The 56,926-nt window shown below is 64.9% G+C and carries 47 protein-coding genes and 1 tRNA gene (2 of these 48 running past the window's edge); 35 read left to right on the top strand and 13 right to left on the bottom strand.

What is annotated here, in order from left to right:
* The 3 genes from ACFPQ5_RS24540 to ACFPQ5_RS24530 all read left to right on the top strand — a co-directional run.
* Positions 1-3,062, top strand: partial view of an efflux RND transporter permease subunit gene (locus tag ACFPQ5_RS24540; protein ID WP_379761719.1) — the 3' portion only. The gene continues 85 nt to the left of window position 1, outside the view; the window shows 3,062 of its 3,147 coding nt (coding positions 86-3,147); its start codon lies off the left edge, out of view; its stop codon occupies positions 3,060-3,062.
* Positions 3,063-3,264: 202 nt separating this feature from the next.
* A complete protein-coding gene (locus tag ACFPQ5_RS24535) occupies positions 3,265-4,110 on the top strand; it encodes a hypothetical protein (protein ID WP_379761718.1) in 846 nt (281 codons plus the stop codon).
* A 202-nt stretch (positions 4,111-4,312) separates the two neighbouring features.
* On the top strand, positions 4,313-6,019 hold the full coding sequence (locus tag ACFPQ5_RS24530) for a tyrosinase family protein (RefSeq protein WP_379761717.1): 1,707 nt from the start codon (positions 4,313-4,315) through the stop codon (positions 6,017-6,019).
* Positions 6,020-6,089: 70 nt separating this feature from the next.
* On the opposite strand, the gene hemB is transcribed toward ACFPQ5_RS24530, so the two are convergent.
* A complete protein-coding gene (gene hemB, locus ACFPQ5_RS24525; RefSeq protein WP_379761716.1) occupies positions 6,090-7,103 on the bottom strand; it encodes a porphobilinogen synthase in 1,014 nt (337 codons plus the stop codon).
* Between the two features lie 20 nt (positions 7,104-7,123).
* A complete protein-coding gene (gene yihA, locus ACFPQ5_RS24520) occupies positions 7,124-7,834 on the bottom strand; it encodes a ribosome biogenesis GTP-binding protein YihA/YsxC (protein WP_379761715.1) in 711 nt (236 codons plus the stop codon).
* 154 nt (positions 7,835-7,988) lie between these two features.
* On the opposite strand from yihA, the gene ACFPQ5_RS24515 reads away from it, so the two are divergent.
* The 6 genes from ACFPQ5_RS24515 to ACFPQ5_RS24490 all read left to right on the top strand — a co-directional run bounded on the left by ACFPQ5_RS24515 (position 7,989) and on the right by ACFPQ5_RS24490 (position 14,267).
* Positions 7,989-8,663 (top strand): c-type cytochrome, encoded by a 675-nt coding sequence (locus tag ACFPQ5_RS24515; RefSeq protein WP_379761714.1) that lies wholly within the window; start codon positions 7,989-7,991, stop codon positions 8,661-8,663.
* A gap of 77 nt (positions 8,664-8,740) precedes the next feature.
* A complete protein-coding gene (locus ACFPQ5_RS24510) occupies positions 8,741-10,831 on the top strand; it encodes a cytochrome c biogenesis protein ResB (protein WP_379761713.1) in 2,091 nt (696 codons plus the stop codon).
* A gap of 32 nt (positions 10,832-10,863) precedes the next feature.
* Positions 10,864-12,036, top strand: coding sequence for a c-type cytochrome biogenesis protein CcsB (ccsB, locus tag ACFPQ5_RS24505; protein ID WP_379761712.1), 1,173 nt, complete (start codon positions 10,864-10,866; stop codon positions 12,034-12,036).
* Positions 12,037-12,117: 81 nt separating this feature from the next.
* On the top strand, positions 12,118-13,098 hold the full coding sequence (gene msrP, locus ACFPQ5_RS24500) for a protein-methionine-sulfoxide reductase catalytic subunit MsrP (protein ID WP_379761711.1): 981 nt from the start codon (positions 12,118-12,120) through the stop codon (positions 13,096-13,098).
* A 1-nt stretch (position 13,099) separates the two neighbouring features.
* Entirely contained in the window at positions 13,100-13,732 is a 633-nt protein-coding gene (locus tag ACFPQ5_RS24495) for a protein-methionine-sulfoxide reductase heme-binding subunit MsrQ (RefSeq protein ID WP_379761710.1), read from the top strand.
* A gap of 133 nt (positions 13,733-13,865) precedes the next feature.
* On the top strand, positions 13,866-14,267 hold the full coding sequence (locus tag ACFPQ5_RS24490) for an RcnB family protein (RefSeq protein WP_379761709.1): 402 nt from the start codon (positions 13,866-13,868) through the stop codon (positions 14,265-14,267).
* A 71-nt stretch (positions 14,268-14,338) separates the two neighbouring features.
* Here the strand turns inward: ACFPQ5_RS24490 and lysA are convergent, their stop codons facing one another.
* Positions 14,339-15,616 carry a diaminopimelate decarboxylase gene (gene lysA, locus ACFPQ5_RS24485; protein ID WP_379761708.1) on the bottom strand — a complete coding sequence of 426 codons (1,278 nt, stop codon included), beginning with the start codon at positions 15,614-15,616 and terminating at the stop codon, positions 14,339-14,341.
* A gap of 7 nt (positions 15,617-15,623) precedes the next feature.
* The gene (gene lptM, locus ACFPQ5_RS24480) at positions 15,624-15,824 is read right to left on the bottom strand and encodes an LPS translocon maturation chaperone LptM (protein WP_379761707.1); all 201 of its coding nucleotides are present in this window, start codon (positions 15,822-15,824) and stop codon (positions 15,624-15,626) included.
* 39 nt (positions 15,825-15,863) lie between these two features.
* Between lptM and cyaY the strand changes: the two genes are divergently transcribed.
* On the top strand, positions 15,864-16,193 hold the full coding sequence (gene cyaY / locus ACFPQ5_RS24475; protein WP_379761706.1) for an iron donor protein CyaY: 330 nt from the start codon (positions 15,864-15,866) through the stop codon (positions 16,191-16,193).
* 201 nt (positions 16,194-16,394) lie between these two features.
* On the opposite strand, the gene ACFPQ5_RS24470 is transcribed toward cyaY, so the two are convergent.
* Positions 16,395-18,737 carry a penicillin-binding protein 1A gene (locus ACFPQ5_RS24470; protein ID WP_379761705.1) on the bottom strand — a complete coding sequence of 781 codons (2,343 nt, stop codon included), beginning with the start codon at positions 18,735-18,737 and terminating at the stop codon, positions 16,395-16,397.
* 312 nt (positions 18,738-19,049) lie between these two features.
* On the opposite strand from ACFPQ5_RS24470, the gene ACFPQ5_RS24465 reads away from it, so the two are divergent.
* The 8 genes from ACFPQ5_RS24465 to ACFPQ5_RS24430 all read left to right on the top strand — a co-directional run bounded on the left by ACFPQ5_RS24465 (position 19,050) and on the right by ACFPQ5_RS24430 (position 29,150).
* Positions 19,050-20,114: a pilus assembly protein PilM gene (locus ACFPQ5_RS24465; RefSeq protein WP_379761704.1), complete on the top strand. Its 1,065-nt coding sequence runs from the start codon at positions 19,050-19,052 to the stop codon at positions 20,112-20,114.
* Complete coding sequence (locus tag ACFPQ5_RS24460; protein ID WP_379761702.1) at positions 20,114-20,767, top strand: PilN domain-containing protein; 654 nt, start codon at positions 20,114-20,116, stop codon at positions 20,765-20,767. Before ACFPQ5_RS24465 ends, ACFPQ5_RS24460 begins: the two co-directional genes overlap by 1 nt.
* Complete coding sequence (locus tag ACFPQ5_RS24455; protein ID WP_379761700.1) at positions 20,764-21,438, top strand: type IV pilus inner membrane component PilO; 675 nt, start codon at positions 20,764-20,766, stop codon at positions 21,436-21,438. The genes ACFPQ5_RS24460 and ACFPQ5_RS24455 overlap by 4 nt, the downstream gene beginning before the upstream one ends.
* Positions 21,435-21,971 carry a pilus assembly protein PilP gene (locus tag ACFPQ5_RS24450; RefSeq protein WP_379761698.1) on the top strand — a complete coding sequence of 179 codons (537 nt, stop codon included), beginning with the start codon at positions 21,435-21,437 and terminating at the stop codon, positions 21,969-21,971. The genes ACFPQ5_RS24455 and ACFPQ5_RS24450 overlap by 4 nt, the downstream gene beginning before the upstream one ends.
* Positions 21,968-24,130, top strand: a complete 2,163-nt coding sequence (gene pilQ / locus ACFPQ5_RS24445) for a type IV pilus secretin PilQ (protein ID WP_379761696.1) — start codon at positions 21,968-21,970, stop codon at positions 24,128-24,130. Before ACFPQ5_RS24450 ends, pilQ begins: the two co-directional genes overlap by 4 nt.
* Positions 24,131-24,242: 112 nt before the next feature.
* Positions 24,243-26,360: a hypothetical protein gene (locus ACFPQ5_RS24440; protein WP_379761694.1), complete on the top strand. Its 2,118-nt coding sequence runs from the start codon at positions 24,243-24,245 to the stop codon at positions 26,358-26,360.
* Positions 26,361-26,394: 34 nt separating this feature from the next.
* Positions 26,395-28,005 carry a bifunctional shikimate kinase/3-dehydroquinate synthase AroKB gene (gene aroKB, locus ACFPQ5_RS24435; protein WP_379761744.1) on the top strand — a complete coding sequence of 537 codons (1,611 nt, stop codon included), beginning with the start codon at positions 26,395-26,397 and terminating at the stop codon, positions 28,003-28,005.
* A gap of 5 nt (positions 28,006-28,010) precedes the next feature.
* Complete coding sequence (locus ACFPQ5_RS24430; RefSeq protein ID WP_379761692.1) at positions 28,011-29,150, top strand: deoxyguanosinetriphosphate triphosphohydrolase; 1,140 nt, start codon at positions 28,011-28,013, stop codon at positions 29,148-29,150.
* 158 nt (positions 29,151-29,308) lie between these two features.
* On the opposite strand, the gene mutY is transcribed toward ACFPQ5_RS24430, so the two are convergent.
* The 3 genes from mutY to mutM are packed head-to-tail and all read right to left on the bottom strand — an operon-like array spanning position 29,309 to position 33,185.
* A complete protein-coding gene (gene mutY, locus ACFPQ5_RS24425) occupies positions 29,309-30,409 on the bottom strand; it encodes an A/G-specific adenine glycosylase (RefSeq protein ID WP_379761690.1) in 1,101 nt (366 codons plus the stop codon).
* Positions 30,406-32,325 (bottom strand): dynamin family protein, encoded by a 1,920-nt coding sequence (locus ACFPQ5_RS24420; protein ID WP_379761688.1) that lies wholly within the window; start codon positions 32,323-32,325, stop codon positions 30,406-30,408. Before ACFPQ5_RS24420 ends, mutY begins: the two co-directional genes overlap by 4 nt.
* A 26-nt stretch (positions 32,326-32,351) precedes the next feature.
* The gene (gene mutM / locus ACFPQ5_RS24415; RefSeq protein WP_379761686.1) at positions 32,352-33,185 is read right to left on the bottom strand and encodes a bifunctional DNA-formamidopyrimidine glycosylase/DNA-(apurinic or apyrimidinic site) lyase; all 834 of its coding nucleotides are present in this window, start codon (positions 33,183-33,185) and stop codon (positions 32,352-32,354) included.
* A gap of 98 nt (positions 33,186-33,283) precedes the next feature.
* On the opposite strand from mutM, the gene ACFPQ5_RS24410 reads away from it, so the two are divergent.
* From ACFPQ5_RS24410 to pth, 7 genes are all read left to right on the top strand, one after another.
* The gene (locus tag ACFPQ5_RS24410; protein WP_379761684.1) at positions 33,284-35,080 is read left to right on the top strand and encodes a tetratricopeptide repeat protein; all 1,797 of its coding nucleotides are present in this window, start codon (positions 33,284-33,286) and stop codon (positions 35,078-35,080) included.
* A gap of 64 nt (positions 35,081-35,144) precedes the next feature.
* Complete coding sequence (locus ACFPQ5_RS24405; RefSeq protein ID WP_379761682.1) at positions 35,145-35,753, top strand: outer membrane lipoprotein LolB; 609 nt, start codon at positions 35,145-35,147, stop codon at positions 35,751-35,753.
* On the top strand, positions 35,750-36,637 hold the full coding sequence (gene ispE / locus ACFPQ5_RS24400) for a 4-(cytidine 5'-diphospho)-2-C-methyl-D-erythritol kinase (RefSeq protein WP_379761680.1): 888 nt from the start codon (positions 35,750-35,752) through the stop codon (positions 36,635-36,637). The genes ACFPQ5_RS24405 and ispE overlap by 4 nt, the downstream gene beginning before the upstream one ends.
* A 69-nt stretch (positions 36,638-36,706) precedes the next feature.
* Positions 36,707-36,783 (top strand) — tRNA-Gln (locus ACFPQ5_RS24395).
* 142 nt (positions 36,784-36,925) lie between these two features.
* On the top strand, positions 36,926-37,876 hold the full coding sequence (locus ACFPQ5_RS24390) for a ribose-phosphate pyrophosphokinase (protein WP_136219979.1): 951 nt from the start codon (positions 36,926-36,928) through the stop codon (positions 37,874-37,876).
* 191 nt (positions 37,877-38,067) lie between these two features.
* Positions 38,068-38,661, top strand: coding sequence for a 50S ribosomal protein L25/general stress protein Ctc (locus tag ACFPQ5_RS24385; protein WP_379761677.1), 594 nt, complete (start codon positions 38,068-38,070; stop codon positions 38,659-38,661).
* Positions 38,662-38,774: 113 nt separating this feature from the next.
* Positions 38,775-39,359, top strand: a complete 585-nt coding sequence (gene pth / locus ACFPQ5_RS24380) for an aminoacyl-tRNA hydrolase (protein WP_379761674.1) — start codon at positions 38,775-38,777, stop codon at positions 39,357-39,359.
* 9 nt (positions 39,360-39,368) lie between these two features.
* On the opposite strand, the gene ACFPQ5_RS24375 is transcribed toward pth, so the two are convergent.
* Positions 39,369-40,898 carry a vanadium-dependent haloperoxidase gene (locus ACFPQ5_RS24375; RefSeq protein WP_379761672.1) on the bottom strand — a complete coding sequence of 510 codons (1,530 nt, stop codon included), beginning with the start codon at positions 40,896-40,898 and terminating at the stop codon, positions 39,369-39,371.
* 217 nt (positions 40,899-41,115) lie between these two features.
* Between ACFPQ5_RS24375 and ACFPQ5_RS24370 the strand changes: the two genes are divergently transcribed.
* Positions 41,116-42,213: a patatin-like phospholipase family protein gene (locus tag ACFPQ5_RS24370; RefSeq protein ID WP_379761670.1), complete on the top strand. Its 1,098-nt coding sequence runs from the start codon at positions 41,116-41,118 to the stop codon at positions 42,211-42,213.
* 59 nt (positions 42,214-42,272) lie between these two features.
* Here ACFPQ5_RS24370 and ACFPQ5_RS24365 read toward each other — a convergent pair whose 3' ends face one another.
* Positions 42,273-42,947: a discoidin domain-containing protein gene (locus ACFPQ5_RS24365; protein WP_379761668.1), complete on the bottom strand. Its 675-nt coding sequence runs from the start codon at positions 42,945-42,947 to the stop codon at positions 42,273-42,275.
* A 268-nt stretch (positions 42,948-43,215) separates the two neighbouring features.
* Here ACFPQ5_RS24365 and ychF point away from each other — a divergent pair, with 268 nt between their 5' ends.
* The gene (ychF, locus tag ACFPQ5_RS24360) at positions 43,216-44,307 is read left to right on the top strand and encodes a redox-regulated ATPase YchF (RefSeq protein ID WP_379761666.1); all 1,092 of its coding nucleotides are present in this window, start codon (positions 43,216-43,218) and stop codon (positions 44,305-44,307) included.
* Positions 44,308-44,353: 46 nt separating this feature from the next.
* On the opposite strand, the gene ACFPQ5_RS24355 is transcribed toward ychF, so the two are convergent.
* Positions 44,354-46,741 (bottom strand): VIT domain-containing protein, encoded by a 2,388-nt coding sequence (locus ACFPQ5_RS24355; protein ID WP_379761664.1) that lies wholly within the window; start codon positions 46,739-46,741, stop codon positions 44,354-44,356.
* Complete coding sequence (locus ACFPQ5_RS24350; protein ID WP_379761662.1) at positions 46,738-47,175, bottom strand: helix-turn-helix domain-containing protein; 438 nt, start codon at positions 47,173-47,175, stop codon at positions 46,738-46,740. Before ACFPQ5_RS24350 ends, ACFPQ5_RS24355 begins: the two co-directional genes overlap by 4 nt.
* 148 nt (positions 47,176-47,323) lie before the next feature.
* On the opposite strand from ACFPQ5_RS24350, the gene ACFPQ5_RS24345 reads away from it, so the two are divergent.
* The 3 genes from ACFPQ5_RS24345 to ACFPQ5_RS24335 all read left to right on the top strand — a co-directional run bounded on the left by ACFPQ5_RS24345 (position 47,324) and on the right by ACFPQ5_RS24335 (position 51,496).
* On the top strand, positions 47,324-49,315 hold the full coding sequence (locus ACFPQ5_RS24345; protein WP_379761660.1) for a PhoX family protein: 1,992 nt from the start codon (positions 47,324-47,326) through the stop codon (positions 49,313-49,315).
* Positions 49,316-49,433: 118 nt separating this feature from the next.
* The gene (locus tag ACFPQ5_RS24340; protein WP_379761658.1) at positions 49,434-50,279 is read left to right on the top strand and encodes an MOSC domain-containing protein; all 846 of its coding nucleotides are present in this window, start codon (positions 49,434-49,436) and stop codon (positions 50,277-50,279) included.
* Positions 50,280-50,377: 98 nt separating this feature from the next.
* Complete coding sequence (locus ACFPQ5_RS24335; protein ID WP_379761656.1) at positions 50,378-51,496, top strand: DUF484 family protein; 1,119 nt, start codon at positions 50,378-50,380, stop codon at positions 51,494-51,496.
* Positions 51,497-51,653: 157 nt separating this feature from the next.
* On the opposite strand, the gene ACFPQ5_RS24330 is transcribed toward ACFPQ5_RS24335, so the two are convergent.
* Positions 51,654-53,633: a monovalent cation:proton antiporter family protein gene (locus ACFPQ5_RS24330; RefSeq protein ID WP_379761654.1), complete on the bottom strand. Its 1,980-nt coding sequence runs from the start codon at positions 53,631-53,633 to the stop codon at positions 51,654-51,656.
* Positions 53,634-53,718: 85 nt separating this feature from the next.
* On the opposite strand from ACFPQ5_RS24330, the gene ACFPQ5_RS24325 reads away from it, so the two are divergent.
* The 5 genes in view from ACFPQ5_RS24325 to lptB are tightly spaced (at most 22 nt apart) and all read left to right on the top strand, a layout consistent with a single transcriptional unit that may run on beyond the window.
* The gene (locus ACFPQ5_RS24325) at positions 53,719-54,741 is read left to right on the top strand and encodes a KpsF/GutQ family sugar-phosphate isomerase (RefSeq protein ID WP_379761652.1); all 1,023 of its coding nucleotides are present in this window, start codon (positions 53,719-53,721) and stop codon (positions 54,739-54,741) included.
* A gap of 1 nt (position 54,742) precedes the next feature.
* The gene (locus ACFPQ5_RS24320) at positions 54,743-55,273 is read left to right on the top strand and encodes a KdsC family phosphatase (RefSeq protein WP_379761650.1); all 531 of its coding nucleotides are present in this window, start codon (positions 54,743-54,745) and stop codon (positions 55,271-55,273) included.
* Positions 55,274-55,295: 22 nt separating this feature from the next.
* Positions 55,296-55,898, top strand: coding sequence for an LPS export ABC transporter periplasmic protein LptC (gene lptC, locus ACFPQ5_RS24315; protein ID WP_379761648.1), 603 nt, complete (start codon positions 55,296-55,298; stop codon positions 55,896-55,898).
* Positions 55,899-55,912: 14 nt separating this feature from the next.
* The gene (lptA, locus tag ACFPQ5_RS24310) at positions 55,913-56,533 is read left to right on the top strand and encodes a lipopolysaccharide transport periplasmic protein LptA (protein WP_379761646.1); all 621 of its coding nucleotides are present in this window, start codon (positions 55,913-55,915) and stop codon (positions 56,531-56,533) included.
* Positions 56,533-56,926, top strand: the 5' portion of a protein-coding gene (gene lptB, locus ACFPQ5_RS24305; RefSeq protein WP_379761644.1) for an LPS export ABC transporter ATP-binding protein. The gene runs 368 nt beyond the window's last position; 394 of the gene's 762 nt are visible here — the first part of the coding sequence; the start codon lies at positions 56,533-56,535; its stop codon lies beyond the right edge, outside the window. The genes lptA and lptB overlap by 1 nt, the downstream gene beginning before the upstream one ends.

Raw genomic sequence — 56,926 nt, 5'->3', positions numbered from 1 at the left:
ACATGCACATCCCGGTCGCGGCGCTCCCCAGCTATAACACGCCGGTCATCAACGTCAACGCCAACCTGCCGGGCGCCAGCCCCGAGACGATGGCGTCCTCGGTGGCGCTGCCGCTCGAGAAGCAGTTCTCGACCATTGCCGGCATCAAGCTGATCACCTCAACCAGCACCCAGGGCAACACCTCGCTGACCCTCGAATTCGACACCAAGATCGACGTCGACAAGGCGGCGGTGGACGTGCAAGCCGCACTGCTGGCCGCCCAGCGCCAGCTGCCGCTGGAAATGACCGACTTGCCGTCCTACCGCAAGATCAATCCGGCCGACGCCCCGGTCCTGTTCATGCACATGACCTCGCCGTCGATGAATTTGTCGGAGCTGAACGACTACGCCGAGAACATGGTGTCGCCGGCGATCTCGACCTTGCCGGGCATTGCCCAGGTGACGGTGAACGGCGGCAAGCGCTTCGCCGTGCGGGTGCGCGCCCGTTCCGACCTGATGAACGCGCGCAATATCTCGATGGACGAACTGGCGAACGCCCTGCGCGCCGCCAACTCGAACGCGCCGCTGGGCGTGCTCGACGGTCCGGCGCAGACGCTCACCATCCAGGGCGGCGGCCAGCTGATGAAGGCGGCCGACTTCGCCAAGCTGATCGTCGCCACCCGCGACGGCATGCCGGTGCGCCTGCAGGACGTGGCGAATGTCGAAGACAGCTACCAGTCGGTGAAAGCCGCCGGCAGCCTGAACGGCGAACGTTCCATCGTGCTGATGGTGCAGCGCCAGCCGAACGCGAATACCGTGCAGGTGGTCGACTCGGTGCGCGCGCTGCTGCCGAAATTCGAGTCCCAATTGCCGGCTTCGATCAAGATCCACCTCGTCAACGACCGTTCGGTGTCGATCCGCGAAGCGATCCACGACGTCAACCTGACCCTGGCCGGCACCGTGGTGCTGGTCATCCTGGTGATCTTCCTGTTCCTGCACCGCCTGACCGCGACCCTGATTCCGGCCGTCACCGTGCCGATTTCTCTGCTGGGCGCGCTGTCGCTGCTGTATGCCTTCGGCTACAGCCTCGACAACATTTCCCTGCTCGGCATTACGCTGGCCGTCGGCCTGGTGGTCGACGACGCCATCGTGGTGCTGGAAAACATCGTGCGCCATATGGAATTGGGTAAAAAGCCCTTCCACGCGGCCCTGGTCGGTTCGCGCGAGATGGGCTTCACCATCATCTCGATTTCGATCTCGCTGGTGGCCGTGTTCATCCCGATCTTCTTCATGCCGGGCGTGATCGGCCTGCTGTTCCGCGAATTCGCCGTCATCGTCGGCCTGGCGGTGCTGGTCTCGGCGGCAGTGTCGCTGACCCTGGTGCCGATGATGTGCTCGCGCCTGATCAAGGGCGGCGGCCACATCGAGCCGCACGAGATGTCCTGGGTCGGACGCCGCTTCGAAGCCATGTTCACCAGCGTGCGCAACGGCTACGCGCGCACCCTGGACACGGCGCTGCGCCACCGTTTCCTGGTGCTCATGATGGCCTTCGGCACGCTGGTGCTGACCGTCATCCTGTATTCGACCATGCCAAAAGGCTTCTTCCCCGAGGAAGACATCGGCCAGCTGCGCGTGACCGTCGAAGCCTCCGAAGACACGTCCTCGTTCAAGCTGCAGGAATTGCAGGGCAAGGTGGTCGACGCCGTGCGCGCCAACAAGAACGTGCAGAGCGTCACCTCCTTCACCGGCGGCGGCAATACCGGCCGCATGTTCCTGGTGCTGGTGCCGCGTTCCGAGCGCCCGGCCATGCCGGAAGTGCTGGACGAATTGCGCAAGGCCACGCGCGGCATCGCCGGCGTGCAGGTCTACATGGCGCCGGTGCAGAATCTCCAACTGGGCGGCCGTCCGAGTAAAAGCCGCTACCAGTATTCGCTGCAGAGCGTCTCCGGCGGAGAAATCGGCGGCTGGGCCGACCAGTTCCTCGAGCGCATGCGTGCCAATCCGATCTTCCGCGACGTCACCAGCGACTCGCAGAACCGCGGCCTGCAGGCCACCCTCGACATCGACCGCGACAAGGCGGCCCTGCTGGGCGTCGACATGGCGAGCGTGCGCACCGTGCTGTACGCCACCTTCGGCGAGCGCCAGGTCTCGACCATTTATTCGAGCGCGGCCAGCTACTACGTGATCCTGGAAGCGGCCGAAGCCGACCGCTACTACGACGACGCGCTGGCCAAGGTGTCGGTGCGCGCCAAGTCCGGCGAACTGGTCAAATTGTCGAGTTTTGCCAACGTGCGCCGTACGGTCGGCCCGATCGCGATCAACCACCAGGGACAATTGCAGGCGATTACGCTGGCCTTCAACCTGGCGCCGGGCGTGCCGCTGGGCGACGCCACCGCGGCGATCGAGCAGATGGGCCGCGACATGAAGCTGCCGGCTTCCGTCATCACGCAGTACGGCGGCGACGCGGCCGTGTTCCAGGACACGCAATCGAGCCAGCTGGTGCTGATCATCACGGCCATCGGCGTCATCTACGTGCTGCTCGGCGTACTGTACGAGAGCTATATCCACCCGTTGACGATCCTGGCCGGCCTGCCGTCGGCGGCGGTCGGGGCCTTGCTGACGCTGTGGCTGTTCGACATGGACCTGACCCTGATCGCGATGATCGGTATCCTGATGCTGATCGGTATCGTCAAGAAGAACGCGATCATGATGATCGACTTCGCCCTCGATGCACAGCGAAATGCCGGCATGACGCCGGTCGAGGCGATCCGCGAAGCCTGCATCCTGCGTTTCCGTCCGATCCTGATGACGACGCTGGCCGCGATGATGGGCGCGCTGCCGATCGCGCTCGGCATCGGCGCCGGCGCCGAACTGCGCCAGCCGCTGGGCCTGGCCGTCGTCGGCGGCCTGATCTTCTCGCAGGTGATCACGCTCTACATCACGCCGGTGATTTACCTGTACCTCGACAAGTACAGCGGCAGCGGTCCGATGACGGACGACGACGTGGCGGCGGCCGAGGCAGCTTCCGACGCGGCCCACGTCCAGCACGAACCGGTGAAACACCCGCACGTGCGGATCGGCTGAAACATCCTGTAACAACCATCAGGATACCTAGCCTGTAAGCTGTACGCGGAACGCGGCCGTGCGTAGTGGACTCAAACCGGGTAGACTTCGCACGCGGCCGCGTGTCGCGTTAATGGCTATCCGGAAAGTGCAACCGATTTTGCGTGACCAATCCCATATTTGCGTAGAGCACGGCGAAGTGTGCCAACACTGCGGGCAGCCCTTGCCTGGCCCCGGTCCTGCCGTGCCGCAGTATGGCGACCGGCGCACCAGCCGCACCGGCCTGGCCGTCACGATCCTCTTGCACCTGCTGCTGGTGGGGCTGTATTTTTACCAGCCCGAGAAGCCGGAAAAGAAAGCCCGCCCGCCCGATGGCAGCGAAGTCGTGTATGTCGCGCCGCTGAAGAAACCGTCCCCGCCGCCGCCGCAAAAGTCGGCAACCGCCAAGCCGACCAAGCCGAACAAGGCTACCCCGCGCCCGACGACGCCGCGCGTCGAACGCCTGCCCGACACCATTACCTTACCGAACGAAAAACCGGTCGAAGTGGCCAAGGTCGAGCCGCCACCGGAACCGAAGCGCGAAGAGATTCCGCCGGAAATGGATATGGCGGAATACATCGCCAAGCGCCGCCAGGCACGCGGCGCCACCGACCCGAGCACCACGACGGAAGAAAGCGAAGCCGCGCGCGGCACCCGCACCGCGCTGGCGAACATTGCCGCGATCAACAAGCGTGGCCAGGACGACGCCAACGAAAGCGGCGGCATCTTCTCGATCTCGAACAAGACCTTCCACAGCATGGACCTGAAGTTCCGCGGCTGGAACCCGAACTTCAAGCGCCGCTGGCTCACCTCGGTAACGGTGGAGCAGGGCAGCGAGCCGGATGTCGAGACGGCCGTCGTCAAGAAGATGATCGAGCTGATCCGGCGCGAAAAATCGGGCGACTTCGAATGGGATTCGCATCGTCTGGGCAAGGTCATCACGATGAGCGCGCGGCCGAAGGATACGGCCGAATTGCAGGCCTTCCTGATGAAAGAGATGTTCCCGGAGTACAGGCCGCCGGCGCGCTGAACGGCTTTCCGCACGACCTCGCGGCCGCTGATGCGGCCGTTTTCTTTTCTGCTGAAAACAACGTCGATACAGTGTGCGGTAACCGAACTGCACCTTTGCGGTGCATTATGGGTAGGCCTTAAGGACGAGCTAGGCTGGATGCATGCCCAGCCGGTTCGTGCCCACCCCGGGCGCAGGCGGGCGATCCTTCCCGGAGCCACCCATGAGCAAGAAGCCCCCATCCGCCTTCGATCCCTCGCGCCGTGCCACCCTGGTCAAGACCGGCGCCGCCCTCGCCGCCGGCATGATGCCGTTCGGCCTGTCCGCAGCCCCGCCTCCAGTGTCCGCAACGCATGCACGTACCTGGCACCGTCCCAATGCATCCAGTCCCGTCGGCAAGCACATGCTCAAGATGTACGCGAAGGCGGTGCGCGCGATGCTGGCGCTGCCACCCGAGGATCCGCGCAACTGGTATCGCCACGCCATCATTCACACGCTCGACTGCCCGCACGGCAACTGGTGGTTCCTGCCCTGGCACCGTGCCTATCTCGGCTGGTTCGAGCAGATCTGCCGCGAACTGAGCGGCTATCCGCGCTTCGCCTTGCCCTACTGGGACTGGACTGCGGAGCCCAAGGTTCCCGATGGCATGTTCAACGACGTGCTCGACCCCAACCACGACGCCTACATCCCGACGGCTGTCGACTTCGACGTCCGCCTTCGTTCGGCGATCGCCAATTCCGCTTACTGGACCTCGCCCAACGGCGTCTTCAGCCGCAATTCGCAATTCGGCCAGCTGCTCGGGCGCAGCGTGCGCTTCGAACAGGACCTGATGTTCGATATCGTGAGCGACCCGTCCGGACGCCTGTTCTACGACCAGCCCGGCGCGCGCGGCCTGCGCCGCGAGCGTCCCGAATTCAATGCGGCCACCAGCGATTCGGTCTCCAGCGCCACGATCCGCGCCGCACTCGCCGCACCCGACTTCCCGACCTTCGCCAGCCCGAAAACGGCGAACCACGGCACCTCGGCCGGCTTCGGTATCCTGGAATCGAAGCCGCACAATTCGGTGCACCGCTGCGTTGGCTCGCGCGACTGCAACTTCGTCGAGTCGCGCGGCTTCATGGCCGACATGCTGTCGCCGGTCGACCCGATCTTCTTCCTTCACCACGGCAACATGGACCGCCTGTGGGATGTCTGGGAACGCAAGCAGCAGCGCCTCGGACTGCCGACCTTGCCGAGCGGCGCGGAATTGCGCACCGATTTGCCGGAGGACCAGAAGTCAGCCGCAGAGAAGGCGACCGACTACTACCGCTGGGCGCGCGAGCAATTGCTGTTTTTCGTCGACGCGCAGGGCGCCCCGGTCAAGGAAACCCGCGCCGGCGCCTATGCGGCGATGGCGGCATTCAATTACGACTACGAGCCCGGCTCCGGCGAAGACGTGGTGCCGCGCACCGACAGCCGGCCGCGCTCGCGCCCGGCGGGCCCGCGCTCCTTCCCGGGGAAGGTGCTGACCCGGCGGGTCGGCAGCGAGCAGCCGGCCAGTGCGCACGTGCCCGTGCCGGCCGCGACGATCGAGGCCGCCGCGACTGCCGGGCTCACGCTGGTCGCCAACGTCACCTTGAGCTTCTCCGACATGGCGCACGACCCCTACGTAGTGGTGCTGAACGGCCCCGACGACCTGTCCTCGGTCGATGCGAACAGCCCCTTCTACCTCGGCACCATCATGATGTTCGGCCACCATCGCCACGGCGGCCCGCTGACCTTCGCGCTGCCGCTGGGCGAGAAGCTGGGCACGGCCGGCACCAGCCAGCGCAGCGATGCCGGCGCCGGCCTGCGGGTACGCGTCGTGCCGCTGCATGCGGCGATGGGGCACCACGGGATGGGAGACGCGGCACAGGTGGAACTGGTGGGGGTGAATGTCGAGGCGTATTGAGTCCGGCGTGCAGGCGTAAAAAAACCGTGCTGCAGCACGGTTTTTTATTCGAATCGCGAGGGTGCGATTTTTATCCGCCAGCCTTCAGTTTGCGCGCCACGTCCAGCGCGAAATAGGTCAGCACGCCATCCGCGCCGGCGCGTTTGAATGCCATCATCGACTCCATCATGACCTTGTCGTGATCGAGCCAGCCGTTCTGCGCCGCCGCTTTCAGCATCGCGTACTCGCCGCTGACCTGGTAAGCGAAGGTCGGCACCTTGAACTCTTCCTTCACGCGGCGCACCACGTCGAGGTAGGGCATGCCGGGTTTGACCATCACCATGTCGGCGCCTTCGGCCAGGTCCAGGGCGACTTCGCGCAGGGCCTCGTCGCTGTTGGCCGGGTCCATCTGATAGGTGTTCTTGTCGGCCTTGCCGAGGTTCGCGGCCGAGCCGACGGCGTCGCGGAAGGGGCCGTAGAAGGCCGAGGCATATTTGGCCGAATAGGCCATCAGGCGCGTGTGGATGAAGCCGCGCTGCTCGAGGGCGTTGCGGATCACGCCCATGCGGCCGTCCATCATGTCCGATGGCGCGACGACGTCGACGCCGGCTTCGGCCTGGGCCAGCGCCTGGCGCGTCAGCATCGCGATCGTCTTTTCGTTGACGATGTAGCCGGTCTCGTCCGGCAGGCCGTCCTGGCCGTGGGTCGTGTACGGATCGAGCGCGACGTCGGTCAGGATGCCCAGCTCCGGGAAGTGCTTCTTGAGGGCACGCACCGCGCGCGGCACCAGGCCGTCGGGATTGGTCGCTTCCACGCCGTCATAGGTTTTCAGGGAGGCATCGATCACCGGGAACAGGGCCAGCACAGGGATGCCGAGGCTCACGCATTCTTCCGCCACCTTCAGCAACAGGTCCACCGACACGCGTTCCACGCCCGGCATCGAGGCCACCTGCTGGCGCTGGTTCTCGCCGTCGAGGATGAAGACCGGATAGATCAGGTCGGAGGCGGTGACGGTGTTTTCGCGCATCAGGGCGCGCGAGAACGGATCGCGGCGCATGCGGCGCATGCGGGTGGCGGGGTACTGGCCGGTAATGATGGAACTCATCGTGATCGCTTTCTTCAGGATTAGTCGGGATCGCTGCCGCCGTCGATCGAATCGTCGATCTCGGGCTCGATGTCCAGGCCGATCAGGGACTGGATCTTGGCATCCGCTTCTTCGATGCCGATCCGCTTCAGGGCCGAGAACAGTTGCACGGTAAATGGAAAACCTTCGCCGTCTTCGTCGACATAGCTTTCCAGCACGCCTTTCGCTTCGCGCAGGGCGTTGGCCTGCTCGTTGCGGTTGAGCTTATCGGCCTTGGTGAGAATGCAGTGGATCGGTTTGCCGGTCGGGGCGAACCATTCGAGCATCTGCACGTCGAGGTCGGTGAACGGACGGCGCGAGTCCATGATCAGGACCAGGGCCGCCAGCTGCTCGCGCCGCTGGACGTAGTCGCCCAGCAGCTTTTGCCAGTGCAATTTCGCATTGCCCGACACTTCCGCATAGCCGTAACCCGGCAAGTCGACCAGCAGGGCACGGATTTCCTCGACGATGGTCGGGTCCTTGCGATGCTGGGCGACGTGGGCGCCGCCGATCGAAAAATAATTGATGTGCTGCGTGCGGCCAGGGGTTTTCGAGGCGAATGCCAGGCCCTTCTGGTTGGTCAGGATATTAATCGCGGTCGACTTGCCCGCGTTGGAACGGCCGGCAAAGGCGATCTCCGGCACCACGGTGTTGGGGAGATCGCGCAGCTGGTTGACGGTCGTGAAGAAGCGGGCTTGCCAGAGTTTGGACATGGAAGAGAGGTGAAAAAGGCAATGAAATGAAGCAATGAGGAAACAAAGCTATTGTACAATAAGGGGTTATCAATTGTATGGGCTGCCCCTGTGGGAGCCGGTTAGGCCGCTGTAATTACAATAAATCTGTTGTCGACTTTTTCAGGGTGCTCGAATGAATCGTGTGTCTGTATCGTCCGCTAACGCGGTGTTCGTGAAATCGTTGTTGGTTGCAACCCTGGCTCTCAGCAACGTCGCTGGCGCAGCCGAAGCGCAGCGCCCCGCCAAACCCGACGCCGCCAAAGGCGCCACCCTGTACGAAAGCGGCGATACCGCCCGCGGCTTGCCGGCCTGCCTGTCCTGCCACGGCGCCAACGGCAACTCGAGCATCGCAGCGAACCCGAAACTCTCGGCGCAGATCGAAGCCTACACCCATAAGCAGCTGGTCGACTTCACGACGCCGCAGCGCGTGAACCCGGTCATGACCACCTACGCCAAGATGCTCACCGACGAGGAAAAGCGCAACGTCGCCGCCTACCTCGCCGTCCAGAAGACCAAGCAGGGCGCAGCCAAGAACAAGGACACCGTCGAACTGGGCCGCAAGATCTATCGCGGCGGCATCGCCGAGAAGGGCGTTGCCGCCTGCGCCAGCTGCCACGGCGCCGCCGGCGCCGGCATCCCGGTCCAGTATCCGCGCCTGGCCGGCCAGCAACAGGATTACACGACCGCCCAGCTGGTGAATTTCCGCACCGGTGCGCGCAAGAACAGCCCGCAGATGACGGCACTGGCGCAGCGCCTGTCGGACGATGAAATGAAGGCAGTGGCGGATTACATCGCCGGCCTGCGTTAAAAAATCACGCATGACGAAGTAATGAAAAGGGCGGCAGCGTGAGCTGACGCCCTTTTTGCTGCAAACTAGGAAGTAGCATGAGCACCACCGGAATTGAACTGAAAACGCGCCGCTCCTGGCTCGCCGAAACCGTCGAGCTGGTCTCGTCGATGCGCTTTGCGATCAGCCTGCTGGTGATCCTGGCGATCGCCGCCATCGTCGGCACCGTGCTGCGCCAGGGCGACATCATGCCGAACTACGTGAACCAGTTCGGTCCCTTCTGGTACGAAGTCTTCCGCAAGCTCGGCCTGTATACCGTCTATACGAGCTGGTGGTTCCTCCTGATCCTGCTGGTGCTGATCGTCTCCACCAGCCTGTGCGTAATCCGCAACGCCCCGAAGATGATGCGCGACATGCGCAGCTGGCGCGACAGCGTGCGCGAAGAGTCGCTGCGCAATTTCCACCACAAGGCCGAGTGGACCGCGCCGCTCGATGCGCGCGCACTGGCCGAGCAAAGCGCCGTGCGCCTGGGCCATGCCGGCTACAAAGTGAAAATCGTCGAGAAGGAACACGGCACCCTGGTCGCGGCCAAGAAGGGCGCAGGCAACAAGTTCGGCTATATCTTCGCACACACGGCCATCATCGTGATCCTGCTGGGCGGCATGCTCGACTCCGAACTGCCCATCCGCATGCAGCAATGGTTCTTCGGTAAGACGCCCTACATGGGCGGCGGCCTGATCAGCGACGTGCCGGCCCAGCACCGCCTCAGCGTCAACAACCCGACTTACCGCGGCAACATCCTGCTGGCCGAAGGGCAGACCGGACGCGTGGCCACCATCCAGCAAGCCAGCGGCTCGCTGCTGCAGGAACTGCCATTCGACATCGAACTCAAGAAATTCAACATCGATTTTTATTCGACCGGGATGCCGAAGCTGTTCGCCAGCGAAGTCCTCGTGCACGACCGCGAACTGAATAAAACCTTTCCGGCGACGATCAAGGTCAACGAACCGCTGATCTACAAGGGCGTTGCCGTCTACCAGTCCAGCTTCGAGGATGGCGGCAGCCGTCTGAAACTGACCGGCTTCCCGATGACGGGTCCGGATGCCAAGGCTTTTAATATTGCCGGCGAAGTCAATGGCGCGACCGAGCTGAAGGCGGCGGGCAGCAGCTTCTCGGTCGAGTGGTCGGGTTTTAGGCCATTCAACGTCGAGAACGTGTCCGGCAACGATCCGCGCGCGGTGGCAAAGGGCCAAACGCTCAACGAGCAGTTCGCGGCGACGCTGGGCAAGGCCTCCGGTTCGGCCGGCAAGCATGCCGACAACAAGGACCTGAAAAATGTCGGTCCCAGCGTGCAATACAAGTTGCGCGACCAGACCGGGCAGGCCAAGGAATTCCTGAACTACATGCAGCCGGTGACGCTGGAAGGCGCGCAGGTCTACCTGGCCGGCGTGCGTTCCAGCCCATCGGAAACCTTCCGCTTCCTGCGTATTCCCGCCGACGACGCCTACAGCGTGCGCGAATGGATGCGCCTGCGCGCGGCGCTGGCCGATCCGGCCCTGCGTGCCGAGGCTGCGCAGCGCTACGCCACGCGCACCATGGGGCAGGGACAGGCCGGCGGCGCGGCGTTCGCCGAACAGCTGCGCGATTCGGCCGAGCGCACGCTGGGCATGTTCGCAGGCGTGGGTACGCCGGGCGGCTTCGTCGCCGTGGCGCAATTCCTGGAAAAAATTCCCGCGGCTGAGCAGGAAAAGGCGGCCGGCGTCTTCATCAAGATGCTCAACGGCGTGCTGTGGGAGCTGTGGCAGGCGGCGCGCGCACGCGAGGGCTTGCCGGCCATCGAAGGCAACGACACCCATGCGCGCTTCCTGCAGCTGGCGACGAATGCGCTGTCGGACAGTTTCTTCTACGGCGCCCCGGTCTACCTGCAACTCGAGGAATTCCATGAAGTCAAAGCTTCGGTACTGCAGGTAACGCGTTCGCCTGGCAAGAAGATCGTCTATCTCGGCTGCGTGCTGCTGATCGCCGGCATCTTCGCCATGTTTTATATTCGCGAGCGGCGCCTGTGGGTGTGGGTGCGCACGCAAGAGGGCGGCGCCCACGCGCTGATGGCAATGAGCACCCAGCGCAAGACCCTGGATTTCGAAAAAGAACACGCAGAGCTGTCAGCCAAGCTGGCGCAATCGGCGTAAGCTGTTCCAAAAAATTGGTACTGGAGACAAGCATGGAAGCATCCCAACTCAAGCCCGGCATGGCCCACAAGGAAGCCTACAAGGAAGCGCCCGGTTATTTCCGCAGCCTGAGCGCGGTCGACTGGCTGTTCGGCGCCGGCCTGCTGGCCGCGGCCCTGTTCGCCCTGAACCGCTACGCCGGCTACATGGACGTCTACGAGCGCGCCATCTTGCTGCTGGCCGCGCCGACCTTCGCCGCGCTGGGCTGGCACTGGAAGCCGGTGCGCTGGCTGATGCCGCTCGTCGCCCTGCTGTCGCTGTGGGCCGTATCGCTGTACGACGGCGCGCTGGTCAATGCCGAGCAAAAATTCTTTTTAAAGTACATGCTGTCGAGCCAGTCCGCGATCCTGTGGATGAGCGCCTTGTTCGCGTTCTCGACCGTGTTCTACTGGATCGGCCTGCTGGCCCGTTCGCCATCCGGCGCCGCGATCGGCTCGCGCCTGTGCTGGGCTGCGGTCGTGCTCGGCTTTACGGGCATGATGGTGCGCTGGTTCGAGTCCTACCTGATCGGCAGCGACGTCGGCCACATCCCGGTGTCGAACCTGTATGAGGTTTTCATCCTGTTCGCGATGATCACGGCCCTGTTTTATCTTTACTATGAAGAGCGCTACGCGACGCGCCAGCTGGGCGCTTTTGTCCTGCTGATCATCGGCGCCGCCGTCGCCTTCCTGCTCTGGTACACGGTCTCGCGCGACGCCGCGGCGATCCAGCCGCTGGTGCCTGCGTTGCAGAGCTGGTGGATGAAGATCCACGTGCCGGCCAATTTCATCGGCTACGGCACTTTCGCGCTGGCGGCGATGGTCGGCACCGCGTATTTGCTGAAATCGCATGGCATCCTGGCCGACCGCTTGCCAAGCCTCGAAGTGCTCGACGACGTCATGTACAAGTCGATTTCGGTCGGCTTCGCCTTCTTCACCGTGGCCACCATCCTCGGCGCGCTGTGGGCCGCCGAAGCCTGGGGCGGCTACTGGTCCTGGGACCCGAAAGAGACCTGGGCGCTGATCGTCTGGCTCAATTACGCGGCCTGGCTGCACATGCGCTTGATGTCCGGTCTGCGCGGACGCGTGGCGGCCTGGTGGTCGGTGGTGGGCCTGCTGGTGACGACGTTTGCTTTCCTGGGCGTCAATATGTTTCTGTCTGGACTGCATTCTTACGGAGAGTTGTAACTCCTTTGTAAAAAACCGCAACGCGGCAAGCTAATTTGACGAAATCGTGTAAGGTGAAGATTCAATTGCCTGGAGTTAGCGATGCTCATCAAACCTAGCCGCGACGGCAGCAACCCGCCGCTTTCCTCCGAAATCACGCCGCGCGAAGTCTACGAGGAGCGGCGCAAGTTCATCGCCCGCATCGCGGCCGGCGCCGCCGTCGGCAGCGCGCTGTGGGAGATGGCCAACCGCGAAGCCTTCGCGCAAACGCCGGCAGGGCAGAAGCTGGCGGCGAAAGCCAATCCGGCCCTGTCCACCACCGAGCCGCGTACCGCCTTCAAGGACGCGACCAACTACAATAATTTCTACGAGTTCGGTTTGGATAAGGGCGACCCGGCCGACAACGCCCATACGCTCAAGACCCGTCCCTGGACCGTGTCCATCGAAGGCGAGATCAAGAAGCCGATGCGCCTCGACATCGACTCGCTCACCAAACTCGCGCCGCTGGAAGAGCGTGTGTACCGCCTGCGCTGCGTGGAAGGCTGGTCGATGGTGATCCCCTGGGTCGGCTATTCGCTGTCGAACCTGATCAGGCAGGTCGAACCGAACGGCAACGCGCGCTACGTCGAATTCACGACCCTGGCCGATTCCAAACAGATGCCGGGACTGCGCAGCGGCGTGCTCGACTGGCCCTATGTCGAAGGCCTGCGCCTGGACGAGGCCATGCACCCGCTGACGCTGCTCACTGTCGGCATGTACGGCCAGGTGCTGCCGAACCAGAACGGCGCGCCGGTACGCGTCGTCGTGCCCTGGAAATACGGTTTCAAGTCCGCCAAGTCGATCGTGCGCATCCGCTTCATGCGCGACCAGCCGAAGACGGCCTGGAACGTGTCGGCGCCGTCCGAATACGGCTTTTATTCGAACGTGAACCCGAGAGTGGACCACCCGCGCTGGTCGCAGGCAAGCGAACGCCGCATCGGCGAGGACGGCTTCTTCAAGAAGAAGCGCGAAACCCTGATGTTCAACGGCTACCCGGAAGTCGCTTCACTGTACGCCGGCATGGACCTGAAAAAGTACTTCTGAAATGGCGAGCAATCCCACGCCAAAACAACTCTCGCTCATCAAGGGCGCCGTCTTCGTCGCGGCGCTGCTGCCGTTCTTATGGGGCGCCTTTCTCGTGTTCGGGGGCGAGCTGGTCGACCCGCTCGAATACATCACCCACGAGACGGGCGACTGGGCCTTGTACCTGCTCTGCACCACGCTGGCGGTGACGCCGCTGCGCCGTCTGACGGGCTGGAACTGGCTGGTGCGGCTGCGGCGCATGCTGGGGCTGTACACATTTTTCTATGCGCTGCTGCACTTCATCGCCTTCTTCTGGTTCGACCACTTCTTTGATGTAGCTGCGATGCTGCGCGACGTCGCGAAACGGCCGTTCATCCTCGTCGGCTTCACGGCCTTCGTGCTCCTGATCCCGCTGGCCGCGACCAGCACCAACGGCATGATCAAGCGACTGGGCGGCAAGCGCTGGCAATGGCTGCACCGCCTGATCTACCTGATCGCGCCATTGGCCGTGCTGCACTTCTGGTGGATGAAGGCGGCCAAGAACAACCTGGCGCAGCCGACGCTGTTCCTGGTGATCGTGGCGCTGCTGCTGGGGCTGCGGGTCTACTGGAGCCGCACGAAAGCCAAGACCGCGCAGGCCGCGGCACGCGTTTGAATCGCCCACCGCGTATTTACGCTCTGAAACGTTTTGTAGCCTTCCTTACCGGTCTGCTTCACCTGTTGGGGCCGATCGGCGGTGTAATGCATCCATCGACGCACTCTTAGCGTTACCACCGAAAGGAACGACAATGAAAACCAAACTGATCGCCTCCGCACTGATCGCTTTCAGCGTCGCCGCCAGCGGCAGCGCGTTTGCCCAACGCAATGACCACGGCAATGATCGGTACCAGCACAACGAGCGCCACGATCGTTACGACAATGACCGTCACGGCCGCAATGACCGCTACGATCGCGACGACGCCCGCCGCTACCACCGCGACGATTACCGCGGCGGCGGTCCCCGCCACGACCTGCGCCGCGGCCAGCGCCTGAGCCAGGAATACCGCGGCAACCGTTACGTCGTCAGCGACTGGCGCGCCCGCCACCTGAGCGCGCCGCCGCGGGGCCATCACTGGGTCCGCGCCGGCAACGACTACGTGCTGGCGGCGATCGCCACCGGCATCATCGCCCAGGTCCTGCTGAACAATTAAGTCTGGCCCTGAAAACAAAAAACCGCGCCTCCGAAAGAGAGCGCGGTTTTTTTGTGCGTGCTTTTTAAAGCTTATTTCAGCATCGTCTCCAGCGCGAACAGGTCCGCCGGATTCTCGCGCTGGCGGATCACGTGCACCTGCTCGCCATCGACCATGAGCTCGACCGCGCGGCCGCGCGTGTTGTAGTTCGAGGCCATCGTCATGCCGTAGGCGCCGGCGCTCATCATGGCCAGCAAATCGCCCGGCTGCAGCGCCAGTTCGCGTTCGCGCGCCAGCCAGTCGCCCGATTCGCAGACCGGGCCGACGATGTCGTACACGGCCTTCTCGCTCTCGCGCGGCACGACCGGCTGCATGTCCATCCAGGCGCCGTACAGGGTCGGACGCATCATGTCGTTCATGGCGGCGTCGATGATCGCAAAATTCTTTTCCGCGCCGGGTTTCAGGAACTCGACTTTCGTCAGCAGCACGCCGGTGCTGGCGACGATCGAGCGGCCCGGCTCGAAGATGACTTTGACGGCGCGGCCGTCGTGGCGCGCGGCGCGCCAGGCGTCGATGCGCGCGAACAGGCGGCCGAGATAGTCGCCGACCGGCACCGGCGGCTTGTCGCCGGCCACGCCATAGTCCACACCCAGGCCGCCGCCGATGTCGAGGTGGTGGATGTGGATGCCCTCGCTGTCGAGCGTGTCGATCAGCTCGATCAGTTTATCGAGCGCTTCCAGCAGCGGCGCGTCGTCCAGCAGCTGCGAGCCGATATGGCAGTCGATGCCGACCACGTCGAGGTGGGGCAGGGAGGCGGCGGTGCGGTAGGTCTCGAGGGCGTCGTCGAAAGCGACGCCGAACTTGTTCGCTTTCAGGCCGGTGGCGATATACGGGTGGGTCTTGGCGTCGACGTTCGGGTTCACGCGCAGCGAGACCGGGGCGCGCTTGCCCAAGCTGCCGGCCACGTCGTTCAGGCGATGCAGTTCGGGGATCGATTCGACGTTGAAGCAGAGGATGCCCTTGTCCAGCGCCAGGCGCATCTCGTCTTCGGTCTTGCCGACGCCCGAGAAGATGACTTTATTCGGATCGCCGCCGGCCGCGATCACGCGCAGCAGTTCGCCGCCCGAGACGATGTCGAAGCCCGCGCCCTGGCGCGCCAGCAGGTCGAGGATGGCCAGGTTCGAGTTGGCCTTCATCGCATAGCAGACGAGGGCGTTGCGGCCCTGGCAGGCGTCGCTGTAGGCCGCTAAGTTGTCCAGCAGGGCCGCCTTCGAATAGACATAGGCCGGCGTGCCGAATTCTTCGGCGATGCGGGACAAGGGGGTGCGCTCGGCGTGCAGGACGCCGTTTTGGTACGAAAAGTGCGACATGAATGGCTTATTGGACGGGCGGGTTCAGGGGCTGGTTCGGCGGCGGCAGCGCTTCCGAGGTGGGGGCGACGACCGGGGTCACCGGTTTGACCGGCGTCGCGGCGGGCTTGGCCGGCCGTTGCGGCATGTACAGCGGGCCGGTCTGGCCGCATCCGCTCAGGACGATTGCAAGCGCAGTGGGAATAAGAAGCGCGGTAGGTGACTTCACGATTAGAATCACGGTTTGATCAAGACCTTGGAGTGTAGCATGACCGAATCCGAATTTTTGGACCTGGCCGATTCGACCCTGAACCGCATCGAAACCTGTTTCGACAAGCTCAACGACGACGACGTGGTCGACGTCGAGTGCAAGCGCAACGGCAACGTGCTCGAGATCGAGTTCATCGCCAACGGCTCGAAGATCATCGTCAACAGCCAGGCGCCGCTGCAGGAAATGTGGATGGCGGCGCGCGCCGGCGGCTACCACTACAAGCGCGTCGGCGACGAGTGGCGTAATACGCGCGACGATTCGGAGTTTTTTGCGGCGCTGTCGGATATCGCCACTCAGCAGGGCGGCGCGCCGGTCAAGATCGGGTAATTCGGGCGTTGTAACGCGGGCATGCCCGCCCTACGTTACACCACCGTTCCATGGACTTGCTACGGGCGGCGGTGCACCGTATGGGGTCGTTGCGGTCAATGGCCGCAATGACGGTTTCACTGGGCATGCCCGCGTACACCGCGTCCCGATCGTGAACGAATATTTCAACCATGAGCCTTCGGTGAAATATTCTTTCAACTCTTAAAACAACTCATTCCTCACCGCGTCCTGCTGCTTCTGCTCGGCCGGCGCCGGCGTCGTTCCCACATCCAGCGACTGCACGCCCGTCCCCGGCGGGTTCTCCGCATAGTAGTACTCGCCATTTGCCATGATCAGCCCCGGCGGCACTTCGCGTTCCTCGACCGGCACGCCCTTCAGCGCCGTCTGCATGTAGCCGATCCAGATCGGCAGGGCCAGGCCGCCGCCGGTTTCCTTGTTGCCCAAATTTTTAGGCTGGTCGTAGCCCATCCAGGCGATGCCCACCACTTTCGGCTGGTAGCCGGCGAACCAGGCGTCGATCGAGTCGTTGGTGGTGCCGGTCTTGCCCGCGATGTCCGGACGCTTGAGCGTAGCTTGCGCTTTCGCCGCGGTGCCGTAGCGGGCCACGTCCTTGAGCATGCTGTCCATCAGGAAGGCGTTGCGCGCATCGATCACGCGGTTCGCTTCCATGCCGGCGCGTTCCGGACGCGCTTCCGACAGCACTTTACCCGCACTGTCGGTCACCTTCGAGATCAGGTAAGGGCTGATGCGGTAGCCGCCGTTCGCGAACACGGCGTAGGCGCCGGCCATCTGCAGCGGCGTGGTGGCGCCGGCGCCCAGTGCGAGCGTCAAATACGGCGGATTCTTTTCGGCGTCGAAGCCGAAACGGGTCGCGTATTCCTGGCCGTAGCGCGCGCCGATGCGGTTCAGGATGCGGATGGAAATCATGTTCTTCGATTTCGTCAGGCCGCGCCGCATCGTCATCGGACCTTCATACTTGGCGTCGTAGTTCTTCGGCTCCCAGGCCTGGCCGCCGGTCTGGCCGGCGTCGAAGGAGATCGGCGCATCGTTGACCAGGGTCGCCGGCGACAGGCCGCGCTCCAGCGAAGCCGAATAGATGAAGGGCTTGAACGAGGAACCCGGCTGGCGCCAGGCCTGCGTCACATGATTGAATTTATTCCGGTTGTAGTCGAAGCCGCCGACCAGGGCCTTGATCGCGCCATCCTCGGTGCTGGCCGCCACGAAGGCCGATTCGACTTCCGGCATCTGCGTGATCTTCCAGTCGGAAGAGCCGTCCTGCATCACGCGGATCAGCGCGCCGCGGCGGATGCGGCGGTTCGGCGCAGCCTTGGCGGAGAGCCAGCTCGATGCAAAGGACAGGCCCGGCCCCGTGATCTTGATCTCTTCGCCCGAGGCCAGCACGGCGGTGACGGAAGACGAGGAGGCCGACAGCACGACGGCGGCCACGATATCGTCGCTGTCCGGCTTTTCCGCCAGTTCCGCTTCGATCGCTTCGTCGGCTTCGGTCTTGTCGTTCGGGATCTCGATATACGATTCCGGGCCGCGGTAGGGATGGCGGCGCTCGTAGTCCATCACGCCGCGGCGCAGGGCGAGGTAGGCCGCGTCCTGGTCGGCCTTGGTGATGGTCGTGAACACGTTCAGGCCGCGCGTATAGGTGTCTTCCTTGAACTGCTCGTACACCAGCTGGCGCGCCATTTCGGCCACGTATTCGGCGTGCACGCCGAAGGCGGTGCTGTCGGATTTGATTTTGAGTTCTTCGTTCTTCGCCGTTTCGAACTGGGCATCGGTGATGTAGCCGAGCGAATGCATGCGCTGCAGGATGTACTGCTGGCGCGTGCGGGCGCGGGTCGGATTCACGACCGGGTTGTAGGCCGACGGCGCTTTCGGCAGGCCGGCCAGCATGGCCGCTTCGGCCACGCTGATGTCGCGCAGGTCCTTGCCGAAATAGATCTGGGCCGCCGACTGGAAGCCGAAGGCGCGCTGGCCCAGGTAGATCTGGTTCATGTAGACCTCGAGGATCTGGTCCTTGCTCAGGTTCTTCTCGATCTTCCAGGCCAGCAGCGCTTCGTAGGCCTTGCGCTTGAGGGTCTGTTCGCTGGAGAGGAAGAAGTTGCGCGCCACCTGCTGCGTGATGGTCGAGGCGCCCTGGCGCGCGCCGGAGCCGGTGGCGTTGTGCAGGGCCGCGCGCAGCACGCCCATGTAGTCGACGCCGCCGTGCTGGTAGAAACGGTCGTCCTCGATCGAGAGCACGGCCTTCTTCATCACGTCCGGAATGTCCTTGAAGCGCACCAGGGTGCGGCGTTCCTCGCCGAATTCGCCGATCAGGACGTTATCGGCCGTGAAAATCCGCAGCGGCATCTTGGGCCGGTAGTCGGTAATCGTGTCGAGGGCCGGCAGGTTGGGGTAGGCCATCGCCAGCGCAAACACCACCAGCAGCACGCCGACCAGAGCCAGTCCGGCAAGGGAGGCAAACGCCCACAGGATCAGGCGCTTGGGGCTGAATTTGTTTGGCGCCGGGGAATTCGTCGTTTGGGAAGATTTCATGCTGACTCACAGAATTGATCCGCCTCATTATAAGGCACCCCCTTCCGTGATGGCGCAAGCTCAACAGCAGCAAGGGTTTGTGGACGAGGTGACAAGAGGTATTACCAAGGGAATATCAGAGTGTGGCGTCCCCGCCGGATTGTAATGTTCCAGTGCAGAAATATCTTGTTCAGGCGCACTATTCTGGATACGATTTAAAGCGATGCCTCATATATGTGCACTAAGTTGAGCTTTCACCATAAGAATTTTTCCCGCACGCGGGCGTTGAATGAACAGGCTTGAAACAACAGGCCGCAGCAGAGGAGTACGCTCGTGATCAATCTAGGTTCCTTGTTCGGGAAGTCGAGCCCCCCGCTCGCCGGTCTCGACATCAGCACGTCGGGCCTGCGCCTGGTCGAGCTGGCCGACGCCGGCAAGGGTGTGCTGCGCCTGGAGCGCCACGCGTTCGAAGCGCTGCCGCGCGGCGCCGTGGTCGACGGCAATATCGAAAATTTCGACCAGGTGGCCGAGGCCGTGCGCCGCATCTGGAAAAAGAGCGGCACCCGTGCCCGCAACGTCGCGCTCGGCATGCCGCCGGCGGCCGTCATCACCAAGAAAATCATCCTGCCGGCCGGCATGGCCGAAGACCAGCTGGAAGTGCAGGTCGAATCCGAAGCCAGCCAGTACATCCCGTTCGCGCTCGACGAAGTCAGCCTGGACTTCGACGTGGTCGGCCCGGTCGCCAACTCGCCCGAGGACATGGAAGTGATGCTGGCCGCGGCGCGCCGCGAAAAGGTCGAGGACCGCGTGGCGCTGGCCGAAGCGGCGGGCCTGACGGCCACCGTGATGGACATCGAATCGTATGCGGCGCGCGCCGCCCTCGAGCGCGCCGCGCCCGCCGGCAAGGACAAGATCGTCGCCCTGTTCCAGATCGGCGCCGGCATTACCCACGTCTCGATGCTGATCAACGGCGACACCGTCTACGAAAAAGAACAGGCATTCGGCGGCAACACGCTGACCCAGGACATCGTGCGCAGCTACGGCCTGGCCTACGAGGAAGCGGAAGCGCGCAAGAAGTCGGGCGATTTGCCCGAGAACTTCAATGCCGACGTGCTGACGCCCTTCCTCGAAAGCGCCGCGCTGGAAGTCACGCGCGCGATCCAGTTCTTCTTCACCTCGACGCCCTACACCCGCATCGACCAGATCTGGCTCGCCGGCGGCAGCGCCCAGCTGCCCGGCCTGGTGGAGCTGATCGGCGGCCGCACGCGCATCCCGACCGCGGCGGTGACGCCCTTCGACGGCATGCTGCTGGCGCCGAACCTGCGCGAAGCGCAGCTGCGCGCCGAAGGCCCATCTTACCTGGTCGCCTGCGGCCTCGGCCTGCGGAGGTTCGGCTGATGATCCGGATTAACCTGCTCCCGCACCGGGAAGCGAAACGCAAACAGAAGCAGGCGGCCTTTGTCGCCATGCTGGTGCTCGGCGGCCTGCTGGGCGTGGCCGTGGTGCTGCTGGTCGGCGGCTGGAACGCCAGCCGCATCGCGATCCAGGAACAACGCAACGCCGCGCTGTCCACCGAGAACGCGGAACTCGACAAGAAGATCAAGGACATCGCCACCCTGAAGGAAGAGATCAACGCGCTGAAATCGCGCCAGCAGGCCGTCGAAGACCTGCAGGGCGACCGTAACCAGCCGGTCTACCTGTTCGACGAACTGGTGCGCCAGACGCCCGAAGGCGTGTACCTGAAGGGCTTCGAGCAGAGCGGCCAGCGCGTGATCCTGAACGGTTATGCCCAGTCGCAGGAACGCGTGGCCGAACTGCTGCGCAACCTGTCCGGCAATTCGCCATGGCTGGAACGTCCCGACCTCACCGAGGTGAAAGCGGCCACGCTCACGCAGGGCAAGATCGTACGCAAGGCGGTCGAGTTCACGCTGGCGGTCAACATCAAGCGCGCCCGCGAAAGCGAAGAGGGCGAGGACGCAAAAGACGCTAAAGCTAAAACCCTCGGAAAAGCCCCGCTGGCCGGCATCAAGGCCGAAGGGAGCAAGCCATGAACATCGACCTGAAACAACTGGGCGCCGAGCTGTCGTCCCAATTCCAGGGCCTGCAGGGACGCCGGCCCGGTCTCTGGCCGCTGGCGCCGCGCCTGCTGTGCGCGGCCGGCGTGATGGCGGCCGTCGTCGTGGGCGGCTATTTCGCCTACTGGAGCGGCCAGTTCGAGACCCAGGAATCGCTGGCGGCCCAGGAAACGACGCTGCGCGACGAGTACCGCTCGAAGATCGCCCAGGCCGTGAACCTGGAAGCGCTGCAGGCGCAGAAGATCCAGGTCGACCAGTCGGTCGAGCGCCTCGAGAAGCAGTTGCCGAGCAAGGCCGAGATGGCCGCGCTGCTGTCGGACATCAACCAGGCCGGCGTCGGCCGCGGGCTGCAGTTCAAGCTGTTCCGTCCCGACCAGGTGGTCGTGCGCGACTACTACGCGGAGCTGCCGATCGCAATCGAACTGTCGGGCAGCTACCATGACCTGGGCGCATTCGCCGCCGACATGGCGCACCTGCCGCGCATCGTCACGCTCAACAACATGCGCCTGAAGACCGACAAGGACGGCGCGCTGACGCTGGAAGCGATCGCCAAGACCTTCCGCTACCTCGACCAGGAAGAGCTGGCGACGCAGAAAGCGGCGCGCCTGAAGGCGAAGAAGAACAAGAAAGCCGAGGGCACGCCATGAAGTCCGCAAAAATGATGGTGCCGGCCTTGCTGGCCGTGCTGCTGGCCGGCTGCGGCGACAGCGACGTGCGCGAAGTGCGCACCTGGATGGAAGAAACCAAGGCGCAGACGAAGCCGTCGGTGAAACCGCTGCCGGAATCGAAGGAGTTCGTGCCCTACGCCTACAACCAGGCGCAGGCGCCGGATCCGTTCAGCGCCGACAAGCTGGCCGGGCCGGGTTCGCTGGCGCCGGAGCCGAACGCGGCGCAGCCGGACCTGAACCGTCCGCGCGAAGCGCTGGAAGCCTATCCGCTCGACACCATGCGGATGGTCGGCATGATGCAGAAGGGCGGCGTCAGCTTCGCCCTGGTGCAGATCGATCGCAGCGTCTACCGCGTGCGGGCAGGACAGCGCCTGGGCCAGAACTTCGGCCAGGTGACGCGCGTGACCCCGGCCGCGGTGGAGATCCGGGAATTGGTACAAGACGCCGCCGGCGATTGGGTCGAGCGCATATCGAAGCTGGAATTGCAGGAAAGCAAGGAGATCGGGAAATGACCCCATTCGCAATGATGAACCTGAAGCGCGCCATCGGCACGTTGTTGGTGCCGGTGCTGCTGGCGCTCGGCGGCGCGGCCAATGCCCAGGAAAACGCGATCGAATCGATCAGCGCCAACCAGCAGGGCGCGAACGTGGTGGTCAACATCGCGATGAAGAACGCGCCAACGAAGCCGCCGCTCGGTTTCGCGATCACGAACCCGGCGCGCATCGCGCTCGACTTCGGCGCGACCAGCAACGGCACGGGCAAGAGCGCGCAGGAGATCAACCTGGGCGAAGTGCGCGGCGTGAACGTGGTGCAGGCCGGCGAACGCACGCGCCTGGTGATGAACCTGAAGCGTCCCGCTGCCTACACGACGGCGATCCAGGGCAACTCGGTTGTCGTGACCGTCGCCGGCGCCAGCGCCGCCGCGCCGCAAACGGCCGCCGCGCCCGCCGCCGCTCCGGCGGCACAGGTAGCCGCGCCACGCCAGACCCTGCGCAACCTCGACTTCCGCCGCGGCGCAGAAGGCGAAGGCCGTGTCGTGGTCGATCTGCCGAACAATGCGGTCGCCGTCGACGTGCGCCAGATCGGCAACAAGGTGCAGGTCGACTTCATGAATACCGGCCTGCCGGAAACCCTGCGCCGCCGCCTCGACGTGACGGACTTCGGCACCCCGGTGCAGCGCGTGACGACGAGCAGCAACGGCGGCAACGTGCGCATGATCATCGAAGCGAACGGCCAGTGGGAGCAGTCGGTCTACCAGAGCGACACCCAGCTGGTGGTGGCCGTGCGTCCGGTCAAGGAAGACCCGAATAAACTGGCCTCTGGCGCGCAGGGCTACCGCGGCGAGAAGATCAGCTTCGACTTCCAGAACATCGAAGTGCGCGCCGCGCTGCAGGCGGTGGCCGACATCTCGGGCCTGAACATCATCGCCAGCGATTCCGTCAGCGGCAGCCTGACCCTGCGTTTGAAGGACGTGCCCTGGGACCAGGCGCTGGACGTGATCCTGCAATCGAAGGGCCTGGACATGCGTAAGAACGGCACCGTGATCTGGATCGCGCCGAAAGAGGAACTGCTGGTCAAGGAAAAGCTGGAGCTCGAACAGCGCGCCCAGATCTCGGACCTTGAGCCGCTGAAGTCGGAGATCTTCCAGCTGAACTACCAGAAGGCCGAATCCTTCCGCACCGTGTTCGGTCTCGATTCGAGCGGCGCCGCCTCCACCGACACGCGCAACCGCGTGCTGTCCAAGCGCGGCAGCGCGATCATCGATCCGCGCACCAACCAGCTGTTCGTGACCGACATCGCCTCGAAGATCGAAGACATCCGCATGCTGATCCAGAAGACCGACGTCGCCTCGAAGCAGGTGCTGATCGAAGCGCGCCTGGTCGAAGCGAACGACGGCTTCTCGCGCAACCTGGGCGCCAAGATCGGCTTCAACGACATGCGCGCCCTGCGCGGCGGCGACCAGGGCTTCGGCATCGGCGGCAACAACCGCGTGGCCATCGGCGGCAACCTGCTGGGGGTCGGCCAGGACACCCTGCAGACCCCGGACAAGGGCGACGCCTACACCAACACCACGATGGTGAACCTGCCGGCGGCCGCGATCAACGGCATCAACCCGTCGAGCATCGCCTTCTCGCTGTTCTCGTCGGCGGACAACCGCTTCCTGAACCTGGAACTGTCGGCGCTGGAAGCGGACGGCAAGGGCAAGATCATCTCCAGCCCGCGCGTGGTCACCGAAGACAAGATGGTGGCCGTGATCGAGCAGGGTATCGAACTGCCGTACCAGGTGGCCTCGAGCAGCGGCGCGACCTCGATCGAGTTCAAGAAGGCGAACCTGCGCCTGGAAGTGGTCCCGCAGATCACCCCGGACGGCAACGTGGTGCTGGAAGTGGACGTGAGCAAGGATTCGAAGGGTGACGAGACCCGCGCCGGCTTTGCCATCAACACCCAGCACGTGAAAACCAAGGTCATGGTCGAGAACGGCGGTACGGTGGTGCTGGGCGGTATCTACCAGCAGACCGAGCGCACCAACGTGAGCAAGGTGCCGGTGCTGGGCGACGTCCCGGTGCTGGGCTACCTGTTCAAGACCCAGGGCCGCGAGAGCGCGAAGACCGAACTGCTGGTCTTCATCACGCCGAAGATCGTCGCCGACCGCATGACGTCGGGACGCTGAGCGCCTTCACTCCAAGACGCCAAGAGACACGCACCACCCATTACGAGACTGCCGGACCGTCGCGCGACGTTCCGGCATTTTTTTACAGCTGATAAAGAATAGGAACAACAACATGCTGCAAGCATCCACCCCTTCTTCCGCCGGCATCAAGCGCGTGGCGGCCCTGAGCCTGATCGCCGCGGCGGTCCTCTCCGCCTGCGGCGGCGGCGGCGGCGACCCCGGCGCCGTGCCGGCGGCTTCCGGCAGCACCGGCAGCGGCAGTACCGGCACCGGCACGGGCACCGGAACCGGAACCGGCAGCACCGGCACCGGCACCACCGTTACCGCCGACACCAAGGTCAGCCTGGCCATGACGGATGGCTCGAACGTCGCCGTCAACAGCCTGTCGGGCGGCCAGAGCGGCACCCTGAAGGCGACCGTGCTGACCCCGGCCGGCAAGCCGGCCGCCGGCGCCATCGTCCAGTTCGCGACCGCCACCGGCGGCATGGTCGTCTTCACCCCGGAAACCGGCTCGGCCCTGACCGACGCCAACGGCGTGGCCGTGGTGACGGTCAAGCCCGCCACCTACACCACCGCCGGCGCGCTCGCGATCACCGCGACCTCGGTCGTGGAAGGCAAGACCGGCAGCACCGGCATGAACATCGCCATCGGTGCGGCGCCGCTGACGGTGGGCGCGCTGTCCTTCTCGCCGGCGCCGACCGGCGCGCTGCCGGCCTTCAGCACGGTGGCCCTGAACATTCCCGTTACCAGCGGCGGCCAGCCGGCTACCTCGTCGGCCGGCCTGAGCCTGACGTCGCTGTGCGTGGGCGACGGCACCGCTACCCTGGTGCCGGGCGCGATCAGCAACGGCGTACAGCTGGCGACCTACACCAACAACGGCTGCACGCGCGGCAGCGACGTCATCACCGCCGCGATCGGCAACTCGAGCCGCACCATCGGCGTGAACGTCAGCGCGGCCAACATCGGCTCGATCCAGTTCATCAACACCAGCCAGGGCAATACCTCCATCGTGCTCAAGGGGTCGGGCGGCCAGGGCCGTTCCGAATCGGCGCAAGTGACCTACCGCGTGGTCGACCAGCAGGGCAACGGCCTGGGCGGTGTCGACGTCGATTTCAGCGCCACCACCAATACCGGCGGCCTGTCGGTCAGCCCGGCACGCGCCACCACCGACGCCTCGGGCAACGTCAGCACCATGGTGTCCTCGGGGACGATCCCGACTCCGGTGCGCGTGCTCGCCACCGCCAGCCGCAACGGCGCCACCATGACCGGCCTGTCCGACTCGCTGACCATCTCGACCGGCCTGCCGATCCAGCGCTCGATGTCGATGAGCGCCGAACACTACAACATGGAAGGCGGCAATACCGACGGCATCGAGGTCGGCATCACGGTGCGCCTGGCCGACCAGTACGGCAATCCGGTCTCGGACGGTACCGCGATCAACTTCGTCACCGAAGGCGGCGCGGTCGGCACGCCGGGGCAGGGCGGCTGCGTCACCTCGGGCGGCGGCTGCTCGGTCAAGCTGGTCAGCCAGAACTTCCGTCCCGCGAATGGCCGCGTGACGGTGCTGTCCTTCGTGCAGGGTATCGAGAACTTCACCGACACCAATGGCGACGGCCAGTACAGCTGCGCCGGCTACACTGGGGCGCCGGGCACTTACCGTCCGCTGGTCGATGCCTGCCCGAGCGGCGGCGAGCCTTTCGAGGACATGGCCGATCCCTTCCTCGATACCAACCTAGACGGCGTCTATGATGCGGCCCAGGGCGACTTGCCCTTCCCGTTCAACAGCAGCGCGTACAAGTCGGCCGGCAACAATGCCTGGGGCCTGAACTACCTGCGCAGCGCGATCGAGGTCGTGTTCAGCGGTTCGTATGCGCGCATGACCCAGGTGTGCACCGACAGCAGCTGCCTCAACACGGCCTACACGGGCGGCGCCGTCATTCCCCTCGCGGGCCTGGCCGGCGGCAGCTGCGCGCCAAGGCAGGTCGCCGTGCGCCTGACCGACGAGAACAACAATCCGCTGCCGTTCAATACCGACGTCACGGTGGTGTCGACCAACAAATTGACGGTGGCGTCGGTCTCGCCGGCCAAGATCGCATCGACCCGCGCGCTCGGCGGCACGGTGCACCAGATGACGGTCACGCCGGACGCGGCATGTGCGCCAGGCGATTTCACTCTCCAGACCAAGACGCCACAGGGTAAGATTACGGAATTCAAGTTCACCGCAAACTGATGTGAAATCCGAAAATGTGTTTCTTGTCGGACTGATGGGGTCCGGCAAGACCACCATCGGCCGGCTGCTGGCGCGCCGGCTGAACAAGCGCTTCGTCGATTCCGACCATGCGATCGAGGCGCGTACCGGCGCCACGATCCCGTGGATCTTCGAGATCGAAGGGGAGGCCAGCTTCCGCCGGCGCGAAGCGGACATGATCCGCGAACTCACCGGCCAGCGCGGCATCGTGCTGGCCACCGGCGGCGGCGCCGTGCTCGACGCCGCCAGCCGGGCCTATCTCGCCGAACGCGGCACCGTCATCTACCTGCGCGCCGGCATCGGCAGCATCCTGCAACGCACCTCGCACGACAAGAACCGGCCGCTGCTGCAAACGGCCGATCCGAGGAAAAAGCTCGAAGAGTTGCTGGCCCAGCGCGAACCCCTGTACCGCGAGATCGCGGACCTCGTCATCGATACCGGCCGACCTAACGTACAATCGATGGTTCAGACAATTTTGGACCAGCTGGACGCGCTCGAAGCAGGGCGTGCCCGGCGCGCAAGGGCATCGATGAATCAAACGGCATACACCAATCTCAACGTCGAACTCGGCGAACGCAGCTATCCGATCGCGATCGGCCCCGGCGTCATCAAGGATGCGTCCCTGCTCGCGCGCCACGTGGGCGGCAACAAGGTGGCGATCGTCTCCAATACCACTGTCGCGCCGCTCTACCTGGACAAGGTGGCCGCGCCCCTGCGCGCGGCCGGACGCGAAGTCGTCGAGATCGTCCTGCCGGATGGCGAAGAGCACAAGCACTGGGGCTCGCTGATGGCGGTGTTCGACGCGCTGCTGGCGAACAAATGCGACCGCAAGACGACCCTGGTGGCGCTGGGCGGGGGCGTGATCGGCGACCTCACCGGCTACGCCGCGGCCAGCTACATGCGCGGCGTGCCCTTCGTTCAAATTCCGACGACGCTGCTGGCGCAGGTCGATTCCTCGGTCGGCGGCAAGACCGGCATCAACCACCCGCTCGGCAAGAACATGATCGGCGCCTTTTATCAGCCGCGCGCGGTGCTGGCCGACACCAGTACCCTGTCCACCTTGCCCGACCGCGAGTTGTCGGCGGGCCTGGCGGAGGTGATCAAGCATGGCGCCATCCTCGACGCCGCCTTCTTCGACTGGATCGAGGCGAACATCGGCAAGCTGATGGCGCGTGATCCGCAAGCGCTGTCGCATGCGATCGCGCGCTCCTGCGAGATCAAGGCCGATGTCGTGCGCAAGGACGAGCGCGAAGGCGGCCTGCGCGCCGTGCTGAACTTCGGCCATACCTTCGGCCACGCGATCGAGGCGGGCCTGGGCTATGGCGCCTGGCTGCACGGCGAAGCCGTCGGCTGCGGCATGGTGATGGCGGCCGATTTGTCGCGCCGCCTCGGCCACATCGACGCCGCCGCCGTGGAACGCGTGCGCGCGCTGGTGAACGCGGCGGGCCTGCCGACGGTGGCGCCGGACCTCGGCTTCGCGCGCTGGATCGAGCTGATGGAAGTCGACAAGAAGAACGAGGGCGGGGCGATCAAGTTCATCCTGCTGAAACCCCTGGGCAGCCCGAGCATTTCGAGCGTGCCCCAGGATTTGTTGAAAGCCACCCTGGAAGCCTGTACTCAAGGATAAGCACCATGATCGATTTCGACGCCCACCTCGCCCCGTATGCCGCACATTCGAAGGGTTCGCGCGGACGTCGTTACGAGGAGCCCGCGCCCGGTTCGCGCAGCCAGTTCCAGCGCGACCGCGACCGCATCATCCATTCCACGGCCTTCCGCCGCCTCGAATATAAAACCCAGGTCTTCCTGAACCACGAGGGAGACCTGTTCCGCACCCGCCTGACGCACTCGATCGAAGTCGCCCAGATCGGCCGCACGCTGGCGCGCAGCCTGCGCCTGAACGAAGACCTGGTCGAAGCCACGGCGCTCGCGCACGACCTCGGGCACACGCCCTTCGGCCACGTCGGCCAGGACGTGCTCAACGAATGCATGAAGGACTACGGCGGCTTCGAGCACAACCTGCAAAGCCTGCGCGTGGTGGATCACCTGGAAGAGCACTACGGCGCCTTCGACGGCCTGAACCTGACTTTCGAGACACGCGAAGGCATCCTGAAGCACTGCTCGCTGACGAACGCGCGCAACCTGGGAGAGCTGGGCCAGCGCTTCATCGACAAGAGCCAGCCCAGCCTGGAAGCGCAGCTGACCAACCTGGCCGACGAAATCGCCTACAACAACCACGACATCGACGACGGCCTGCGCTCCGGGCTCCTGAGCATGGAGCAGATGATGGAAGTCGAGCTGTTCGCGCGCCACCGCTGCCAGGTCGAAGCGCAGTATCCCGGACTGCCGGGCCGGCGCGCGCTGTACGAGACGATCCGCCTGATGATCACGGCGATGACGGCCGACCTGGTCGAGACCTCGGCCGCGCTGCTGCAGGAAGCCGCGCCGCGCAGCATCGACGACGTGCGCGCCTCCAAGCCGCTGATTCGCTTCTCGGACGAGATGCGCGCCGAGACGACGGCCTTGAAACGCTTCCTGTACGCGAATTTGTACCGCCACTTCAAGGTCAACCGCATGCGCGTCAAAGCCAGCCGCATCGTGCGCGAGCTGTTCGACGCCTTCATGATGGACCCGGTGCTGCTGCCGCCGGATTACCAGGTGGAGTCCGGGGACACGATGAAGCAGGCGAGGAAGATTGCCGATTACATTGCGGGGATGACGGATCGATATGCGATCCGGGAGCACAAGCGGATTTTCTCGCTGGACGAGTTGTAATCCGTTGTACGCCGGTGCCAACGGGGCTGGCGCTGATATTGTGGTGGTATGCGGGGGCACGTACGCGTGGGCATGCCCACCCTACGTCACGCGGCGGTTGTGCACCGTAGGGTGGGCATGCCCACGCGGTACGGCGCTAGATTATTGTTGTCTTCTCATTAAAACAAACTCGGACGCGCCAGCTCCAGCAGGAGCTTCTTGACCGGCGCAGGCAGCGCCGCATCCGCGATGTCATCCATCCTGACCCACACATGATTTGCAGGCGTTGTGGCGCGTTCGCCCAGCGTCACCTTGTGCGGATAGATATGCAGCTTGTAATGCGTGAACACATGCACCAGCGGCAGCAGCGCCTGCACTTCATCGACGCTTCCTAACGTCTGCACGTGCGCCGCCAGCGCAATGCCGCCGTCGTGCGCATTGTCGATGTGGACATGTCCGTCCACTTCCGGCAGCGACAATAAACCGCCCCAGATCCCGGTTCCCGGCCGCTGCTCGAGCAGCACGTCGCCATCGTGGATCACCACCAGCATGTCGGCGCGCTTTTCCGGCGTCGTCTTCTTCGGCTTCCTCACCGGCAGTTCATCGGTGCGGCCGGTGGCATAGGCCACGCACCGCGCCTGCAGCGGGCAGCGCCCGCAGTCGGGCTTCGAACGCGTGCACAGCGTGGCGCCGAGGTCCATCAAGCCTTGCGTGTACGACTCGATGCCCTCGACCGGCAGCAGGGCGTCGGCGCGCTTCCACAGTCCTTCCTCGATGCGCTTCTCGCCCGGATAGCCCTCGACCCCGAACACGCGCGCGAACACGCGTTTCACGTTGCCGTCCAGGATGGCGGCGCGGGTGCCGTTCGAGAAAGCGGTAATCGCCGCGGCGGTGGAGCGCCCGATGCCGGGCAAATCCGCCAGCAGGGCCGGGTCGGCCGGGAACACGCCGCCGTACTCGTTCACCACGCGCACCGCGCAGGCGTGCAGGTTTCTCGCCCGCGTGTAGTAACCGAGACCGCTCCAGTGGGCCATCACGTCCTCGATCGGGCCTGCGGCGAGCGCCTGCACGGTCGGGAAGCGTTCCAGGAAGCGCGCATAGTATCCCAGCACCGCGGCGACCTGCGTCTGCTGCAGCATGATCTCGGACAGCCAGACGCGGTAGGCGTCGCGCGTGTTCTGCCAGGGCAGCGTGTGGCGTCCGTGCGCGCGCTGCCAGTCGATGACGGCCTGCGAAAAGGTGGGATCAAGCAGGTCGTCGAATTCGGTGAGGCGTTTCAAGCAGCTTCCTTCAGGGGTGTGTCGTCCAGCGCCGTGGCGACGGCGCTGTTCAGGGCAAGCAGGCGCGCGCGCTGGCCGTCCAGTTCCTGCTGGCTCGCTTCGAAGGCGGCGATCTTCTGCTCCAGGCTGTCGGTCGCGTCGTGGATGCGCTGGATCGATGATAAACGGTGCCGCAGCTGCTCCTTGTGCTGGCGGATCTGGGTCTCGAGCGGGACCATGATCAGCTTCAGCCAGGACTCCGCTTCGGCGTTCGCGGCGCGGAAACTGCGGCGCACGCTGGAGACGATCGAATCGAAGAAGCGGTCGAGCAGGGTACTGCGGCTGCTCATGAGCAGGGTCGCGGTGCCGAACTGTTTGACGTACAGCGCCTCGACGGCATCGATCTCGTCGCGGTAGCGGCGCAGCGACAGCGGTACCGGCGGCGACAAGGTCAAACCGTGTTCGGCCGCGAAGCCGCGCAGCATGCCGTCCATCAGGGTGCCGATCTCGGCCACCTGGGCATCGGCCGCGTCCATGCTGGCGCGCACGTTCTCGAAGAAGCTGCGCACAGGGGCGCGCATGCCGGTCGCGAAACGCGAAGCCTGCAGCGCCAGGCGCACCGTCTCGGCCTGGCGCGCCACGGCGCCCTGGTCGAGGATCGAATACAGCTCGGTCGAGAGTTTGGAAAAGCGCGTGCGCGCGTCCTGCAGGCGCATCAGGCCGGCATCGAAATCCTTCCGCTCGGCTTCGATGCGGCGCATCATGTGCGCCAATACGTTCTGGTTCTTGCCGCGCAGGCTTTTCAGTTCCTGCAGCTGTTCGACCAGATTGCGGGCGCGCGCGGCCAGCACGCTGGACTGGGCGCCGGACAGGGCGTTCAAATCCTCGCGCAGGGCATTGCCGAGGATCGCCTTCTTCTGCGGGATCAGGCCGTGCAGCAGCGCCGTTTCCAGCTCGCCCACGCGGCTGCGCTCGAACAAAGCCATGTCGCCCTGGATGCGCCCGACCAGCGCCTTTTGCGCCGAGACCGGATACACCTGTTCGGAGCCGAGGCCCAGCTGCTGCGCGACGCTGGCCTGCTGGCGCGCGATCTCGGCTTCGTTCTGGGCTTCGCTGCGCAGCGGATCCCACATCGCATCGATCTTGTTGAGGACCACGATGCGGCCCGGCCCGGCGCCGATATGGGTGCGCCAGACTTCGATGTCGCTGCGCGTGACGCCCGTTTCGGCGGCCAGCACGAACAGCACCGCATGCGCGTTCGGAATCAGGTTCAGCGTCAGTTCGGGCTCGGTGCCGATCGCGTTCAGACCCGGCGTGTCGAGGATCACCAGGCCCTGCTTCAACAGCGGGTGCGGCAGGTTGATGATCGCATGTCTCCACTGCGAGATCTCGACCAGGCCGTCGAGCCCGAGGGCATCCGCCAGTTCCGGGTTCTCCGGGTCGTACAGGCCGTAGCGCTGTGCTTCCTCTGGAGAGACGCGGCGCGTCATGCTGACCTGGCGGAAGCTTTCCGTCATACGGTCCGGTGCGTCCAGTTCCAGCGGCAGCACGGTCCAGGCCGAGGCATCGTCGCGGTAATCGCTGGTCGAGAGCTGCTGCGCGCGGGTCTCGATCGGCAGCAGGCGGATGCAGGGTTTCCAGGCGTCGTCCCACAGCAGTTCAGTCGGGCACATCGTGGTGCGGCCGGCGGCGGAAGGAAGAATGCGCTGGCCGTAGTCGGCAAAGAAGATCGCGTTGATCAGCTCCGATTTACCGCGCGAGAATTCGGCGACGAAGGCCACCGACAGGCGGTCGTCGCGCACGCGTGCGGCGGCCTGGGCCACGCGCTGGGTCGTGGCCGCGTCCGAGACGTCGAAGCTGGAGAGCGCGGCGCGGTAGTCGTCCAGCGCCGCTGCGATCGCGGCGCGCCAGGCGCCGTATTCTTGAATGTCGTACATGTTCCGCCTGCTGTTCGGTTAGCCTTTTATCGCTGGCAGGTGGCGCAGTAGAAGGTCGACCGCTGCCCCTGCTTGATCTGGCGCACCGGCGCGCCACAGTTTCTGCAAGGCACTCCCGCACGATCATAGACGAAATATGTCTGCTGGAAATAGCCAGATTGACCATTCACGGCAATAAAGTCTTTCAGGGTGCTGCCGCCCTGCACGATGGCGGCGGCCAGGATCTCGCGGATCGCCGCCGCCAGCTTCTCGTAGCGCGCCCGGCTGATGCGCGAAGCGGGCGTTTTCGGGCTGATGCCGGCCTTGAACAGACTCTCGCAGGCGTAGATGTTGCCGACCCCGACCACGATGTCTCCGGACAGCAACACCTGCTTGATCGGCGCGCTACGCTTGCGGGTTTCCTTGTACAGCAATTCGGCCGAGAACTTGTCTTCCAGCGGTTCGACGCCGAGTCCGCGCAGCAGGATGTGCTGTTCGATATCGCCGTCGTCATGGGCATGCCAGAGTACGGCGCCGAAGCGGCGCGGGTCGTGCAGGCGTAATACGTGAAGCTGCGCGCCTTCGCGCACGACCAGGTCGAAGTGGTCGTGCTTCTTCAGTTCGATACCCGGCGGCAGCACGCGCAGGTGTCCGGACATGCCGAGGTGCACGATCAGGATGCCGCTGTCGAAGCCGATCAATAAGTATTTGCCGCGCCGGCCGACGCTGGTGATGCGCTGGCCGACCAGGGTCTCGGCCAGGTGGGCCGGGAAGGGCCAGCGCAAGCCTTCGCGGCGGAACACGACCTGCTCGACGACACGGCCTTCGAGGTGGGGCGCGACGCCGCGCCGGGTCACTTCTACTTCGGGGAGTTCAGGCATGAAAATCTGACAAAATACGTGTAAATTCGTGTTGCGCTCGCGCACGCGCAACGGGGCTTGGGCGTAGAATCGAACATCACTCCACACATGGACTTGCCTTGAAAAACGCTTTCGTCATTGTAACCCTCTCCGGCTTGCTGTCGGCGTGCGCCGTGGCGCCCCAGCAGCCCGCTGTTGTGCAATCGGCGCAGGCGTCGCAAGAGCAGCTGGCCGATGCACAGGAGAAGGCCGAGCTCGCGGCGAAAGCCGAGGCGGATGCGGAAGCAGCACGCCTGCCGAAAGTCGAGCTGACGAGCACCTTGCTGAACCAGCTGCTGCGCGCCGAGTTCGCGTTCCGCAGCGGCGACTGGCAAGGTCCTTATCTGACGATGCTGAGCCTGGCGCAGCAGACGCGCGACCCGCGCCTGGCGCGCCGCGCGGCCGAAATGGCGCTGGCCGCGCGCCAGCCCGAGGACACCCTGGCCGCCGTGCGCCAGTGGCGCCAGCTCGACCCGCAGTCGGACGAGGCGACGCAGTACTATCTGGGGATGGTTATCCTGTCCGACAATATCTCGGACGCAGAAGAAATTTTCCGCAAGCGCCTTGAGGGCACACCAGGCAATGTGCGCGGCGTCGTCCTGTACCAGATCCAGCAACTGCTGGCGCGCGCCAAGGACAAGGAAGCGGCCAACGCCATGCTCGAGCGCGTGGTCGGGCCCTACCGCGGCACCCTGGAGGGCCATGTGGTGCTGGCCCAGGGCGCGCTGGCGCGTGGCGACAAGGTGGCGGCAGCGCGCGAGGCGCGCGCTGCCCTGGCCTTGAAACCCGATTCCGAGATCGCCGTCCTGACCCTGGCCCAGGCCGGCGAGAACGAAGCGCAGGTGGCCGAGCTGCTGGGCAAGTTCATCGCGGCCAATCCGAACGCGCGCGAAGTGCGTGCCGCCCGCGCCCGCCTGCTGGTCAACGACAAGCAGTTCGAGGCCGCGCGCAGCGAATTCCTGCTGCTCGACAAGCAGCAGCCCGACAACGTCACGACCTTGTATGCGCTCGGCGTCCTGTCGACCCAGCTGAACGACCCCGGCAACGCCGAACGCTATTTTGCGCGCTTCGTCGACGTGCTCGGACGCAATCCGGAAGACGAACGCGATCCCTCCAAGGCCTTGTTGATCCTGTCGCAGCTGGCCGAGGAGCGCGGCGATATCAAGGCGGCCGTCGGCTGGCTCGATAAATTGCCCGAAGGTGACGAGAAAGCGGCATTCGGCGCCCAGCTGCGCCGCGCCCAGCTGCTCGGCAAGGGCGGTGACGTGCCGGCCGCGCGGCGCCTGCTGGCCAGCCTGAAGCCCTCGGAACCGGTAGCCCAGGCCCAGGTCGCGGCGATGGAAGCGCAGGTGCTGCGCGACGCCGGCCAGAACGAGCAGGCGTTTACGCTGATGCAGGCAGCCACGCGCCGCTTCCCGAACAATCCCGACCTGCTCTACGACTTCGCGCTGCTGGCCGAAAAGACCGGGCACCTCGAGGCGATGGAAACGAGCTTGCGCGAAGTGATGCGCCTGGCGCCCGACAATCATCACGCCTACAACGCCCTCGGCTACTCGCTGGCCGAGAGAAACGTGCGCCTGGAAGAGGCGCGCGCGCTGGTCGAAAAGGCGCTCGGCATGGCGCCGGAAGACCCCTTCATCATGGACAGCATGGGCTGGGTCGAGTATCGCCTCGGCAACCTCGACGCCGCCGAAGCCCACCTGCGCCGCGCCTACGGGCTGCGCCGCGATCCGGAGATCGCCGTCCACCTCGGCGAGGTGCTGTGGCAGAAGGGCAAGCAGGCCGACGCCCAGAAGCTGTGGCGCGAAGCGCGCGCGAAAGATCCGCACAACGACACGCTGCGCAGCACGCTCGCGCGCCTCAGGCAGTCGCTGTGAAATAATGGTGGAATTGCACGGCGGGCACGACGCCCGCCGCTTCCACTTTATTCCTGACTGACCGATGCCGATCAACCACCGTTTCGCCTCCGTTCTTCTTGCTGCCGCGCTCGCCGGCTGCGCCACCACCGCCACGCAATCGACAGGCGGCACCTCCGTCGTCGCCGTCGCGCCTTATCAAGAGACCATCGAGCTGAGCGGCCGCTTGCAGGTGACCTACCAGAAGGATGGCCAGCCCGGTTCGACCAATGGCGGCTTCGAGTGGTCGCAGCGTCCCGGCCAGATCGACGTCGCCTTTTTGAATCCGCTGAAGCAGACGGTCGCGACGATCAGCGTCACGCCGCAGCAGGCGACCCTCACCGAAGCCGGCCGCCCGCCGCGCACGGCCCAGGACATCGATAGCCTGAGCGCGCAGGCGCTGGGCTGGTCGCTGCCGGTCTCCGGCCTGCGCGACTGGCTGCAGGGTTATGCGACTGCCGCCGACGGCAAGCGTTTTATTGCTTCCCCGAGCAACAACAGCGTGTACACCAAGGACGGCTGGCGCCTGCGTTTCGTGTCCTGGCAGGCGGGAGCCAATGGCACGCAAATGCCGCGTAACATCATGGCCGAACGCAACGCCGGCGCCAACGGCGGCGATCTCGCCATCCAGATCATCCTCGACCCGGCAGCATGAATACGCGTTCGCTGCACGATTGCCCGGCCCCGGCCAAGCTGAACCTGTTCCTGCACGTCGTCGGCCGCCGCGCCGACGGGTATCACCTGCTGCAAAGCGTGTTTCAACTGATCGACCGCGGCGATACCTTGCACTTCGACCTGCGTGACGACGGCCGCATCGTCCGCACGAACGACGTCCCGGGCGTGCCGGAGGAATCCGACCTGATCGTGCGTGCGCTGCGCCGTCTGGCCGATGCGTTTCAACAGCGCCACGGCCGCGCCGTGCCCGGCATCGACGTCGCGATTCATAAAATCCTGCCGATGGGCGGCGGGCTCGGCGGCGGCTCCTCGGATGCGGCGACGGCGCTGATGGCCGCGAACCATTTGTGGCAGGGCGGCTTCGGCGACGAGGAATTGATGGCGATTGGCTTGCCATTGGGCGCCGACATTCCCTTCTTTATCTTCGGCCGCACGGCTTTCGTCGAAGGAGTAGGGGAGGCGATGCAGCCGATCGAGGGGCCGGATTGCTGGTACGTCGTGATCGAGCCGGGCGTCTCGGTGCCGACCCCTGCAATTTTTACCGCCGAGGATTTGACGCGCGATACGAAGCCCGTTAGAATAGCGGACTTTCCTGCAGCACATCAGTTAAGTGCTTACGGGAAAAATGATTTGCAAGCAGTGGCGTCCCGTTTATTTCCGCCGGTAGCACAGGCGATTGAATGGCTGGGACAATACGGTGCAGCAAGGATGACTGGTTCGGGTGCTTGCGTGTTTTGCGCGCTACCCGGCGAGGCTGAAGCAGACCAGGTGTTGGGGCAAGTTCCCGCTCACTGGAAAGCATGGAAAGCCCGGTCCTTGAGGCAACATCCGCTGAAATCGCTCTTGCAAAACAATGAGTTGTAGAATAAAATTTTGCCTGTTGCAGGGTTTGACGAGCAGTCGTTAAGTGATGCAATAAGCTGTAGGTCGTGTAGGGGAATCGCCAAGCTGGTTAAGGCACCGGATTTTGATTCCGGCATACCAAGGTTCGAATCCTTGTTCCCCTGCCATTCATTTTGTCCGGGCTGTCGATACGAATGTGTCCAGCGGATAAATCGGGTAAGTTGCTCAGCCAGCTGCCCTGACGCTAATCAGCCGGTATATCCGGCTGATTGTTTTTCAAAGTATCATCGCTCTTCTCTCGGGACTCCCATGGCTTACGAAAACCTGATGGTTTTTACCGGCAACGCTAATCCGGCACTAGCAGAAGGGGTCGCAAAAAGCCTCGGTATTCCTCTCGGCAAGGCAGTCGTCTCGAAGTTTTCGGACGGCGAAGTCATGGTCGAAATCAACGAGAACGTGCGCGGCAAGGATGTCTTCGTCCTGCAGTCGACCTGCGCACCGACCAACGACAGCCTGATGGAAATCATGCTGATGGTCGACGCCCTCAAGCGCGCATCGGCCGGTCGCATCACCGCCGCCATTCCCTATTTCGGTTACGCCCGCCAGGACCGCCGCCCACGCTCGGCGCGTGTCGCAATCTCGGCCAAGGTCGTTGCCAACATGCTCGAAGAAGCCGGCGTCGAGCGCGTCCTGATCATGGACCTGCACGCCGACCAGATCCAGGGCTTCTTCGATATTCCAGTCGATAACATCTACGCTTCCCCGATCCTGCTGGGCGACCTGCAGAAGCAGAAGTACGACGACCTGCTGGTCGTCTCGCCCGACGTCGGCGGCGTGGTGCGTGCCCGTGCGCTGGCCAAGCGCCTCGGCTGCGACCTGGCGATCATCGACAAGCGCCGCCCGAAGGCGAACGTGTCGGAAGTCATGAACATCATCGGCGAAGTCGAAGGCCGCAACTGCGTCATCATGGACGACATGGTCGACACCGCCGGCACGCTGACGAAAGCCGCCGAAGTCCTCAAGGAACGCGGCGCCAAGAAAGTCGTTGCATACTGCACCCACCCGGTTCTGTCGGGCCCGGCAATCGAGCGTATCTCGAACTCGCCGCTGGACGAGCTGGTCGTCACCGACACGATCCCGCTGTCGGCCGCCGGCGCCGCCTGCCCGAAGATCCGCCAGCTGACCTGTGCTCCGCTGCTGGCCGAAACCTTTAAACGTATCGTCAAGGGCGACTCGGTCATGTCGCTGTTCGTCGACTAAGTTTTACCCGCTTCAATTACGGCGCGCCCGGCTTTTAGCCCGGCGCGCCGTTGTGTCGTAAAAGAATTCGTTTTTCTTGAGCGCGCCGTTCGGCGCTCAGCCTGGCCGGCTCCTGGTCGCGGGAGCGGGCACAAACCGGGCAATCGGGCAGGGACCTCCCTGCATGCGAGCCCACACTTATGGAGTTTCACATGAAAGTAGTTGCATTCAACCGCACCCTGCAGGGCACCGGAGCGAGCCGCCGCCTGCGCAAGGCTGGCCAGACCCCAGGCATCATCTACGGCGGCGCCGCTGCCCCACAACTGATCGCCCTGGACGGCAACGCCCTGTTCCACGCGCTCAAGAAAGAAGCTTTCCACGGTTCCGTGCTGGACCTCGAAATCGAAGGCCAGACCCAGCAAGTCCTGCTGCGCGACTTCCAGATGCACGCATACAAGCAACTGGTCCTGCACGCTGACTTCCAGCGCGTCGACGCTTCGCAGCCGATCCACACCAAGGTCACCCTGCACTTCGTCAACGCCGAGACCTCGCCAGCCGTCAAGCTGAACAGCGCCGTCATCTCGCACGTGCTGAACGAACTGGACGTCACCTGCCTGCCAGGCCAACTGCCAGAGTTCATCGAAGTCGACCTGGGCAAGCTGGAAGCCGGCCAGTCGATCCACGTGAACGACCTGAAACTGCCGGAAGGCGTGACCGCTGTGACCCACGGCCAGAACCTGACCATCGTCACCTCGTCGATCCCACGCGGTGCCGTGTCGGCCGAAGCCGAAGAAGAGAAGAAGTAATTCCACGCGGCGCAAGCCGCTTGTGGACGAAACCCGCCGCGCGCATAGCCGGCGGGTTTTTTTATCCCCGGTACTACTTGAGCGATAATCCTCTTTTTCCTGACGCGACCGCTATGTCCATCCGCCTCATCGTCGGCCTCGGCAACCCTGGCCCCGAATACGAACAAACCCGCCACAATGCCGGCTTCTGGCTGGTAGACAACCTCGCCAACAGCCTGCCCGGCTGCCGCCTGCAGCGCGAGAGCCGCTTCAATGCGCTGGTGGCGAAAACGAATATCGCCGGCAACGAAGTCTGGCTGCTCGAGCCGCTGACCTACATGAACCGTTCCGGCCAGTCGGTCGGCGCCCTGGCGCGCTTCTATAAAATCAACCCGGACGAAGTGCTGGTCGTGCACGACGAGCTCGACCTGATGCCGGGCGTGGCCAAGCTGAAAAAGGGCGGCTCTTCGGGCGGCCACAACGGTCTGAAGGACATCACATCAAGCCTCGGCACCCAGGAATACTGGCGCCTGCGCCTCGGCATCGGCCATCCGCGCAGCCTGAGCCTGCAGCAGGGCGTGGCCGACTTCGTCCTGCACCGCCCGCGCAAGGACGAGCAAAGTCTGATCGAGGAATCGATCGACAAGGCCTTGCGCATCGTTCCGCTCGCCGTCCAGGGCAAGCTCGATACGGCGATGATGCAGCTGCACACCGCCTGAGGCATCCTTTCACGGCGTCCCGCCCGAGGCGGGACGCACCAGTCCGCGTTTGAAAATGGTGTCGACGATCTGGTGGCTGAGCGTCAGGCCCATGGTCTTGTCGAATTCCCAATGCACGCCGAGATAGATCCGGCTCTGCCCATTCTCGGCCTCCGCCTGCGTCAGCGAGGCGAAGCTGCGCGGCAGGCGCGGCCGCACGCTGCCGTCGTTGTCGCGCGTGATCCCGTTGTATTCGTCCGAGACGAAAGTAAAGGCCTGCCGGTCACCATATAAACGGCGCAGCATGTGGAAGGTCGCGCCGCCCAGGCCTGCGTGACCGGAGACATAGGCCGGGAAGGGCGGCGTGAAATCCGGACCGATCAGGTTGCTGGCCGGCGCGCCCAGCGGGGTCCAGCCCGGATCGGCCCTGGTTGCGGGATTGCCGTCGCCGAGACCCGTGGGCCCGGTGCCAGGATCGGCTTCGCGGATCGCCGTCACCGGACGCCAGAAGTCGTAGTCGTACTTCGACTGCCAGACGGCCATCGTCGTATCGGCGATCGCAACGTTGACCAGCGCCAGCGCGCGCGCCAGCTCGAGCGCGTCGCGGCTGCAGTGGAGAGCCAGCTGCACGGCGATCTGGTTGTACAGGCGCACCGGCGTGCCGATCCAGGCCGTGCCGTCGTACGCCCAGTAGATGCCGGCCACGGTCTGGTCGTGCGTACGGGCGGTTGGCGTGCGCACGCCGTCGCCGCCGAGCCGTTTGACTTCGTTGAAGGCGCGCGCGTAGGCATCGCTGCTCAGCGCCGGCGGCGGCGGTACCCGGAACTGATCGCTCGCATCGAGCACGAAGGGCTGCACGCCCTGCCAGTAAGCGCCCAGCGCGATCGGGCTGCCGCTGACCGGATCGGGCCGCCATTTGCCGGGCGCATTGCCGACCTGGTAGCCGACGCCGACGACCGGCTCGGTATCGTAGGTTCCGTCGCTCGCGCGCAGCGCCAGGATCGCGGCCGCGGCGCGCCGTCCGACGTCGATACCGTTCAGCTTGGCACGGCCGTCCGGCAGCCGCGCCAGGTCGGCGCTCAGCCAGGCGTCGAAGCGCGGCGCCTGGCGCGGATACAGGGCGACCAGGGTATCGTGCGCGGCCTGGGCAATGGCGGCGTCCTGCGAGCTGTCGGGATAGGCTTGCAGCGTGCCCGCGTAGCCGGGATAGCGCCTGACGATGGCGTTGAGCGCGTCGTAGATGGCGATGTGGACGATGGCCGTCGCGCGGCTGCTGCGCGTCGGACCCAGCTGCTCGGCCTCGAGCGCGACATTGCCGACCACGGCCGGGGTATGGTCGACCGCATTCGCGCGCAGCGCGGCTTCGTTCCAGTAGGCCAGGCGCGCCTTGGCATTCGGTCCGCTTGGCGCCGCATAGCGCGGCGGCAGTTCGCGGGTGCCGGGCTGGGTCTGGTAGGGCTGGCCGCCGTCGCCGATCGGCGGCCGGGTACCGGCGGACGCCGGTGGTCCGCACAGGGAAACGAGCAGGGACAAGCACAACAGTACCGCGCGCGACGTCATGATGATTCTCCTGTCGGGATAGGAATCGAAAGTGCTGAGGTCGAGCTTAGAAACGGACGAGTCGAAAGACAAGCGCAACGGCACGCGGCCTTGATCTGGCCCAGCCGGAGTTCTGCTCTGCATTAAAGTGCTTGGCGAAATTCTTTCTGCCAGTCCAATGCTTTTTGGTCAAAGCGGACGCCTGCATGGGAAGGGAGCTCCTGCGATAATGGAACGCATGAGTGCACTTTCCTTTCACGCCGGCCCGCGCGCGCTGGCCCGGATCCGCGCGCACGGCCTGCGCGCCAGCGACGTCGCCGTCATTCCCGCCGCGGCCGGCGGCCCCAAGGGCCTGATCTTCCAGGCGCTCGACCAATATGTCTTCGGCGACTGGCTGCCCGCCAACCCGCGCGAACGCACCCTGATCGGTTCCTCGATCGGCGCCTGGCGCATGGCGGCCGCCTGCCAGCGCGACCCGGTGCGCGCCTTCGAGCGTCTTGGGGCACTGTACGCCGGCCAGCGCTATACCAGCACCAAGCCGAGCGTCGGCCAGATCCACGAGGTGGTGCAGGGTCTGCTGCACGAGTTCGTCAGCGGCCACGAGGACGATATTTTGAGCCACCCGCAGCACCGCCTGCACCTGCTGGCTGTGCGCGGCAAGGGCGCCCTGGCGCAACCCGCGCACCGGCGCGCCGAGATGCGCGGCTTCGCGGCAGCGGCGCTGACCAACGTCGCCTCGCGCGAACGCCTGGGCGGCTTGCTGGAACGCGTCGTGATCGGCGACGCCCGCGCCCCCGCCGCCTGGCTGCGCGAGCGCTTCGACGGTTTTACCACCCATTTCTCGACGCTCACGCGCGGCAACCTGGCGGCCAGCCTGCTGGCTTCGGGCACGCTGCCATTGATCATGCAGCCGGTCACGAACATCGACGGCGTGCCGCCCGGCTACTACTGGGATGGCGGCGTCATCGACTACCACCTGGCTTTGCCCTATTGCCGCCTGGAGCAGGAAGAACCGGACGGTATCGTGCTGTATCCGCATTTTAACGAGCACATCGTGCCGGGCTGGCTGGACAAGGCAATGCCCTGGCGCCGCTGCGCGCGGGGGCCGAACCGCGCCTGGCTCGACAATGTCCTGATCGTCGCCCCGACGCCCGCTTTCCTCAAAACCCTGCCGCGCGCGAAACTGCCGGACCGCAGCGATTTCAAGTTCTATGGACTGGACCACGATGCGCGCATCCGGGCCTGGTCGCAGGCCATGCGCGAAGGGCAGAGACTGCGCGACGAACTGGCCGCCTTTGTCGAGCGGCCCGACCTGTCGCGCCTGCGCGCCATCTGAACGCCTCGGGCAATAAAAAAACCGCTGCAAGCAGCGGTTTGTTCATTCCTGGCTGAAGCTCAGCCGCGCTTGCGGCGCCAGCCCGCCAAACCCAGCAGTCCCAGTCCCAGCAGGGCCAGGCTGGCCGGCTCCGGCACTTCGGCCGGTGCGCGTCCGAAGAATTCGAGTTCGGCCAGCTGATTCGCGTTGTCGCTGATTACGGAATACGCCTGGTAGCGGAAGATGCTGTACGCGGCCGGCAGCTTGTAATCGACGCCCGCGCTGTATTCGATGACCTGGTCGCGGCTGTTGCCCCAGGGCGAGATGCCGTCATGGTCGTAGGAAAAGATGGTCGTGTAGTTCTTGCCGTCGTTCGAGCCGAGGATCTGCCAGACGTCGGCGTCGCGCCCGGTGGCATCGTTGGCCGAAGACACGGTGAAACTGGTGAGCTGGTAGCGCTTGTCGCCGAAGTCGGCTTCGACCCAGCCGTTGATGTGGCAGCACCATTTATTGTTGCCGCCGCCAAGCTTGTTATCGAACACGTTGAACGCGCCTTCGTCGTGGAACTGCGGTTCGATCGAGGAGCGGAAGACGGCGTTGTAGTTGACGTAGGCGTTTGGATCGGCATCGTCTTCCGGATCGGTGAGGTCGTGTTTGGCGAGGGCCAGGTCACCAACCCCGCGTACGACGGCGCCCTGGGCGACACCGGCGTACAGCGCGGCGACGGCGAGAAGAAGAGAAAAGAGACGTTTCATAGCGTTAAATCCTGTCGAACGATTCATTCTTTTCTATAAGCAATTTCCGTTCCAGAATATTAAGTTATTGAACGGAAAGATAAATTTTTGCTCGGCAGAAAATTTTTCGGTCTTGGTGTAAATAATTCCGACAAGTGCCCCGTCTTTTTTTCCCGGATGGAGGACTTCCCGCCGCGCCTGTTTTTGCGGCATTCAGGGCCGTCCCCGGTTACAATGTGGGGTTTCGAGCCGCACGGTCGGCTCACCACCATCGAAAGAAAGAATTCCCATGAGTCTCCAATGCGGCATCGTCGGCCTGCCCAACGTCGGCAAGTCCACCCTGTTCAACGCGCTGACCAAGGCCGGCATCCCGGCTGAGAACTATCCGTTCTGCACCATCGAGCCGAACGTCGGCGTGGTCGAGGTGCCGGATCCGCGCATGCAGGCGCTGGCCGACATCGTCAAGCCGGAGCGCATCGTGCCGGCGATCGTCGAGTTCGTCGACATCGCGGGCCTGGTGGCCGGCGCGTCGAAAGGCGAGGGCCTGGGCAACCAGTTCCTGTCGCACATCCGCGAGACCGACGCCATCGTCAACGTGGTGCGCTGCTTCGAGGACGACAACGTGGTCCACGTGGCCGGCAAAGTCAGCCCGATCGACGACATCGAAGTCATCCAGACCGAGCTGGCGCTGGCCGACCTGGGCGCCGTCGAAAAGGCGATCCACCGCGAAAACAAGAAGGCGCGTTCGGGCGACAAGGACGCCGCCAAGCTGGTCGCCCTGTGCGAACGCATGTTGCCGCACCTGAACGAAGGCCAGCCGGTCCGCACCCTCGGCCTGGACGCCGACGAAATGCTGATGATCCGCGAGCTGCACCTGATCACCGCCAAGCCGGCGATGTACGTGGCCAACGTCTCCGACACCGGTTTTACGAACAACCCGCTGCTGGACCAGCTGACCGAATTCGCGAAGAAGCAGAACGCCCCGATCGTCGCGATCAGCGCCGCCATCGAATCGGAAATCGCCGACCTGGACGATGCCGACAAGGTGGCCTTCCTGTCCGACATGGGCATGGAAGAACCGGGCCTGGACCGCCTGATCCGCGCCGCCTATAAACTGCTCGGCCTGCAGACCTATTTCACCGCCGGCGTGAAGGAAGTGCGCGCCTGGACCGTGAAGGTTGGCGCCACCGCCCCGCAGGCGGCCGGCGTGATCCACACCGACTTCGAACGCGGTTTCATCCGCGCCCAGACCATTGCGTATGACGACTACATCGCCTACAAGGGCGAGGCGGGCGCTAAGGAAGCGGGCAAGATGCGCGCGGAGGGCAAGGAGTACATTGTCAAGGATGGGGATGTGTTGAACTTCCTGTTCAACGTCTAACAGGATCGCAACCGGTCCATCGACAGCCCGCCGCGTGCGGGCTTTTTCATGCCGCGCGTTGCCGTTTGCGCCAGCGTGTTACGCCCATATCCGCGCTTGCTGGCTGGAGCGGCAAGAGTGGAGGCCATCTGTCCGCGCGCACCCCAGCCAGCGCCTGCGCCATGCGCGCAACGAGATCGACGTTCGCCGCGGCCGGCAGGGCGCGCGGCCGGGACCGGCGCAGCAGCCTGGCCAGCCTGGCTACGGTTAATAAGGGACGCTCCGGCAGGCTGGACAGCGTTCGGCGCATCTCCGGCTGCGCCATGCAGCAGAGGAAGCTGGCGACGACTTCCTCTTCCAGGCAAGTCGTGCCGAACTGATTGCGCAGCCAGGTCACCAGTGCGGGGTCCAGCCCCGACGCCAGTAATTCGTCGTAGCTGCGATCCCACAATGCACACGGCGTCCTTGCCAGCATCCGGTGCAGGACGAGCGGCGACAGGTAAGCAGGGAGGGGGCTGGCGCGCCAGAAGCCTGCGATGCGCCGGGCAAGCGAGCGTGACGGGCGCTGGTCGGGCATGCTCGCGCGCAGGTCCGAATCAGCTTTCCTGAACATCGGCACTGCATTGTACGGGGCTACGTTCGATGCAAAGCTTATTGCTGCCGACGCCGACTCGCGCCGCCAGAGCGCTGGCTGGTGCAGTGCGCCGCTGCGCAGCACCGATCCGGCGCCGCCCCAGCCGGCCGGCAGCATCTGCGCGACCTGCTGCAGGCGCGGCATGTCCTGCGCCTTCTCGCCGGCCACGCGTTCAAGCGTCAGCAGGAAGCTCGTCTGTTCCGTCACCAGGCCATAGGCGCAGGCCAGGCGTGTGCGCTCGCCGCTGGCAGGCGCGTCATCGCAGTGCAGGCGCGCATGGACAGCCATCCGGGCCAGCATGCCGTCGTCGGGCGCCGTCACGATTGCCGCTGCGCCGATTTCATGTTCGGTCCCTGTGGCGTCGCGGCCGTAGAGGCGCAATTCGTCGCCGGCAGCATCGCCCTCGACCAGTGCGTACAGGTGCACCGTGTCGTCCGTGAAGACGGCGCCCGGCAGGCTTGACCATGCGGCGCTGCGGCCACTGGACCAGGCCAGGCGCAGGGCGTCCAGCCGCGGCGAGCGCAGCCGGGCGAACATGCGTCCGAGCGCCGCTTCCACGTCTTCGCCCGGCGCCACGAAGTCGACCGCGCCGCCAGTCGCGCTTGCCAGCCGCCGCAGGTTCTCCTGGGAAGGGCTGCTGCCGATGGCGACGATGAACAGCCGGTGCTGGGAAGCGCGCGCTGCGGCGATGACTGCGTCGATCGCATGGATATGGCCGTCACTCACCAGCAGCACGTCGCTCGGCATGCCGGCCTCCAGCGCGAAGGTCGAAGAGAGCGCCCGTTCCATTTCGGTACCGCCCAGGTCCGCCCTGAGTTCGTTGCTCCAGCGGCGGGCGCTGAGGAGGGAGACTTCGCTTGCTTTCCATAACATGTGGCTGCGGTGCTCGACCGTGTCGCCGAAGCGCGACAGCGAAAAGCGGTCGCCTGCGCCGAATCCATCAATCGCTGCCTGAAGCGCCTTGCGCGCGGCGTCGATGCTGTCGCCGGCCATCGAGCCGGAGCAGTCGACCAGGATCTTGACGCGCACCGCGATGGCAGCCGCCGCGTCGTGGCGCGACCGGAAACCGGCCAGTACTGCGAACTGCCCGGGCGCGACCGGGTCGGGTGCGGCGATGGCGCCGGAGGCATGGGGCAGGCCGGCCAGCGTGAGCACGAAATCGCGGTCGAGTGCGGCGTCGCCTTGCAGGCTCACGCTGGTGCCCTCCGCATGCGAACGTACGCCGATGCGGTGACTTGGCGACGCAATGGTGGCGCCGTCGAAACCGCGTCCCAGTTCCAGCGCCAGTCCGAGCGGATAGTGAGCAAGCACGTCGTGCTCCGGAACCTGGTGCGGCGCCAGGCCGGCATCGATCAGCGGATCGCCGTAGCGCGGTGCGATCACGGTCGGCACGCACACGCGCAAGCCCTCGCCCTCGAAGCGCAGCGCCTGGGCATAGCGCAGCGTGATCTCCCCGGTTTCGCCAGGAGCGAGATTGCCGATATTGAGGCAATAGCTGCCGTCGTGGGCCTGTTCGAGCATGATCGCGGCGTCGCCATCGGCCAGGCTGTCCTCATAGCGCGCGCCGGCTTCCCGTTTTTCGACAACGATGCCTTCCAGCCGCCGTTCGCCCAGGCGTACCGTCGTCGACAACAGCACGGCTTCGGCCGGCAGGGGGAAGCTGTAGACCAGTTCGATATGTTCCGGGCCTGAATTGCGGAAAGACAGGACGGCCGACAGTTCGAGCAGCATGCCCTGCACGCGCCCATTGATCCGCATGCCGTCGAACACGGTGCGCCCCCCGTTGCGTGAAACGAGCCGTGCGTGGCTGCTGGCAATCATGTGTTGTCCCCTTCGGCCGGACGGCCTGTTGTCAGTTGTTCGTAAAGCGCCATGGCGCCCGCCAGGAATTGGCGTACCTGTTCCGGCGACAGGCCGGCACGGCCCGGTTCGATGACGACTTCGATGCCGTCGGCGACCAGGAGATGGCTGCATACCTCGACCGATCCCGGCTTGCGCGGACGCTGCGGTACCGGTGCTTCGGCGCCATGCAGCAGCTCGCGGATGCGCTCGAGCGACAAGCCGGCGGCAGTCCATTTTTTGATCAGCAGCAGTTGCTCGAGCTGGCGTGTGCCGTAGCGCGCCGCGCGCGTTTCGCCTTGCGGCCGGTCAACCAAGCCGATCTGCACGTAATAGCGCACTGTGCGCGGCGGCAGGTCGGCCAGGATGCACAGCTCGGACAGGGTATGGGGCAGCTGATCGTCGTTCGTATTCATGCAGTTTATTAAAACAGTAATTGTGTATTAATGCAAGCGGCTGGCTGGATGCTGTCATCAAGCTGACATACCGCTCCCCTATCCTGCGCTGCATGAAACGCGGCAGCAGCCGTGTCCGACCTGATTGCAAACACTGGAGAAACGACGCATGACCCCGACCCCTGAACTGTCCCGCCGCCGCCTCTTACGCATGCTGGGCGCCGCCCCGATGCTGCCGCTGGGTAGCGTGGCCGCCGCTTCGCTATTGACCGCCTGCGGCGGCGGCAGCGACAACGACGCGCCAGATGTGGTGGCCCCGGTCGCACCCGTCGTGCCGGCCGTCACCCTGAGCTCCGTCACCTTCAGCTCGATGGCCGCGCCAAACCTGGCGAACGCCGCCGCGATGGCGACCAACACGGTCGGTTCGACCATGAGCGTGAACTTCAGCGACAGCAGCAAGCTCGATTTCAAGCTGTCCTACCAACCCTTCTTCATCACCGGCGACCCCGTCCCGAACGGCAGCGGCGGCAGCATCCTCGCCGGCGGCTACTACGACATCCGCAACCAGCCGATCATCGATACCACGGTGGCCGGCAAGGAGCGCCAGTTCTTCTCGGATGCGCCGGACGGCACCTCGCTGCTCACCGTGCCGAACGCGAACGTGGCCGGCGTGAAGGGCAAGCCGGTGTTCGCGGTGGTGCAGTTCGAGTACACGACCTTCGCCCAGGACGGCAAGACCGGCATGTATGGCCGCCTGCCGTCGCCGATCGGCGTGCTGACCCTCGACCAGGACCAGGCGACCGGCAAGCTGACGCTCGTGAAGTACCACAACGTCGATACCTCGAGCGTCGAAGGCCTGTGGATCACCTGCGGCGCCAGCCTATCGCCCTGGGGCACCCATTTGTCGAGCGAGGAGTACGAGCCGAACGCTTTTACGGCCGCCAGCGACGCGCAATTTAAAGCCTTCAGCAAGAACCTGTATGGCAGCGAGACCACGGCCAATCCCTACAACTACGGCCACCTGCCTGAGATTACGGTCAACGCCGACGGCAGCGCTTCCATCAAAAAACACTTCTGCCTGGGCCGCATCTCGCACGAACTGGTGCAGGTAATGCCCGATCAGAGAACGGTGCTGATGGGCGACGACGCCACCAACAGCGGCTACTTCGTCTTCGTCGCCGACAAAGAGAAGGATCTGTCGAGCGGCACCCTGTATGTCGCGAAAGTCGGCGCCGGCTTCTCGCTCGACCCGGCCGCCGCGGCCGCGCCGCTCACCTGGATCAGGCTCGGTTCTGCCACCAGTCTTGAAATCCGCGCGCTGGCCGCTTCGCTGAAAGCCATCGACATCATGGACGTGCGCACGACCGACCCGCAGGACACCAGCTTCACCAGGGTCGCGGCGAATGGCGCGATCGAATGGATCAAGCTGAAACCGGGCATGGAAAAAGCCGCCGCCTTCCTCGAAACCCACCGCTACGCGGCCCTGGTCGGCGCCTCGATGGGCTTCACCAAAATGGAAGGCACGACCGTCAACGCGAAGGACAAGATCGCCTACTCGGCGCTGCAGAACTGCCAGAGCTCGATGGTGGCGGGGAATGCGCTGAACGTGGCCGGCAACGGCGTCTCGATCCCGAAGGCGCTGAACGCGGGCGCCGTGATGGCCTTGAAACTGGCCGGCGGCCAGAAGGACCTGGGCGGCGCGGCGATCGACAGCGAATGGATGCCGGTCGACCTGAAGGCGCTGATCACCGGCGAAGACATCGCGGCCGATGCGCTGGGCAATACGGCGAATCCGGACCGCATCGGCAATCCGGACAATCTGAAATTTTCGGAAAAGATGCGCACCCTGTTCATCGGCGAGGACAGCGGCCAGCACGTGAACAACTTCCTGTGGGCGTACAACGTCGACACCAAGGTACTGTCGCGCGTGATGTCGATTCCGGCGGGCGGCGAGTCGACCGGGCTGCATGCGGTCGATGAACTGAATGGCTGGACCTACATCATGAGTAACTTCCAGCACGCGGGGGATTGGGGCTCGATTCACAGTGTGGTCAAGCCGACGCTCGATCCGCTGGTGCGGGCGAACTACAAGGACAAGTTCGGCGCGGCGGTGGGGTATCTGACGGCGGATCTGAGCCAGACGAAATTGGCCAAGGCGTGATGGCGCGTTGTCGTTGACGCTGTACCGCGTGGAGTCCTGACTCCACGCGTTTACACGGCCAGCATCCACGCGGCCAATTGATGCGATACTGTCGGCCCCCGACACGACGCGCGCACCAATGGCCACGCTCTCCCAGCTCATCCTCTACCCGATCAAATCCTGCGCCGCCATGCCGGTCAGCGAGGCCGTCGCCACCGTCTCCGGCCTGTCCGCACTGGGCGTACACGACCGCGAATGGATGCTGGTGACGACCGACGGCCAGTTCCTGACCCAGCGCGAGTGCCCGCGCATGGCGACCATCGTGCCGCGCGTCGATGGCGGCTCCCTGCTGGTGACGGCGCCTGGTATGCCGCCGCTGCGCCTGCCACTGGAACTGGAGCAGGGCAGGCGCACCCTGCGCGTCCAGATCTGGGACGACGAAGTCGACGCCATCGATTGCGGCGACGGGGCCGCCGCCTGGTTCGGCGAAGCCTTGCACACCAGCTGCCGCCTGGTACGCTTCAAACCGGACTTGGCCCGTCCGACCAGCGAAAAATGGACCGGCGGCGCGCCTTCCAGCGCCCGTTTCGCCGACGCCTATCCGCTGCTGCTGATCGGCCAGTCCGCGCTCGACGAGATCAACGCCCGCATGCGCGCCGCCGGCCGCGACGCCCTGCCGATGGACCGCTTCCGGCCCAACCTGGTGGTCGAGGGCCTTGAACCCTTCGAAGAGGACTACACCGAGTCGCTGCAGGCCGGCGACATCCTGATCAAGCCCGTCAAACCCTGCGCGCGCTGCCCGATTCCCGCCATCGACCAGGCCACCGGCATTCCCGGTCCGGATCCGCTCGACATCCTGCAATCCTGGCGCACCAAGGCGATCCTGGACGGCGCCGTCTGCGTCGGCATGAACTGCATCGTGCGCGAAGGGGAGGGCGGCGTTCTCCGCGTCGGGCAGTCGTTCGAGGTCACCCTGTCGTTTTAAGGCTGCGCTCCGGCTGGCAAGAACGAAAAAATCGGCAATTCCGTTTGCAAGCGATAAAAACTCACGTAATGTAACGGCTATTGCTAAAAGGAATCTTCATGCACCAGCCGGATCTTGCATCGCCAAACTTGCGCGACCTCGTTGCCGAGAACGAAGCCCTGCGCGCGCGGATCAGCTATGTCATGGAGCAAGCCCAGCGCAACCACGAGATCATGTCGCGCCACCAGGCCTTTGACCTCGAGATCGTCGGCGCTTCGAATTTTCCGCAGCTGGTCGGCACCATCTTCCGCCTGCTGCCCGTCATTTCCGATCTCGACAGCGTGACCTTGTCCCTGGTCGACACCGACGCCGACATCTACACGGTGATGCACAAGCTGGGCGTGGATTTCGAAGCTTTTCCGAACCTGCTGTTCTGCGAGCACGCGGTCGAACTCGGCTTCGAGCCGGGCGAGCATCCGCGTCCGCGCCTCGGTCCCTACGATCGCGTCGAACATGGCGCGATGTTCCCGCATCCGCCCGCCGGCCTGCAGAGCGTGGCCCTGGTGCCGCTCCTGCGCAATAAACGCCTGATCGGCAGCCTGAACCTGGGCAGTACCGATTTGCAGCGTTTCACCGCGGCGCTCGGCACCGACTTCGTCGAGCATATGGCTTCGATCATCGCGATCTGCCTGGAAAACGTGATCAGCAACGAGATGCTGAAGTACATCGGCCTGACCGATCCGCTGACCGGCGTCTACAACCGGCGCTACATCGACCGGCGCCTGGTCGAAGAGATTGCGCGCGCCCAGCGCCAGAACTACCGCATCTCCTTCATGTTCATCGACGTCGACCACTTCAAGCAGGTCAACGACAAGATCGGACACCAGGCCGGCGACGACGTGCTGCGCGAAGTGGCGGCGCGCATCAAGATGGAATTGCGGGTCTCGGACGCGCTGGCGCGCTTCGGCGGCGAAGAGTTCGTGGTCCTGCTGATCAACGCCGACCTGCAGGCCGCCGCCATGGTGGCCGACCGCATCCGCGCCGGCGTGGCCGACAAGCCCTTCGACCTGGCGGGCGGGCAGTGCCTGGATGTGTCGGTGTCGATCGGCGTGGCCACGCTGGACGACTATGCGCGCGATCATGCGATCGAAGGGGTGGCGCAGCAGTTGGTGGCGTCGGCCGACGGAGCCTTGTATCAGGCCAAGGAAGCAGGGCGCAATCGCGTGGTCACGGCGTAGGGTGGTCGGCTACACCCGCGTATTCGAATATCGTTAGCGGTAGTGCCGCCCACGCGTTCAGCCAGCAGATGCGCAGCCGCGTCGCGATATTCATCCGTCTCTTGAACGCGTGGGCGGGAGACCCGCCCACCTTACGTCCCTTCGGTGGATACCGCGTTTAAAGCAGCCGTCCCTCGGCTCGCGTTACCGCATCACCCGACCCACGCAACACCACGACGTCGCCTGCTTTGAGTTCCGTCTCCGCCGCCGGCTCGATCCGCACCCGCGCGCGCCGGATGCCGCTGACCTCGGCGCCCAGCTCGTCCAGTCCCAATTCCCCGATGCGCCGCCCGACCGCCTGCGCGTCCTCGTTCAGCACCACCGAATGCAGGCGCACATAGGTGTGCTCCGGATCCTCGATCAGATCGCTGGCGCCGTGAAAATAGCCGCGTAGCGAGGCGTAGCGTTCGTCGCGCGCGCTCTGCACGCGGTGCACGACGCGGCGCAGCGGCACGCCGACCACGACCAGCGCGTGCGAGGCCAGCATCAGGCTGCTCTCCAGCGCTTCCGGCACCACCTCGGTCGCGCCGGCCTGGCGCAGCAGTTCGAGGTCGCTGTCGTCGTGGCTGCGCACGATCACCGGCAGCGAGGGCGCCAGCTCGTGCACCAGGTGCAGCACTTTTAACGCCGCGCGGGTGTCGGCGAAGGTGATCACCAATGCGCTTGCCCGATTAATGCCGGCCGCGATCAGGGCTTCGCGCCGACCGGCGTCGCCGTACGAGACGCTCGAGCCGGCCGCCTGCGCTTCCTGCACCCGTTCCGGATCGAGGTCGAGCGCATACCAGGGCAGCTTTTCGTCCGACAGCAGGGTCGCCACGCTCTGGCCGCTGCGCCCGAAGCCGGCCAGGATCACGTGCTTCTGCGCCGCCATCGTGCGGCTCGCCAGCTGGGTCAGCTGCAGCGACTGCATCATCCATTCGTTGGACGCGATCTTCATCACGATCTGGTCGGACTTGGCGATCACGAAAGGCGCGACCAGCATCGACAACACCATCGAGGCCAGCACCAGCTGCATCAGGAAGGGGTCGATCAGCTCCGATCCCGAGGCCAGGTTCAGCAGCACAAAGCCGAATTCGCCGGCCTGTGCCAGCGCCAGGCCCGTGCGCATCGCGACGCCGTCGGAGGAGCCGAAAGCTTTCGCCAGTGCCGCGATCAGCGCGAATTTCAACAGGACTGGAATAAAGAGCAACAGCAGCACCAGCCACCAATGCTCGAGAACCAGCTGCACGTTGAGCAGCATGCCGATCGTGATGAAGAAGAGGCCGAGCAGCACGTCGCGGAAAGGCTTGATGTCCTCCTCGACCTGGTGCTTGAACTGGGTCTCGGAAATGAGCATGCCGGCGACGAACGCGCCCAGCGCCAGCGACAGGCCGGCGCGCTCGGTGATCCAGGCCGCGCCCAGCGTCACCAATAACAGGTTCAGCATGAACAGCTCCTGCGAGCGGCGCTTGGCGACGATGGTGAACCAGCTGCGCATCAGCTTCTGGCCGAAGAACAGCAGCAGGGCCAGCACGGCCGCCGCCTTGACGCCGGCCCAGGCCAGGGTCTTCACCAGGTTTTCCGGGTCCTTGGCCAGTGCCGGGATCAGGATCAGCAGCGGCACCACGGCCAGGTCCTGGAACAGCAGGATGCCGATGATGCGCCGTCCATGCTCGCTTTCCAGTTCCAGGCGCTCGGTCAGCAGTTTGACCACGATGGCGGTCGACGACATCGCCAGCGCGCCGCCCAGCGCAAACGCGGCTTGCCAGCTGATGTGCAGCAGCGGCGCCCACATCGCGATGAACAGTCCCCCGATGACGGTGGCGACGATGGTCAGCACCACCTGCGCCAGCCCCAGGCCGAACACGATCCGGCGCATCGCGCGGAGCTGCGCCAGCGAGAATTCGAGGCCGATCGAGAACATCAGGAAGACGACGCCGAATTCGGCCAGCGCGTGGGTGGAATGGGTTTCGGCGGCCAGGCCGAAGGCGTGCGGGCCGATCAGCACGCCGACGGCCAGGTAGCCCAGCATCGGCGGCAGGTGCAGGCTGCGGAACACGACCACGCCGAGGACGGCGCTGCCGAGCAACAACAGGGTCAGTTCGAGTCCGGATGCCATGCAGATTGGTTACTTTGTGTAAGACAAGCGTTGTTTAGTACGTCTGGCAAGTTTTTTGCTTTCCCAATTCGTTTATACTTCCAGAATGAGTGTAACCGATGAAAAAACAATGCTGAACAGTTTTGACGACAACCAGTCGCGCCGCGTACTGGAGCTGGCGCGCGAAACCCTGACCATCGAAGCCGACGCCATTTTGGCGCTGCACGCACGGCTGGACGCCGACGACAGCGTCGCCCGCGCCGTCAGCCTGATGTACGCGTGCACCGGCCGCGTCGTTGTGTCGGGCATGGGCAAGTCCGGCCACATCGCGCGCAAGATCGCGGCGACCCTGGCTTCGACCGGCACCCCGGCCATGTTCGTGCACCCGGGCGAAGCCGCCCACGGCGACCTGGGCATGGTGACCGGGAAGGACGTGTTCATCGCCATTTCGTACTCCGGCGAATCGTCCGAGCTGATGGACATCCTGCCGGTGGTAAAACGCATGGGCACGCCCCTGATCGCAATGACCGGCAAACCGAAGTCGCGCCTGGCGCTGCTGGCCGACGTGCACCTCGACGTCGGCGTCAGCAAGGAAGCCTGCCCGATGAACCTGGCGCCGACCGCCAGCACCACCGTGACGCTGGCGCTGGGCGATGCCCTGGCCGTGGCCCTGCTCGATGCGCGGGGTTTTCGCGAGGAAGATTTCGCGCGCTCGCATCCGGGCGGCGCGCTGGGCCGGCGCCTGCTCACCCACGTGCGCGACGTGATGCGCAGCGGCGAGGCGATTCCCGCCGTGACGCCGGACGTGCCGCTCACGCGCGCGCTGCTGGAAGTGAGCCAGAAGGGCATGGGCATGACGGCCGTGGTCGACGCCGCCTTCAAGCCGCTGGGCGTGTTCACGGACGGCGACTTGCGCCGCCTGATCGAGCGCGTGCAGGACTTTTCCAATTTGACGATCCGCGACGTCATGCACGTCGGCGCGCGCACCGTGCAGCCGGAGCAGCTGGCGGTGGACGCGGTGGCGATCATGGAAGAATTCCGCATCAACCAGATGCTGGTGGTCGATGAAGCGGGCGTGCTGGTCGGCGCCCTGCACATCCACGACCTGACGCGGGCAAAGGTGATCTGATATGACTCCCCTGGCACACATGGACCGCGCCGCGCGCGTCAAAGTCATGATCTTCGACGTCGACGGCATCCTGACCGACGGCAGCCTGACCTATGGCGCCGACGGCGAGATCACCAAGACCTTCAACGTCCTCGACGGCCTGGGCATCCAGCTGCTGCAGAAGACGGGCGTGATCACCGCCATCATCAGCGCGAGAAAATCGCCGATCGTGCTGGCGCGTGCGCGCGACCTGGGCATCAACCACGTCTGGCAGGGCCACCACGACAAGCGCGTCGCGTTTGCCGAGCTGCTGGAACAGACCGGCGTCACGGCCGAGCAGTGCGGCTATATCGGCGACGACGTGATCGACCTGCCGCTGCTGACGAAAGTCGGCTTCGCCGTCACCGTGCCGACCGGCCATCCGGAAGTGCAGTACCGCGCGCACTACGTGACGAAAGCCGGCGGCGGCCGCGGCGCCGTGCGCGAAGTGTGCGACATGGTGATGCGCGCACAGGGCACCTACGAGCAGGCGCTTGCGCCTTACTTTGCGTGAGCCTGAACGGATGGCGACCTACGTGAACAAACGGACCGCGCACCGCTGGCGCCTGCTGGCGCTCATGCTGACGGCCGTGTTCTTCGCCTTCGGCAGCTTCTGGCTGCTGCAGGCGATCCAGGCCGAGGATCCCGCGCGGGTCGGCAACAACCTGAACGAGCCGGACTACATCGTCGAGAACTTCAGCTTCGTGCGCATGACGGAGCAGGGTGTGCCGCGCTACGTGATGTCGGGCGAGCGCCTGGCCCACCATCCGGACAACGATGTCTCCGAAGTGAGCAAGCCGGTCGTGGAGAGCATGGCGCCGGGCCGTCCGCGCATGACCATGCACGCCGAGCGCGGCCAGGTGTACCACGGCGAGAACCGCGTCGAGTTGATGGGCAATGTCGACATCGCGCGTCCCGCCACGCCCAACAGCGAAGCGCTGCGCGCCAGGACCGAGGCCCTGACCGTGCTGGCCGACGACGAGATCGTCAAGACGAATCGCCCGGTCCAGATGACGCTCGGCGCCGCTTCCGTCAACGCCGTCGGCCTGGTGGCCGAGAATCCGACCCAGAAGCTGCACCTGGGCGGGCGCGGCACGATCGTCTATCCGCCGCGCCAGAGCGCCGCACCCAACCAATAACAGGAACGACCCCAATGAAAAAAATAGCTGTCGCCGCCTTCGTTTCCCTGCTCTCGCTGTCGCTCTCGCCAGCCCACGCCGAGCGCGCCGACTCGCTCAAGCAGGCCGTCATCAACTTCGACTCGCTCGACGTCGACGAAGTCACGCAGACGCGCATCCTGACCGGCAACGTGGTCCTCACGCGCGGCACCCTGGTCATGAAATCGGACCGCGCCCTGGTGAAGGAAACGCCGGAAGGCTACATGAACGTCACGCTCACCTCGGGCCCGGGCCGCGTCGCGACCTTCCGCCAGAAGCGCGACGGCGGACCTGACCTCTGGATGGAAGGGCAAGCCGAGCGCATCGAATACGACGAGCGCGTGGAAGTGGTGAAGCTGTTCTCGAAGGCGGTCGTGAAGGAGCTGGAAAACAGCCGCCTCACCAACCAGATCGACGGCGCCTACATCTCGTACGACAGCCGGCGCGAAGTGGCGACCGTGCGCAACGACGCCAGCGGCGAAAGCAAGGTCGGCGGCGGCCGCGGCACCCTGATCATCGCGCCGCGCCGTACTGCAACGGGCGCCCCCGCAGCAGCGCCTGCAGCAGCCGTACCGGCAACCCCGGCAGCAACGCCGGCAGCGGCAGGAAAGAAATAATGAAGGATGCACGCGACAACCGCAGTACCCTGGTCGTACGGGGCCTGCAAAAAAGCTATGGCAAGCGCCTGGTCGTGCGCGACGTGTCCCTGGAGGTCGGCTGTGGCGAAGTGGTCGGCCTGCTCGGCCCGAACGGCGCCGGCAAGACCACCTCGTTCTACATGATCGTCGGCCTGGTGCCGTCGGACGCCGGCTCGATCGAAATCAACGGCACCGATATCTCGAGCCTGCCGATCCACCGCCGCGCGGTACTGGGTTTGTCCTACCTGCCGCAGGAAGCCTCGGTGTTTCGCAAGCTGACCGTCGAAGACAACATCCGCGCCGTGCTCGAACTGCAGCACGACGAGAACGGCAAGTCGCTGAGCCGCGCCGCCATCGACGAGCGCCTCGATT

Origin of the sequence: Massilia suwonensis (assembly GCF_042655665.1) — a bacterium.
Classification (GTDB): domain Bacteria; phylum Pseudomonadota; class Gammaproteobacteria; order Burkholderiales; family Burkholderiaceae_D; genus Telluria; species Telluria suwonensis.
This window is presented reverse-complemented; position numbering and strand designations above follow the sequence as displayed.

Excerpts from the sequence above, each read along its gene's own strand:
- ACFPQ5_RS24355 (WP_379761664.1), bottom strand. The coding sequence starts at position 46,741 with ATGATTGCCAGCAGCCACGCACGGCTCGTTTCACGCAACGGGGGGCGC.
- ychF (WP_379761666.1), top strand. The coding sequence starts at position 43,216 with ATGAGTCTCCAATGCGGCATCGTCGGCCTGCCCAACGTCGGCAAGTCC.
- lysA (WP_379761708.1), bottom strand. The coding sequence starts at position 15,616 with ATGTCGCACTTTTCGTACCAAAACGGCGTCCTGCACGCCGAGCGCACC.
- mutM (WP_379761686.1), bottom strand. The coding sequence starts at position 33,185 with ATGCCTGAACTCCCCGAAGTAGAAGTGACCCGGCGCGGCGTCGCGCCC.
- ACFPQ5_RS24420 (WP_379761688.1), bottom strand. The coding sequence starts at position 32,325 with ATGTACGACATTCAAGAATACGGCGCCTGGCGCGCCGCGATCGCAGCG.
- cyaY (WP_379761706.1), top strand. The coding sequence starts at position 15,864 with ATGACCGAATCCGAATTTTTGGACCTGGCCGATTCGACCCTGAACCGC.
- ccsB (WP_379761712.1), top strand. The coding sequence starts at position 10,864 with ATGGAAGCATCCCAACTCAAGCCCGGCATGGCCCACAAGGAAGCCTAC.
- ACFPQ5_RS24365 (WP_379761668.1), bottom strand. The coding sequence starts at position 42,947 with ATGAAACGTCTCTTTTCTCTTCTTCTCGCCGTCGCCGCGCTGTACGCC.
- ACFPQ5_RS24430 (WP_379761692.1), top strand. The coding sequence starts at position 28,011 with ATGATCGATTTCGACGCCCACCTCGCCCCGTATGCCGCACATTCGAAG.
- ACFPQ5_RS24455 (WP_379761700.1), top strand. The coding sequence starts at position 20,764 with ATGAACATCGACCTGAAACAACTGGGCGCCGAGCTGTCGTCCCAATTC.
- ACFPQ5_RS24390 (WP_136219979.1), top strand. The coding sequence starts at position 36,926 with ATGGCTTACGAAAACCTGATGGTTTTTACCGGCAACGCTAATCCGGCA.
- ACFPQ5_RS24325 (WP_379761652.1), top strand. The coding sequence starts at position 53,719 with ATGAGTGTAACCGATGAAAAAACAATGCTGAACAGTTTTGACGACAAC.
- ACFPQ5_RS24495 (WP_379761710.1), top strand. The coding sequence starts at position 13,100 with ATGGCGAGCAATCCCACGCCAAAACAACTCTCGCTCATCAAGGGCGCC.
- ACFPQ5_RS24405 (WP_379761682.1), top strand. The coding sequence starts at position 35,145 with ATGCCGATCAACCACCGTTTCGCCTCCGTTCTTCTTGCTGCCGCGCTC.
- pth (WP_379761674.1), top strand. The coding sequence starts at position 38,775 with ATGTCCATCCGCCTCATCGTCGGCCTCGGCAACCCTGGCCCCGAATAC.
- ACFPQ5_RS24460 (WP_379761702.1), top strand. The coding sequence starts at position 20,114 with ATGATCCGGATTAACCTGCTCCCGCACCGGGAAGCGAAACGCAAACAG.
- ACFPQ5_RS24385 (WP_379761677.1), top strand. The coding sequence starts at position 38,068 with ATGAAAGTAGTTGCATTCAACCGCACCCTGCAGGGCACCGGAGCGAGC.
- ACFPQ5_RS24510 (WP_379761713.1), top strand. The coding sequence starts at position 8,741 with ATGAGCACCACCGGAATTGAACTGAAAACGCGCCGCTCCTGGCTCGCC.
- ACFPQ5_RS24450 (WP_379761698.1), top strand. The coding sequence starts at position 21,435 with ATGAAGTCCGCAAAAATGATGGTGCCGGCCTTGCTGGCCGTGCTGCTG.
- ACFPQ5_RS24440 (WP_379761694.1), top strand. The coding sequence starts at position 24,243 with ATGCTGCAAGCATCCACCCCTTCTTCCGCCGGCATCAAGCGCGTGGCG.
- ACFPQ5_RS24340 (WP_379761658.1), top strand. The coding sequence starts at position 49,434 with ATGGCCACGCTCTCCCAGCTCATCCTCTACCCGATCAAATCCTGCGCC.
- ACFPQ5_RS24345 (WP_379761660.1), top strand. The coding sequence starts at position 47,324 with ATGACCCCGACCCCTGAACTGTCCCGCCGCCGCCTCTTACGCATGCTG.
- ACFPQ5_RS24320 (WP_379761650.1), top strand. The coding sequence starts at position 54,743 with ATGACTCCCCTGGCACACATGGACCGCGCCGCGCGCGTCAAAGTCATG.
- pilQ (WP_379761696.1), top strand. The coding sequence starts at position 21,968 with ATGACCCCATTCGCAATGATGAACCTGAAGCGCGCCATCGGCACGTTG.
- msrP (WP_379761711.1), top strand. The coding sequence starts at position 12,118 with ATGCTCATCAAACCTAGCCGCGACGGCAGCAACCCGCCGCTTTCCTCC.
- ACFPQ5_RS24490 (WP_379761709.1), top strand. The coding sequence starts at position 13,866 with ATGAAAACCAAACTGATCGCCTCCGCACTGATCGCTTTCAGCGTCGCC.
- ACFPQ5_RS24335 (WP_379761656.1), top strand. The coding sequence starts at position 50,378 with ATGCACCAGCCGGATCTTGCATCGCCAAACTTGCGCGACCTCGTTGCC.
- ACFPQ5_RS24350 (WP_379761662.1), bottom strand. The coding sequence starts at position 47,175 with ATGAATACGAACGACGATCAGCTGCCCCATACCCTGTCCGAGCTGTGC.
- aroKB (WP_379761744.1), top strand. The coding sequence starts at position 26,395 with ATGGGGTCCGGCAAGACCACCATCGGCCGGCTGCTGGCGCGCCGGCTG.
- ACFPQ5_RS24330 (WP_379761654.1), bottom strand. The coding sequence starts at position 53,633 with ATGGCATCCGGACTCGAACTGACCCTGTTGTTGCTCGGCAGCGCCGTC.
- ACFPQ5_RS24375 (WP_379761672.1), bottom strand. The coding sequence starts at position 40,898 with ATGACGTCGCGCGCGGTACTGTTGTGCTTGTCCCTGCTCGTTTCCCTG.
- ispE (WP_379761680.1), top strand. The coding sequence starts at position 35,750 with ATGAATACGCGTTCGCTGCACGATTGCCCGGCCCCGGCCAAGCTGAAC.
- ACFPQ5_RS24530 (WP_379761717.1), top strand. The coding sequence starts at position 4,313 with ATGAGCAAGAAGCCCCCATCCGCCTTCGATCCCTCGCGCCGTGCCACC.
- lptA (WP_379761646.1), top strand. The coding sequence starts at position 55,913 with ATGAAAAAAATAGCTGTCGCCGCCTTCGTTTCCCTGCTCTCGCTGTCG.
- ACFPQ5_RS24370 (WP_379761670.1), top strand. The coding sequence starts at position 41,116 with ATGAGTGCACTTTCCTTTCACGCCGGCCCGCGCGCGCTGGCCCGGATC.
- yihA (WP_379761715.1), bottom strand. The coding sequence starts at position 7,834 with ATGTCCAAACTCTGGCAAGCCCGCTTCTTCACGACCGTCAACCAGCTG.
- ACFPQ5_RS24470 (WP_379761705.1), bottom strand. The coding sequence starts at position 18,737 with ATGAAATCTTCCCAAACGACGAATTCCCCGGCGCCAAACAAATTCAGC.
- hemB (WP_379761716.1), bottom strand. The coding sequence starts at position 7,103 with ATGAGTTCCATCATTACCGGCCAGTACCCCGCCACCCGCATGCGCCGC.
- ACFPQ5_RS24515 (WP_379761714.1), top strand. The coding sequence starts at position 7,989 with ATGAATCGTGTGTCTGTATCGTCCGCTAACGCGGTGTTCGTGAAATCG.